We start from the raw sequence: 55440 nt of genomic DNA on the forward strand, positions 1-55440 counted from the left end.
TCAGTTGGTAGAGCAATGGATTGAAGCTCCATGTGTCGGCGGTTCGATTCCGTCTCGCGCCATCAATTCAATAATCAGGAAGGGTAGCGAAGAGGCTAAACGCGGCGGACTGTAAATCCGCTCCTTCGGGTTCGGGGGTTCGAATCCCTCCCCTTCCATCCTTTACGGGCATAGTTTAAAGGTAGAACTAAGGTCTCCAAAACCTTCAGTGTGGGTTCAATTCCTACTGCCCGTGTTAATAATTATGGCGGGTGTGGTGAAGTGGTTAACACACCAGATTGTGGCTCTGGCATGCGTGGGTTCGATCCCCATCACTCGCCTATTTATTAATATTATTATTGGGGTATAGCCAAGCGGTAAGGCAAGGGACTTTGACTCCCTCATGCGTTGGTTCGAATCCAGCTACCCCAGTTAAATTTATGCCGGCGTGGCGGAATTGGCAGACGCGCTGGACTCAAAATCCAGTGTCCGCAAGGACGTGCCGGTTCGACCCCGGCCGCCGGTATAGTATTAAAGACAAGGTTTTCGGACCTTGTCTTTTTCTTTTATTTGTTGAATTTGTAACGCTGAGTTACTTAAAATTACTAGTTTTATAACAAATCATCTAATTTATCCGCTAATTTTTGTTGCTTGCTTGGATACAAATGAGAGTATGTATCTATTGTTGTAGTTATAGAAGCATGTCCTAATCTTTCTTTTACGACAAGATAATCTTCTCCTTGGTTTATTAGTAGGGAAGCATGTGAATGCCTGAAGTCATGAATTCTTATTTTTTTTAAAGAACTATCTCTTTGTAATATTTTTTTATATTGTTTTTCGATTGAATCCTTAGTTATCGTAATCGGGCTATTTTGAAATATCTGTAGATCATCTAGGTTGGTTGTAAATTCTTTTAATCTTTCATGCTGTGTTTGCCTCCATTCTTCTAGTGTCTCCACTAGTTTGGTGTTCATGATGATTCTTCGGGTTCCAGCTTTTGTCTTTGTACTACTAATGTGTTCTTCACCTTTTTTAACGTATATTGATTTACTTACATGGATTGTATTTGTAGAAAACTCTATGTCCTTCCACGTTAGAGCAAGAGCTTCTCCGAGTCTTAGACCAGTAAAAAATAGAACTGTGAATAGTAATTTTATATTGTATTCATCGTTGCTAAATAGTGTTAAGAAATGCTTAAATTCTTTTACTGTCCAGAAATTTAATTTTACTTTTTCTATGGGTAATTTTTTCAGTAATCCTACGGGATGTTCCTTGTAAAATCCCTTTCTTAATCCAACATCCAGAATTTTCTTTAGTAAAATTATAATTTTATTAATAGTGTTTGGACTTAGCTTCTTTTCTGAGTTTTGAGTATTTTTATCTCTTAGATGTTCTCTGAATTGATAGATATCTTCATAAGTTAATTTAGCTACATCATCAACTTTTTCAAAATAGTTTTTTATATGCCTGTTATAGTTGTTTTCTTGTGTATCTATATAGCTTTGTTTTCTGTTGTTTATTCTATCCTCTTCTTTTAAGAGATCATAAAGGATATCAATTGATATTTTTGAGTTGAAACTTTTTTCTTTAAGTTCGACACTTCGTAAGTATTGTTCGGCCTCCAATGCTTCTTTTTTAGTTTTGAATCCTTTTCTTACAATTCTACGTTGTTTTAGAGATATTGGATTTATACCATTGGAAACATCAACAATCCAAGTTCCGTCTCTACTTTTACGTAAAGCCATAAGCTACGCTTCTTTCTGGAGTTCAATTCCTAATAGTTCTTCTGCGACACTGGCTGGAATTGTACCAATCCTTTTGTTATCGTAGATGTTAAAACCACGATTCACTAATAGTAATTTGCCGGTATGGATAATCTTTCTTGCAGTTCCTGGAGCAAATCCAAGTTCGATAAGGTCATCTTTTGTTACAGTTTTAATCATGTTATCTCCTTTTCTAATTAGATTAAGTAAGGGGAGGATTAACTCCCCTTGTCTTATACTTATTTTTGTTTTACATCTACTAAATGGATAGCATCCGCCTTGTAATACATTGTCGAACTAATCATAGTAGCTTGTAAATTGTCAAATGTTACTGGTACTTCATCCATTGCTTGGATATAGTCATTATCAACTAAAGCTTCTGGATTGTCTACTGAGACTTGGGTTGATTTCTTTTTGAATTGTCCATCCTTGATCGTTACATTGTATTTCCAACCAATGATTTTATCGGTATTAAAACGTCTTTCGCTACCATCTCGGTTTTTGATAATTTCTCCGTTTGCATCAGCTCGGACTTCCGTTTCAAATTTTGGAATGACTTCATCCAATTCAAATTTTGTTCCAATGTTATTAAAATTCCAGTCATTTTGTGAAAGCATTTTTGCCATAGTTAATTTCTCCTTTTGATATTTTCTTTGATTGTGGGGATCAAATCCTCTCTTTTAAAGAGTATTGCCCTTTCTATTAATCCACTTGCTAAATCTGGTGGATATTCCATATTGTTGAGTGCGAGATAGTTAGACTTCTCATACTCATGCAGTAAATTATTGTCGTATAGAAATTTATACGCTTTTAGAATAGCCCCTGAACCTTTATAGGTAAACCATTCTAATTTTTGTTCTAGTTCTGTTTTTGGTTTTGAAATAATGATAGAGATAGGTTTTGAGTGACCTAAAAACTTTTCCCAAGATCTCAAGGGTTTTGAGAAGTGACTATCACTATAGAACCTCACTTTTTCTTTGAGATATCCCTTGGTAAAGTTGAGAAGATCTATTTCTGAATGCAACCATTCTTGAATGAAGTAGTGAGCTTTTTCTTTCCTAAGTTCTAACTCAGTTCTTATCCAATTTTCTATATACCGCTTGCTGATACCGAGCTTCTCAGCTCGTTCTAAGCGTTTATCGTAAATTCTAAGTCTTTCATCATCATTGGGTTTTCTCAAATATAAGGTCTGGCCGATTGTTTCATCTCCGTAGGTATTGTAGTAGGTACTTTTTCCATATATAAAGCGTTTCTTCTGACAAATCTTTAGAAGCTGATTAGGAGTGAAATAGGGTGTTTCATTAAAATCATCTATTGCAATATCAATTCGTCTTACTGAAAATTGATTGTAATTGTAGTAGAGGTTGTTCAGAAACTGTCTTTCGGACAGACTATTTGGATCTAATACCATATCTCTATAGAACTCGAGTGCCTGTCCTGACATGACAAGCATGTAGGACGACTCTTTCGCTCCATAGTAGATACGGATATTTCCATAATGAAGCTGGCTATCATAGTTATAGTATTTAAGGCTCCCTATATTCTCAATAAATAGGTCATAGTCAAGAAATAGAATGTCTTCGATTATTTCTCTTGGCGAAAATTCAGTCTTGTCAAACTGAATTTGAATCCAGTCAAATACAGAACGTAAATGTTCATTTTTTGCCATAGATTTTGATTCAACTTTTTGCCTAATTTTGCCACCCTTAAAATCTCCGAAACCCTTGGAAATACTGAATTCTTTCGATGATACACCTAACTTGCAGAGGGTGGTGTTACTACACACCCTATCGGTCAAAAATGGTCCGTCCGCATCTACGCTCATTTTCGGCTTTCTGCCTCATGGCTCAGCCGAAAACTCGCTATTAGCCGAACCTATTTTTTGACCTCTTGTTAACAAACCCTAGTAAGCCGGTTTGCATCGACTCTTCAATATCTTGGATTTTCTTTTTTAGGTTGGAATTCTCAATTTTTATCAGTCGCATTTCTCGCTTAAATTCCTGTTTTAAGGCGCTCAGTTCATCGTAGAGCTCATCTATTACTTGGTTTAGGGATTCATGTTCATTGTCTGCTAGACTCCCAAATACGGCTTGTATAGCCTCTTTTAGACCTATTTCAAGTTTTAGTTTAGCTAACTTTTGAAATTGTCTAAGGTCTTCGTCTGTAAAATCATAGGCAACTGTATAACTTAATTGATGAGTTCTGGGATTTCTACTGATAGGAACTTTAATTTTCTTAAATTCCTTGCCACTTATCTCTTTAATCAGTTGAATCCAATTTTTAAGAGTAGAGGTAGAGTTTAGGCCAGAAATTTGATTGACTAACTCTTTATTGGTCATCTTTTTGTGAAACCTCCGAAATTTTCTTGTGCAACTGAAGAGTTTTCTGTGGTATAATTGTTACATAATATGTTTTGATCTTGGAACGAACGGCACATTTGTTTCAAGATTTTTTATTTTGTCGAATCCTACCTCCTTTATTAAAATTTTTTAAATCGACTACTAGTTACATACGCTTTTACCTCCTTTTATGCTATAATATTCTCAATGGAATATTCAATCTCAAAATAAATATTCCTTATGGAATAATTCTATTTTATACCGTTTGGAATATTTTGTCAAGCTAAAATATACGAATAAGAATATCTATAGGAGAATTATGTATACAGAGGATTATAAATTTTCAGAGAGGTTAAAAACTCTCAGAAAATCAAAAAAGTTAACTCAAGTACAAATATCGGAATTAATTGGAGTTCAACAAGGGACATATTCTCGGTGGGAGAATGGAACGTTAGAACCAGGATTAGAATTCGTTGTGAAATTGGCAAATATCTTTGGGACTACTACAGATTATTTGCTGGGACAAAAACCTTATTCAATTATCAGTAGTTTACCTCTAGAACAATTAGATCTTACCAATATTGCAAACTTTTCAAAGGATGAGTTTGATATTTTGAAACATTCAATAGCAGTTTCGGTGGCAAGAAATAAAATAAAGGCAACAGAACTAAAAGATAGAGTTATAGAAAAAAATCAGTTGTCAGAAAAAGATGCAGAACTTTTGAATAAGATTTTTGAAGAAGTTAAAACTTATTGGGAAAATTAGGAGGACGCTAGTCTTCAAAATTCCCTCCCAAAATGTGTCCAAAATATTGACAGAATTCTAGCTTTTCATTATAGTTCTTATGGAACTTTTTTTCTACAACAAAATAGGCTCCATAATATCCATAGGGGATTTACCCACTACAAATAGTATAGAGCCGGTTTTATTAATGTCCTGCATTTCCTAATAAGTTAACCATGACAACACCAATGATAATCAAAATTAAACCGATAATGCTATAAACATTTAGTGTTTCTTTGAAAATCATTACTGCGATAGAGGATATCAAAACTAAACCGACAGCTGACCATGTTGCATAAGCTATTCCTACAGGAATTTTTTGCATTGCTAGTGATAAGAAATAGAAACAAACGCCATAGCTAAGTAGGGCAGAAACGGTTGGAATAGGCTTTGTAAAACCGTCTGATAATTTCAAAAGGTTAGTTCCCAATATCTCTCCTACAATGGCGATAAAAAGATAAAAGTATGACATGTCTTTAACCTCCTATATGTCATGTTTTTGCTCTAAGAGCTATTATAGCTATCCGTTTTTTATAAATCTTGGCACAAGTCATGAGAATTTGTAGTAAAACTGTGGCAGACACTTTTTCAGAACCAATAGCTGATAAGTTTAGTATATCATAAGATAAATTTTAAATAAAGTCTTGATTTATTTCAATGTCTTGCGTGGTCTCGATTTTACTGGTAAAATTACTTTTAAGAACTTTAAAAAAGAGGCTTCTATATTTGACAAAACAATGACTTGTTGTCCCGAATGTGGGCATCCTTTGGAGAAAAAATTTTTAAAAGATGAGGGAGATATTCCTTATTGTTCACAATGTGCGAGTTTTCGTTTTCCAGTCTTTAATACAGCAATTAGTGCGATTTTATTTAATGAAAAACATGATAAGATTCTCTTGATTAAGCAATATGACATGGCTGAGCATATTTTGCTAGCTGGTTATGTGTCTAATGATATTCACAACCAATTTCTACAATCATTAAAGGCAATTAATTTAGCCTCTCTTATTACGGATATGGGTAATAAAATTGCACAAAACTAGTCCAAAACTCTTTTTAATAAGGAGTATACTTTCTAGCATTTTATAGTTACTAAAAAGTATCTAAACTTTGGAAGTGATACTAAGTTTTAAAAAATATTATGGAAAAAAAGCTTATAAAATCAATATTTTTGAGATTTAAAACTAATAATATTAGACTCAAAATCCAGTGTCCGCAAGGACGTGCCGGTTCGACCCCGGCCGCCGGTATAGATTATAAAGGAGTTTTACTCCTTTTTTTGTTTTAATTTTTTCTTTTTTGTGATATAATTAACCGGTAAAGTTTCATTTAGTGAATTAGAAGGAGTCAATTTTGTCTGAAGTTGCAAATAAAATCGATCGATTTTTAAATTCTATTTTATTGTTATCAGAAAATCAGCATGAGATTTTAGTTGGTTCTTGTACAAGTGGTGTTTCATTAACTAACACTCAGGAACATATTTTGATGCTGGTTGCTGATGAAGCTCTAACCAATTCTGTCTTAGCTAAGAAATTGAATGTCAGTCAGGCGGCTATCACGAAGGCCGTGAAGCCCTTATTAAGTCAGGGCATGCTGGAGACTTATCGAGATGAAAATGATGCTCGGGTTCTCTATTATCGCTTAACTGAGATTGGTAAGCCTATTGCATTAGAGCATCAGCACCACCATCAGCATACTCTTCACACTTATGAGGATGTTTTGTCGAAGTTTACAAAGAATGAGCAAGGGGTCATTTCGCGGTTTTTAGATCTATTGGAAGAGGAGTTATAGTTTGAGGTATATTACGGTTTCGAATTTATCGTTTTATTATGATAGGGAACCGGTTTTAGAAGGGATCAATTACTACTTAGATAGTGGGGAGTTTGTGACTTTGACCGGTGAAAATGGTGCTGCTAAGTCAACCTTGATTAAGGCTAGTCTTGGGATTTTACAGCCCAAGGTGGGGACAGTTGAGATTTCAAAGACGAATGTTAAGGGAAAGAAGTTAAGGATTGCTTATTTGCCACAACAGATTGCTAGTTTTAATGCTGGATTTCCAAGTACGGTCTATGAATTTGTGAAGTCAGGTCGGTATCCTCGTAAAGGCTGGTTTCGAAAGTTGAATGAGCACGATGAAAAACATATTCTGAAGAGTTTAGAATCTGTTGGGATGCTGGAGTTCAAGGATCGGGCGATTGGTTCTTTGTCTGGTGGTCAGAAACAGCGGGCCGTCATTGCTCGGATGTTTGCTTCTGATCCGGATATCTTTGTTTTAGATGAACCGACAACAGGGATGGATGCGACGACAAAGAGTGATTTTTATGAGTTGATGCATCACAGTGCGCATCACCATCAAAAATCTGTTTTGATGATTACGCACGATCCAGAAGAGGTTAACCAATTTGCGGATCGGAATATTCATTTGGTTCGTGACCAGAGCTCTCCTTGGAGATGTTTTAACGTCCATGATACAGAAGGGGAGGGTGACCATGCTTGATTTATTCCAGTATGATTTTATGCAGCGGGCCTTGTTGGCTATGGTTGCCATGAGTCTTTTTTCTCCTGTGTTAGGGATTTTCTTGATTTTGAGACGGCAGAGTCTGATGAGTGATACGCTGAGTCACGTCTCTCTTGCGGGTGTCGCTTTTGGACTTTTTCTTGGGATCTCTCCGACGCTCTCGACTATGATCATTGTCATTATTGCTGCGGTCTTTCTTGAGTATTTGCGGACCTTATTTAAGGACTTTATGGAGATCGGGACGGCAATTTTAATGTCCACTGGTCTTGCCCTAGCTTTAGTACTGATGCGTGGTGGTGGGAAAAGCTCGATGAGCTTGGATCAGTATTTGTTTGGTTCTACCCTAACCATTACGGATGAACAGGTGATCGCCTTGTTTGTGATTGCTTTCGTTGTATTAGTGCTGACGGCCTTATTCTTGCGGCCTATGTATATTTTGACTTTTGATGAAGATACGGCCTTCGTAGATGGCCTTCCGGTCCGGACCATGTCCATTTTATTTAATGTGGTGACAGGGGTTGCTATCGCCTTAATGATTCCTGCAGCAGGATCGTTATTGGTTTCAACTATCATGGTCTTACCGGCTAGTATTGCGCTGAAATTAGGGAAGAACTTCCGTGGGGTCATGTTGCTTGCGGTCATTATTGGCTTTATCGGGATGTTTAGTGGGTTGATTTTGTCTTATATTGCAGATACACCAGCAAGTGCCAGCATCACGCTTTTATTTGTGGCCCTGTTCTTGCTTGTGAATCTTGGATCACGTTGGAGGAAGTAAATATGAAATTTAAAAAAATAGGTTTAATGTTGTTGGTGGCTTTTGCCCTTATCTTGACTGCTTGTGGCAAAAGTCAGAGTCAAAATGGAAAATTAAAAGTGATGACCACTTTTTATCCTGTTTATGATTTTACAAAAAATATTGTCGGAGATGAAGGAACGGTAGAACTGCTCATTGGAGCGGGATCAGAGCCTCATGAATATGAATTGTCTGCTAAGGGGCGGGCTATGATTCAAGATTCGGATGTTTTCGTCTATGAGAATGAAAACATGGAAACGTGGGTTCCAAATCTTTTGAAATCAATGAAGGATAAGAAAACCAAAGTGATCGATGCCACCAAGGGCATGGTCTTGCTTCCTGGATTGGAAGAGGAACATGAACACGAAGGGGGCGAAGAACACCATCATGAATATGATCCTCACCTTTGGCTCTCTCCACATCGTGCCATGAAGATGGTAGAGTCGATTCGCGATCAGTTGGTCGCAGCTTATCCAGATAAGAAAAAGACGTTTGAGAAGAATGCCCAAGCTTATTTGAAGAAATTACAGGCTTTGGATCAAGCTTATCAGGATGGCTTGAAAGATGCTAAGCAAAAGAATTTTGTGACCCAACACGCGGCTTTCCGTTACTTGGCCTTGGATTATGGCTTAAACCAAGTGGCCATTTCAGGGATTTCACCTGATAGCGAGCCTTCTGCTGCACGATTGCGTGAATTGACAGAGTATATCAAGAAAAATGAGATCAAGGTGATTTACTTTGAAGAAAATGCTTCTAAGTCCTTGGCGAAAACCTTGTCTTCTGAAGCTGGTGTTGAGTTGGCTGTCTTAAATCCTTTGGAAAGCCTGACGGATCAAGAAATGAAAGATGGCGAAGACTACGTTTCTGTCATGAAGGAGAATCTGAAGGCGCTAGAGAAAACCACATCCCAAGCTGGTAAGGATATTCAACCGGAACATGAGGAAGATTCTAAGACGGTTCAAAAGGGCTATTTCGAGGATAGTCAAGTGAAGGATCGTAGCTTAGAAAATTACGCAGGTGATTGGAAATCGGTTTATCCATACTTGCAAGATGGAACTTTGGATCAGGTCTTTGATTATAAGGCAAAATTAAATCCAACCATGACTGCTGCTGAGTATAAGGAATATTATACCAAGGGTTACCAAACAGATATTGATCGGATTAAGATTGATAAGGATTCAATGGAGTTTTATCAAAAAGGATCTTCTAAGAAATATACCTATAAATATGTAGGTAAGCACATTTTGACTTATAAGAAGGGGAATCGTGGTGTTCGTTATCTTTTTGAAGCCAAGGAAAGCGATGCGGGAGACTTCAAATATGTTCAATTTAGTGACCATGAAATCACTCCGGTAAAGGCAGCTCACTTCCACATTTTCCATGGAGGAAAGAGTCAAGAAGCGCTTTATGATGAGTTAGAAAATTGGCCAACTTATTATCCTTCCAACTTATCTGGTTTAGAAGTGGCACAGGAAATGCTGGCTCATTAAGAGCTGTATCAATAGAGAGACTAGGATTGATTATCCCGGTCTCTTTTTGATTAAAAATGGAGAGTGAAGCTTGTCAAATGCTTGAAAATACGTTACAATGAAAGGGCTTTAAACTAAAAAAATGTATGGGGAATTTTTAATGAAAAAAGTTGGTGCAATTCTGGTGAGTTTTCTTAGTGTGCTCCTGTTGGTGGCTTGTTCGCAACAGAGCGCGAGTAAGAAATCAGATTCTTCTTCTAGTCAAACGAGTGCTTCTTCTGAGGTGAAAAAGACGACAGCTTCTAGTTCAGAAGTGAAGGAGAAAGAAAAAAAAGAAGAGAAAAAAGAAGTGAAGAAAATGGATCTTGAGGCTATTGCTAATGGGGATTACAGCAGTATTGCTGGTGTCTGGCAAGATGATAAAGGAAACAAGCTGGTCTTTAACGACAAAGGGTTGGTTTCACAAGAGTTAGAGGGCTATGGTGCTTCTTTGACGGATTATGGGACAGCCTCAGAAGGTATCTATGGTGGTCGTGATGGTGGCTTCTTGTTGGAGTATATCCCTGCAGGAGTGACCATTGGTGATCAGGTCGATGATCAAGGACAAGTTGTTTTTAAGGATACATCCGATGCCTCTAAGAACCGCTTGTGGTCTGGTGTTGGAATCGCTAGTTTTGGGGAACAAGGATCGATCTACTATCATGTAGGAGATCAATAAAAATATAAAAAGGGAATAGGACAGGAGCAACTGTAACGAGTTGTGCTTCTATCTTATCCCCTTTTTAATCTGCACTTTACGGGTTTTGTATCTTGATTTTCCCAACCAGCAGCTCAGCTTCAATGGTGATTTCTTTGAGGCGGGTCCAATTGATTTTTTCTTGGTCAACATGAAATAAAAGAGGAGTCATGGCGAGGAGCGCCTGACGTTCTTCAGGAGTTAAACTCTTGGTGAGGCTGACCGTTTCGGATGAGAGGATCTGGCAGTGGTCTTCAAAGTGCTCTAAAATTTCCTGGTTGGAGTAAGATTGCTTGGCCAATTGATCTTGGGCCAACTGACGAATTTCTTTTAGATGAGAAGAGGTTGGGACGACCTTAATGATCACCCCTTCTGTCTTTAAGACACGTTCAAATTCAGCGTAATTAGCCGGGGAGAAGATGTCCAAAATGACCTCCATACTCTTAGATTGAATGGGTAAATGAGCCAAATCTCCTACAAACCAATTGACCTTCCAGCTAGCGTCACTCTTGGCAGCTAGTTGTACGGATTCCTTTGAAAGATCAAATGCATAGAAAGTAGCTTGGGGATAAGCTTCTTGTAGTTTTCGGGAGTAATAACCTTCTCCGCAACCGATATCTAGAATCTTGCCATCACAAGTCGGAATTTTTTGTCCGATCGCTGTTAGAATCGGCTCATAAAACCCTGCTTCTAAGATCAGCTGGCGATTTTGGAAATTTTCTTTGTCATAGTCCTTTGATTGCTTGATCTGGGGAGCAAGGTTGACATAGCCAAATTTCGCCAAATCAAAAGAATGATTATTTGGACATTTAAAACTGGTCCCCACAAGTTCTAGGTTCAGTTGACAGATAGGACAGGCAAAAGCAGTGGCTGTTTGAAATCGTTGTAATTTTGGTTTGATCGGTGTATTCATATTAGTAGTGTAACAAAAGAGCCTCTAGATAGCAACTGATGCTTTAATGGGACTAAGTCACACTTTTTTAACGGTTCTACGCGGTATTGAGTGGACCTTGAGTCTCTTCATTTAATTTTCTCCTTTTCGTCCAATGGATCGCCGAGGATGGTTTTCAATTCTGGACAATATTTACTTGCCTCAAATTCAATGATCTCATATTGAGCAATCTCATTTTGATAGAATGGATCGTGTGCAATGATTTCTTGGACAGCATCTTTATTTTTTGCTCTCATGAGAATGATACCGCCGGTTCTTGGATTTTTTCTTCCAGATGCGATAAAAAGACCTTTTGTATAATACTGATTTAAAAAATCTATGTGTTTTTCTAAGTGTTTTTCAACTTCATCAAGGGACTTTATATAGGTAAGATTTACAATAAACATAAGTGACTCCTTTAAAATAAATGATAAATAGATTATAATACTTTACAAACTACCTGAATAGTAGGCACATTTTTGTAAGGAGAAAAAATGTTAACAAATAAAAATTGGAACTGTAGTATGTCTCGAGTCTTAGATGTGGTTGGTGGGAAATGGAGGATGAATATATTATGGGTTATAAACAAGCATAAGAGAGTCCGTTTCAATCAATTGAGAAGAGAAGTTGAAGGGATTACAACTATCAGTTTGACACGTGGATTAGATGTTTTAATAGAGAACCAATTGATTGAGAAATATGATTTTGAAACGATACCACTCCATACAGAATATGAGCTGACAGAAAAAGGGAAATCACTGATGCCGATTTTAAAGGACTTGAATCAATGGGGAAAAGAATGGTTGCATTAAATTTTCTTCTTCTTTTTGTCACTTTCATCTTGCCACTTAGGTTCTCATTTTGACCGCTTATCCCAAAAGGCCGTTTTTTAAACGGCTTTTTTGCTAGACTGATACTGTCAAAAAGGAGAGAGAACATGATATTACAAGCTAAAAACATCAGTAAACGGTATGGAAATCATCTAGTGGTTGATCATATTCACCTACAGTTTGAAAAGGGAACGTTTAATGCGATTCTAGGACCAAATGGGGCGGGGAAATCAACGACGATTTCCATGTTGATTGGTTTGAAACAACCAACGCAAGGCGACATTATTTATGAACCCGGTACTAAAATTGGTGTGGTCTTCCAAACCAGTGTTTTAGATGAGATGCTGACGGTTAAGGAAAATCTGACCATTCGTGCCAGACAGTACAAAGGCCTAAAACCAAATCGTGTGTCTGATCTTATTGATCGACTAGGCCTATCAGCTTTCCAAAAGCAGAAATATGGGACGCTTTCAGGCGGCCAAAAGCGTCGGGTTGACATTGCGCGTGCTCTACTGCACGGTCCGGATCTTCTGTTCTTAGATGAGCCAACGACAGGTTTAGACATTCAAACCCGGAAGTCTATTTGGGATTTGCTCTATCAATTGCAGAGAGAAGAGGGAATGACCGTTGTATTGACCACGCATTATCTTGACGAAGCAGATGAAGCTGATCAAATTTATATTGTAGATCTTGGGAAAGTGATTGCTCAAGGATCGGCACTAGATATTAAGAGCCAATATGCTACTAATATCTTAAAGATTCGTTTCAAGGAGAGACAGCAGATAGAAAGTCTCAAATCTTCGGGAATGTCAGTAGAGCAACAAAGTCAATTGGAGTATGTTCTTCGACCCGAGAGTGAAAGGGAAGCCATTGATTACCTGGCGCAAGTTAGAGATAATCTAGCCCATTTTGAGTTTCGTCCAGGGACCATGGATGATGCCTTTATTGCACTTACAGGAAGGGAGGTCCGCTAATGCTAGCCTTACTAAAGCGAAATTTTTTATTGTATTTTAGGAATCGTTCAGGAGTTTTCTTCTCCCTGTTGGGAGCCTTGATTTCCTTTGTTCTCTATATTATTTTTCTTCAAAAAAATCTAACAGATGCTTGGGCTCAGCTCCCCAATAGTGGTCCTGTGTTAAATAATTGGTTAATGAGTGGGACGCTAGCTGTGACAGGGATTACGACAAGTTTGGCTGCCCTGACTCAGTTAGTAAAGGACCGTGAAAATCAAGTAGATCAGGATCTTTATTTATCGGATCAAGGAAAGTGGCGGTTACCATTTTCGTATCTAACGAGCGCAATCATCATCTCTTTTTTTATGCAGGCTCTTATGTATGTGCTGATGTGTGGCTATTTTAGAGAAGTTCCAGCACTGTCTTTATTACCTGAAGTACTCCCTATTATGCTGCTTAGTAGCCTGCTTTCTAGTTTAGTGAATGCCATTTTTGTTTATTTTTTCCATTCCGTAGACAGTCTTGGGAAGTTTTCGACCATAGTGGGTACAGCTTCTGGTTTTTTGGTAGGGACTTATGTACCTTTAGGTGTTCTACCTGATTTTGCACAACTACTAATGAAATGTACTCCAGCAACTTATATTGCTGCACTTTATCGGCAAGTACTCATGAAAGAAGCATTAAATGAGACCTTTAAAGGTCAAGATAATCTTCTTCAAGAGTTTCAAGAAAAAATGGGTGTTCAGCTCAAATGGCAAGCGTTATTGACAAAGGAACAAACATACCTTATAGTGTTAGGTGGTATTCTTCTAGCTTTGGGGATTTGGGTTTCCTTAGCAAAAAGATCGAATAAAAGAAAGTAAGTGAGAATTGGAGTAGGAATGAAGATTCGTTTTGAGGAAAAACAGGATATCCCAGAAAGCAACCCCTGTGTGGTCATTCAAGCTAAGCAATTATCTGATCAAGCACGAGAGGTGATGGACTATCTCGAACAGTTTTCGACAGTGAATCAAGTAGTGATCCCTATCAAAACAGATGATCATTTGATCATGGTGAAAATTGATGACATTATTCTAGCCGAGATTGATAAGAATCAGCTAACCATTTATACGACAGACAAAACGTTCACCGTCAGAGACACTTTGACAAATTTTCAACATCGGATTAATCGTCGTAATTTTTTACAGATATCACGCCACGCGGTGATGAATATCGACCATTTAGAATCGCTATCGGATAGTTTTTCAGGCAATATGATGGCTAAACTGACACGCGGAGTAAAATCAAGTGTCAGTCGGAAATATGTCAAATCCTTGATGGATTATTTAGGGGTATAGGAGAAAGTGATGAAACGAGTTATAGCTTATTTTGTATCTGGTATGAGGACAGGATCCTTCTTTTATTTGTGTTTGGTGTTATTATCCCATGTCTATCCTAACATCGTCTATCCCGCTGTAAATGTCCGCAATATCCTGGCGATCTTTTTAATGAGTGGAACAATGGGAGTCTTGACGTTCATTCTTGAGGAAGAAGAGTTTTTGACCTATAGTTTGCGTGTGGTCCTGCATTTAGTTGTGACAGCTACCATCTTAGCATTGACCTACTTATTTTTTGGCTGGGGGGCAGCCTTACGGAGCCCGATTCCTTGGTTGATCTTTCTAGCTATTTACGGCCTGATCTGGCTTTATCAGATTTGGCAGCTCCATAAAAAAACTCAACGAATCAACCAAGCTTTGTTGCATCGCAGAAAAGGGAAATAGTCCCAGAAAAAAGTGTATAAGAAAACCACGAAGTTAATAGGAAACTTCGTGGTTTTACTTTCTTAATAAGTCAAAACAAAGTATTTTTTCTTACCGCGACGGATAACGGTCAATTCGTTTTCTAATTTATCGCTATCGCTCAAGACATAGTCAAGGTCTTGGATGCGTTCGCCGTTAACGTAGATAGCTCCGTTTTGAACATCTTCGCGGGCTTGGCGTTTAGAATTGACCACACCAGCTGTGACCAAGAGTTCAACAATGTTGAGGTTGTCTTCTGCTTGGACCTGGTAGTTTGGCACACCACGAAGGCCTTGTTTGAGTTCTTTGACAGAAAGGTTTTTGATGTTTCCTGCAAAGAGTTGTTCTGTGATGTTGAGGGCTTCCTTGTAGGCTTCTTCACCGTGGACAAGGGTGACCACTTCACGCGCTAAGATCTTTTGAGCTAAGCGTTCATGAGGAGCAGCCTCAAACTGTTTGCGGATCTCTTCAATCTCATCAAGTGACAAGAAAGTGAAGATCTTCAAGAAGCGCACAGCATCCGCATCCATCACATTCATCCAGAATTGGTACATTTCGTATGGAGATGTTTTGTCTGCATTGAGCCAGACCGCATTGCCTTCTGATTTACCGAATTTCTTACCAGTTGCATCTGTGATCAAAGGCACAGTCATAACATGACCAGTTTTATCTGCTTTACGACGCATCAACTCAGTACCAGCTGTCATGTTTCCCCATTGGTCAGATCCACCGATTTGAAGGGTAACATTGTGTTCTTGGTTGAGGACGTAGAAGTCATAGCCTTGCATAATTTGGTAGGCAAACTCTGTGTAAGAAATCCCTGTCTCAATCCGTTTTTTAACAGATTCTTTACTCATCATAGCATTGACTGTAAAGTATTTTCCGACATCACGAAGGAAGTCAATAAAGCTAATGCTTCCGAACCAATCGTAGTTGTTGACCATTTCGGCTTTATTGTCCCCATTTTCAAAATCGAGGAAACGAGACAATTGCCCTTGAATGGAGCGAACCCATTCTTGTACAGTTTCTTTTGTTTGGAGACTACGTTCAGCATCTTTGAAGGACGGATCTCCAATGAGACCAGTCGCACCGCCAACGAGCGCATAAGGTTTGTGGCCTGCTAGTTGAAGACGACGGCTCGTCAAGATGGCAACCAAGTGACCAAGGTGAAGGCTGTCAGCAGTTGGATCATAACCAGTATAATAAGAAACCTGACCTTCTTCCAGTGCTTTGCGCAAGGCTTCTTCATCCGTCGTTTGAAATACCAAACCACGCTCTTTTAGCTCATCAAAAATGTGCATGTGTCTTTTCTCCTTTATAAGTTTATTCATTTCTCTATTCTACCATAAACCACGGAAATGGCAATGCTTTCCATCATTTTCTTATCCTTACCCAGGAAGAATGAGTGACGATTTCTACGCTCTTGTGATTGAAAACAAAGGGCCTAATCTGCTATAATATAGGGAACAAGGAGAAAGAATCAGTGAATCAATTAAAAGAGAAGCTGCAAGAGTTTTGGAAGAAAGTCCAAAAATTCTTTGCAAATATGTATACAGAAACTCCGAATAAGGAAAAAAATGAGGAAAGTAGCTGGTCTGTCGGTGATATTTTTGCGACCTTTTTACGAACCCTCAAACTCTTGTGGGATGTGATGATCGCCCTGTTCGTGTGCCTCTTTTTATTTGGCGCAGGGATTGGGATTGGTTATGCGGCGAGCCTCTTTAGCAACGTCAAGGTTCCAAAGACAGAAGAATTGGTCCAGCAGGTTCGCGACGTCAGCAGTGTTTCAAACCTGACCTATTCCGATAAGAGCTTGATTGCAGAAGTGGACAGCGATTTGATCCGCACGCCGGTAGCTGGAGATGCCATTTCAGACAATGTCAAGAAGGCTGTGATCGCTACTGAGGATGAGAATTTTGAAAGCCACAAGGGGGTTGTCCCTAAAGCCGTTCTTCGGGCAACACTTGGATCCGTAGCCGGTGTGGGTTCCTCTAGTGGGGGATCAACCCTAACCCAGCAGTTGATCAAACAGCAAGTTGTGGGAGACGCTCCGACCTTTACTCGTAAGGCGACAGAGATTGTCGATGCCTTGACTTTAGAGCGGGGAATGAATAAAAATGAAATCCTAACCACCTACTTAAATGTTTCGCCTTTTGGACGAAACAATCGGGGACAAAATATTGCGGGTGTGGAAGCTGCGGCTCAAGGGATCTTTGGCGTCTCTGCAAAAGACTTGTCTGTTCCACAAGCGGCCTTTATCGCTGGCTTGCCACAAAGTCCGATTGTCTACTCTCCTTATGCTGCAGACGGTAGCCTAAAGAGCAAAGAAAACCTCGAGTTAGGTTTGGCGCGTGCCAAAGACGTTTTGTTCAATATGTACCGGACGGGAGCCTTGTCGAAAAAAGACTACGAGACCTATGCTCAGTACGACTTGACCAAAGACTTCATCGCTCCAGATGGCATCGAGAAAACACCGCATGACTACCTCTACTTCCAAGCCATGGCAGAAGCAAAAGAGGCCATGTATGATTACTTGATCAAGCGAGACAATGTCACCAAGCAAGACTTGAAAAATAATGAAACCGTCAAGGCTTACCAAGAATTAGCTGAGAGCGAGTTGCGCGAAGGTGGCTACACCATTCAAACCACGATTAACAAACCGGTTCACAATGCGATGCAGGCCGCAGTAGCAAACTTTGGAAGCGTCTTGGATGATGGGACAGGTTTTGTAGAAGTTGGGAATGTCCTTATGGACAACCGAACGGGTGCCGTTTTAGGATTTATCGGCGGACGGAATTTTGACGGCAACCAAAACAACCATGCCTTTGATACAGAACGTTCCCCAGGGTCTACTATCAAACCACTGTTGGCCTATGGGATTGCCATCGACCAAGGCTTGATGGGAAGCAATAGCATCCTTTCTAACTATCCGACTAATTTCTCAAGTGGTGAGCCAATCATGCACGTGGATAGCCGAGGAACAGCCATGATGGATCTCCGTGAGGCCCTCAATACCTCATGGAATATTCCAGCTTACTGGACTTACCGGACTCTTCGTGAAAAGGGTGTGGATGTCCCATCCTACATGAAGAAAATGGGCTATGATATCCCTGAATATGGCATTGAAAGCCTGCCAATGGGGGGAGGAATTGAGGTCACTGTTGCCCAACATACCAATGGTTTCCAAACCATTGCTAACAATGGGAACTACCTCAAACGCTATATGGTAGAGCAAATCATTGATCGAGATGGGGACGTAGTCTACAAGCACGAGGCAGATCCTGTTCGTGTTTACTCTCCAGCAACGGCAACGATTATGCAGGATCTCTTGCGCGGGGTTATTACGTCTGGTGCTACAACGACCTTTAAGTCACGGATTAGCCAAATCAATCCAACACTGGCGGGTGCTGACTGGATTGGAAAAACCGGTACGACCAACTCAAATGGAGATATGTGGCTCATGCTGTCCACCCCTAATGTTTCTTTAGGAGGTTGGATTGGCCATGACAACAATGCTTCTATGCAGACCTTGACTGGATACAACAACAATGCCCAATACATGGCGCAGTTGGCGAATGCGATCTACCAAGCAGATCCAAGTCTCTTTGGGATTCAGGATAAATTCACTCTCGATAAGAGTGTGATCCGCTCTGAAGTGCTCAAATCGACTGGTGAAAGACCGGGCCGCGTCAATGTCAATGGCCGGGATATCGATGTGAGCGGTCAAATGGTGACGAGTCTTTGGGCTAAAAACGGAGCGCCAACCACTCAATACCGCTTTGCCATCGGGGGATCGGATAGCGATTATCAAAGTGCTTGGGCAGCAATTCTCGGCAATACCAGTGGCAATCAGTCGAATAATAAGAACAATTCGACAACCAATAGTTCATCAAGCAATAATTCAAATCGAAATAGTTCCAATCGCGGCAATCGACGCTAGTCTGATCCAGTAGAAAACCTAGAGAAAGCCTTGATTTTTGGAGCAAAAAACGATATAATAGTGATAACTAATTTGTCGTGTGCTTTATTTGAAATATTGTCCAAATAAGAGCTTACAGCAGTTAAATCTTACTTGAATAAGTCGATTTAGCTGCTCTTTTTGTGCCTATTTTTCAGGAAAACCCTAGTTTGTTACACAAATTTAATTTTTCTAAAAATTACAAAAAGCGACGAATAAGGTGAAGAGACAGCTCTTCACGTGATGCAAATCACACAATTGTAGTTAAAACCGGATAGGTGGTAGGTGTGATGTTACCAAGCTATCCTAGTATAGAAAAAGGAGCTAAAAACTTTGGCAGGACATGACGTTCAATACGGGAAACATCGGACCCGTCGTAGTTTTTCAAGAATCAAAGAGGTTCTTGATTTACCAAACTTGATTGAAATCCAGACAGACTCATTCAAAGATTTCTTGGATCATGGCTTGAAGGAAGTATTTGAAGATGTGCTTCCCATCTCAAACTTCACGGATACAATGGAATTGGAATTTGTGGGTTATGAAATCCGCGAACCTAAGTATTCGCTTGAAGAAGCACGCATCCACGATGCCAGCTACTCAGCACCAATCTTTGTGACCTTCCGTTTGGTCAACAAAGAAACAGGTGAAATCAAGACCCAAGAAGTTTTCTTTGGTGATTTCCCAATCATGACTGAAATGGGAACTTTCATCATCAATGGTGGAGAACGGATTATCGTATCTCAGTTGGTCCGCTCACCAGGTGTCTACTTCAATGATAAGGTGGACAAGAATGGGAAGGTTGGTTATGGATCAACTGTTATCCCTAACCGTGGGGCTTGGTTAGAGCTTGAAACCGACTCAAAAGACATTGCTTACACACGTATCGACCGCACACGTAAGATTCCATTTACAACCCTTGTGCGTGCTCTTGGATTCTCTGGAGATGATGAAATCATCGATATCTTTGGGGACAGCGAATTGGTTCGCAATACCATTGAAAAAGATATCCACAAAAATCCAATGGATTCACGGACAGATGAAGCCCTCAAAGAAATCTACGAGCGTCTTCGTCCAGGTGAACCAAAAACAGCGGAAAGCTCACGTAGCTTGTTGGTGGCTCGTTTCTTTGATCCACGTCGTTATGACTTGGCACCAGTTGGTCGCTACAAGATCAACAAGAAACTCAATATCAAGAACCGCTTGTTGAACCAAACAATCGCAGAACCATTGGTAGATGCTGAAACAGGGGAAATCCTTGTAGAAGCTGGTACTGTCATGACGCGCGATGTGATCGACAGCATCTCAGAACAATTGGATAACGGTTTGAACAAAATTACCTACATTCCAAATGATGCTGCTGTTTTGACAGAACCAGTAGAATTGCAAAAATTCAAAGTTGTCGCTCCAACAGATCCAGACCGCGTTGTTACCATCATCGGAAATGCCAACCCATCTGACAAAGTGCGCATCGTAACTCCAGCTGATATCTTGGCAGAAATGAGCTATTTCTTGAACCTTGCAGAAGGTATTGGTCGCGTGGATGATATCGACCACCTTGGAAATCGTCGGATTCGTGCCGTTGGTGAATTGCTTGCCAACCAAGTGCGTCTTGGACTTTCACGGATGGAACGAAACGTTCGCGAACGGATGTCTGTACAAGATAACGATGTCTTGACACCACAACAAATCATCAACATCCGTCCAGTAACTGCAGCAATTAAAGAATTCTTTGGATCTTCACAGTTGTCACAGTTCATGGACCAACACAACCCACTTTCTGAGTTGTCTCACAAACGTCGTTTGTCTGCCTTAGGGCCTGGTGGTTTGACACGTGACCGTGCCGGATATGAAGTGCGTGACGTACACTATACCCACTATGGTCGTATGTGTCCGATCGAAACACCTGAAGGACCAAACATCGGTTTGATCAACAACTTGTCATCTTATGGACACTTGAACAAATATGGTTTCATTCAAACGCCATACCGTAAAGTGGACCGTGAAAAAGGTGTAGTCACCAACGAAATCGTTTGGTTGACAGCCGATGAAGAAGATGAGTACATCGTCGCTCAGGCCAACTCTAAGTTGAACGAAAAAGGTGGCTTTGCTGAGCCAATCGTCATGGGACGTCACCGTGGTAACAACCAAGAATTCCCATCTGATCAAGTCGACTACATGGACGTATCTCCAAAACAAGTAGTGGCCGTTGCGACAGCATGTATTCCTTTCTTGGAAAACGATGACTCCAACCGTGCCCTCATGGGTGCCAACATGCAACGTCAGGCTGTGCCATTGATCGATCCAAAAGCCCCTTACGTGGGTACTGGTATGGAATACCAAGCAGCCCATGACTCAGGAGCTGCAGTCATTGCTCAACACGATGGTAAAGTTACTTATGCAGATGCAGACAAGGTAGAAGTTCGTCGGGAAGATGGATCTCTTGATGTTTACCATATCCAAAAATTCCGTCGTTCAAACTCAGGTACGGCTTACAACCAACGTACCCTTGTAAAAGTTGGCGATGTTGTTGAAAAAGGCGACTTTATCGCTGACGGACCATCGATGGAAAAAGGGGAAATGGCCCTTGGTCAAAACCCAATCGTCGCTTACATGACTTGGGAAGGGTATAACTTCGAGGATGCCGTTATCATGAGCGAACGCTTGGTGAAAGAAGATGTCTACACATCTGTTCACTTGGAAGAATTCGAATCAGAAACACGCGATACCAAGTTAGGCCCTGAAGAAATAACCCGTGAAATTCCAAACGTTGGGGAAGATGCTCTTCGTGACTTGGATGAAACAGGTATTATCCGTATTGGTGCGGAAGTAAAAGAAGGAGATATCCTTGTCGGTAAGGTCACACCGAAGGGTGAAAAAGACCTTTCTGCTGAAGAACGTCTCCTGCACGCGATCTTTGGAGATAAATCTCGTGAAGTGCGTGATACATCACTTCGTGTACCTCACGGTGGAGATGGAGTCGTTCGTGATGTTAAGATCTTTACGCGTGCAAACGGAGATGAATTGCAATCTGGTGTCAACATGTTGGTTCGTGTTTACATCGCACAAAAACGCAAGATCCGCGTCGGAGATAAGATGGCCGGTCGTCACGGAAACAAAGGGGTTGTGTCTCGTATTGTTCCAGTTGAAGACATGCCTTACCTTCCAGACGGTACACCAGTTGATATCATGTTGAACCCTCTTGGGGTGCCATCACGTATGAATATCGGTCAGGTTATGGAACTTCACCTTGGTATGGCGGCTCGTAACTTGGGTATCCACATCGCAACACCAGTCTTTGATGGAGCAAGCTCAGAAGACCTCTGGGATACTGTGAAAGAAGCTGGTATGGATAGCGATGCCAAGACCATCCTTTACGATGGACGTACAGGTGAGCCGTTTGACAACCGTGTTTCTGTCGGTGTCATGTACATGATCAAGCTTCACCACATGGTTGATGATAAACTCCATGCCCGTTCAGTCGGACCGTACTCAATGGTTACCCAACAACCACTCGGAGGGAAAGCTCAGTTTGGTGGACAACGTTTCGGGGAAATGGAAGTGTGGGCCCTTGAGGCTTATGGTGCATCAAATGTCCTTCAAGAAATCTTGACTTACAAGTCAGATGATGTCAACGGACGTTTGAAAGCTTATGAAGCGATTACCAAAGGTAAACCAATTCCAAAACCAGGTGTACCAGAATCCTTCCGCGTTCTTGTCAAAGAATTGCAATCTCTTGGTCTTGACATGCGTGTCTTGGACGAAGATGATCAAGAAGTAGAACTTCGTGACCTCGATGAAGGGGAAGACGATGATGTGATTCATGTGGACGACCTTGAAAAAGCACGTGAAAAAGCAGCCAAGGAAGCAAAAGCAGCCTTTGATGCTGAAGAATCAGAAAAATAATCAGTAAAAATGATTGTCTTGTGAGAAACCAATGCTTCTGACAGGATGATTCGATAACAAGATACAGACCACAAGGAGGTGGCAAGAAAGTTTTCTTTCTTTCCCCACCTAAGCTGTATCCAAATGAAACAAGTATGAAAACAAGGAAAGGTAAGAAATAGTGGTTGATGTAAATCGTTTTAAAAGTATGCAAATCACCCTAGCTTCTCCAAGCAAGGTCCGTTCATGGTCTTATGGAGAGGTCAAGAAACCTGAAACAATCAACTACCGTACATTGAAACCAGAACGTGAAGGTCTCTTTGATGAAGTCATCTTTGGACCTACAAAAGACTGGGAATGTGCGTGTGGGAAATACAAACGGATCCGTTACAAAGGGATCGTTTGTGACCGCTGTGGGGTTGAAGTAACACGTGCGAAAGTTCGTCGTGAACGCATGGGGCACATCGAGTTGAAAGCGCCTGTATCACACATCTGGTACTTCAAAGGCATCCCTTCTCGTATGGGATTGACCTTAGATATGAGCCCTCGTGCCCTTGAAGAAGTTATCTACTTCGCAGCTTACGTGGTGATCGATCCAAAAGATACACCACTTGAGCATAAATCCATCATGACAGAACGTGAATACCGTGAACGCTTGCGTGAATACGGACCAGGTTCCTTTGTAGCTAAGATGGGTGCGGAAGCGATCCAAGACCTCTTGAAACAAGTGGATCTGGAAGCTGAAATTGCTCTCTTGAAAGAAGAATTGAAGACTGCAACTGGTCAAAAACGTGTGAAGGCTGTGCGTCGTTTGGATGTCTTGGATGCCTTCTACAAATCTGGCAACAAGCCAGAATGGATGGTCCTCAACATCCTTCCGGTTATTCCACCAGATCTTCGTCCGATGGTCCAATTGGATGGTGGCCGTTTTGCTGCCTCTGACTTGAACGACCTTTACCGCCGTGTGATCAACCGGAACAACCGTTTGGCACGTTTGCTTGAGTTGAATGCCCCTGGTATCATCGTACAAAACGAAAAACGGATGCTCCAAGAAGCCGTTGATGCTTTGATCGATAACGGTCGTCGTGGTCGTCCGATCACAGGACCAGGTAGCCGTCCATTGAAATCATTGAGCCACATGCTCAAAGGGAAACAAGGACGCTTCCGTCAAAACTTGCTCGGTAAACGGGTTGACTTCTCAGGACGTTCTGTTATCGCCGTTGGTCCAACTCTTAAGATGTACCAATGTGGTGTGCCACGTGAAATGGCGATCGAGCTCTTCAAACCATTCGTCATGCGTGAAATCGTTGCGCGTGATATCGTGCAAAACGTCAAAGCTGCAAAACGCTTGGTCGAACGTGGAGATGAACGCATCTGGGATATCCTAGAAGAAGTGATCAAAGAACACCCAGTTCTCTTGAACCGCGCACCGACCCTTCACCGTTTGGGAATCCAAGCCTTTGAACCTGTATTGATTGACGGGAAAGCCCTTCGCTTGCACCCACTTGTCTGTGAAGCCTACAATGCCGACTTTGACGGGGACCAAATGGCCATCCACGTACCGCTTTCAGAAGAAGCTCAAGCAGAAGCTCGTATCTTGATGTTGGCTGCTGAGCACATCTTGAATCCAAAAGACGGAAAACCAGTTGTTACCCCATCTCAGGATATGGTATTGGGGAACTACTACCTCACTATGGAAGAAGCTGGTCGTGAAGGGGAAGGCATGGTCTTTAAAGACCGTGATGAAGCAGTCATGGCTCTTCGCAATGGCTATGTTCACTTGCATACCCGTGTCGGAATTGCGACCGATAGCTTGAACAAACCATGGACAGAAGCGCAACAACACAAGATTCTCTTGACAACTGTTGGTAAGATCCTCTTTAACGATATCATGCCTGCAGAACTTCCATACCTTCAAGAGCCAAATAATGCCAACTTGACAGAAGGCGTTCCAGCTAAGTATTTCTTGGAGCCTGGTCAAGATGTCAAAGCAGCGATTGAGAAATTGGAATTAAATGTTCCATTCAAGAAGAAAAATCTTGGAAATATCATCGCAGAAATCTTCAAACGCTTCCGTACAACTGAAACGTCTGCTTTCTTGGACCGCTTGAAAGACTTGGGTTACCATCATTCAACCCTTGCTGGTTTGACAGTGGGGATTGCTGATATTCCGGTCGTTGAAGACAAGGCAGAAATCATTGAAGAATCTCACAAACGTGTGGAACAAATCACCAAACAATTCCGTCGTGGTTTGATCACAGATGACGAACGCTACAATGCCGTTACAGCTGAATGGCGTGCAGCCCGTGAGAAATTGGAAAAACGCTTGGTAGATAACCAAGATCCGAAGAACCCAATCGTTATGATGATGGACTCTGGAGCCCGTGGTAACATCTCAAACTTCTCGCAACTTGCCGGTATGCGTGGTTTGATGGCCGCTCCAAACGGACGGATCATGGAATTGCCAATCCTGTCAAACTTCCGCGAAGGTTTGTCAGTACTCGAAATGTTCTTCTCAACTCACGGTGCCCGTAAAGGGATGACCGATACGGCCTTGAAGACCGCCGACTCAGGTTACTTGACTCGTCGTTTGGTTGACGTGGCCCAAGACGTGATTATCCGTGAAGACGACTGTGGAACAGACCGTGGACTTGTGATTCGTGCCATTACTGATGGTAAGGAAATGATCGAGCCACTCGAAGAACGCTTGACTGGTCGTTATACCAAGAAATCTGTTAAACATCCTGAAACAGGTGAAGTCATCGTTGGTCCAGATACCTTGATTTCAGAAGACCTAGCACGTGAAATTGTCAAAGCTGGTGTGGAAGAAGTCACTATCCGCTCTGTCTTTACGTGTAACACCCGCCATGGTGTCTGCCGTCACTGTTATGGTATCAACTTGGCGACTGGTGATGCGGTTGAAGTGGGTGAAGCAGTCGGAACCATCGCAGCCCAATCTATCGGGGAACCTGGTACACAGTTGACCATGCGTACCTTCCACACGGGTGGGGTTGCCTCAAATACCGATATCACGCAAGGTCTTCCTCGTGTCCAAGAAATCTTTGAAGCCCGCAATCCAAAAGGGGAAGCGGTCATCACTGAGGTCAAAGGGGAAGTCACAGCGATCGAAGAAGATGCTTCTACTCGGACCAAGAAAGTCTTTGTTAGCGGAGCAACTGGTGAAGGCGAATATGTTGTCCCTTACACTGCTCGCATGAAAGTCGAAGTGGGAGATCAAGTCTCTCGTGGTGCGGCTCTGACAGAAGGGTCTATCCAACCAAAACGTCTCCTTGCCGTTCGTGATGTCTTGTCTGTTGAAACTTACCTTCTTGCGGAAGTACAAAAAGTATACCGTAGCCAAGGGGTAGAAATCGGCGACAAACACATCGAGGTAATGGTGCGTCAAATGATCCGTAAAGTACGTGTCATGGATCCAGGAGATACAGACCTTCTCATGGGTACTCTGATGGACATTACAGACTTTACAGATGCCAATAAAGATGTCCTTATCTCTGGTGGAGTTCCTGCGACTGCTCGTCCAGTCCTTATGGGAATTACCAAAGCCTCTCTTGAAACCAACAGTTTCTTGTCAGCGGCTTCCTTCCAGGAAACAACTCGTGTCCTTACTGACGCAGCGATCCGCGGTAAGAAAGACCATCTCCTTGGACTGAAGGAAAATGTTATCATTGGTAAGATTATTCCTGCAGGTACAGGTATGGCTCGTTACCGTAACTTGGAACCACAAGCGATTAATGAAGTTGAAATTATCGAAGAAGTGCCATTAACAGATGGAACAGTCGATGAAGTTCAAACAGCTGAAGTCGTAGAAGAATAAGAAAATAAGTCGGAACTACAAGTTCCGGCTTTTTTTGAAAAAAGGACCCAAGAGAAATCAAGTAGTCTATTTTTGGAAAATATTGATGAAAAACACCTGAAAACTACCTGGAAAATCATGCTATGAGCAGAAAACTTTTATTCTCAAAGGATTTTCTATATAATAGAGGATACAAAGGATGGAAGAGTTTATGTATCGAGTGATTGAAATGTACGGGGACTGTGAACCCTGGTGGTTTTTAGATGGTTGGGAAGAAGATATCGTGAGTAGTCGGAAGTTTGAAGACTATTACCAGGCTTTGAAATACTACAAGCAGAAATGGTTGGAGTTAAATGAGCACTTTCCAAGTTATAAGAGTCGGAGTGACCTCATGACGATCTTTTGGGATACCAAGGAGCAAGAGTGGTGTGAGGACTGCAGTGAAGATGTACAGTTTTTCCACTCGATTGTCCTCTTAGAAGACGAGCACAAGATCCCTAAAAGCAAGCTCCGCCCAGGCTACGAAAAGGAAAGAGGCAGTCGCAAACACCGTTCTTGTCAATATACACTCGATTCAAAAAAGGGGACAACCCTGTCATAAGAGACATTCGGAAGATTTTTTAGAGCGATCTAGAAAGTCTTCTTTTTTTGTCTTCTTTTTCGAATAGTATAAGTGAGAGGAGGAACTATGGTTCAAGAAATTGCAAAAAAACTGATCCGTATGGGAAAGAAGGAAGAGGCTCAGGATCTCTACTTCATTCCTCGGAAGGAGGAGTACCAGGTTTTTATGAGGGTGGGAGACGAGAGGCGCTTTGTGCAGTCCTTCCCTTTTGAGGAGATGACGGCTATTATCAGCCACTTTAAGTTCGTGGCAGGGATGAATGTGGGAGAAAAAAGGCGCAGCCAGCTAGGATCGTGTGATTACCCTTTGGAGAATGGAGTGGTCTCGATTCGCTTGTCGACGGTGGGGGATTATCGTGGTTATGAAAGCTTGGTCATTCGGCTCTTGCATGATGAGGAACGCGAATTGCGGTTTTGGTTTGATCAGTTGCCGGACTTGAAGAAGAAATTGGCTGGTCGTGGGCTTTATCTTTTTGCAGGTCCTGTTGGTTCGGGAAAGACCACTCTCATGCATGCGTTGGCGCAAGAGCGCTTTGCGGACCAGCAAGTCATGTCTATTGAAGACCCTGTCGAGATCAAGCAGGACAATATGCTTCAACTTCAGCTGAATGACCAGATCGGCATGACCTATGACAATCTGATCAAACTCTCCTTACGCCATCGGCCGGACCTTCTCATTATTGGAGAGATTCGAGATAGGGAAACAGCTCGTGCGGTCGTACGAGCTAGTTTGACAGGGGTAACCGTCTTCTCTACGATTCATGCTAAGAGCGTTCGAGGTGTTTATGAGCGACTTTTAGAGCTTGGAGTGAGTGAGGAAGAGCTCAAGATTGTTTTACAAGGTATTTGCTACCAACGATTAATTGCAGGAGGAGGTGTGGTCGATTTTGCGACGGAAAACTACCAAGAGCACTCAGCCAGCCGCTGGAACCAACAAATGGATCTCTTGGCTCAATCGGGATATATCCAGCTGGCTCAGGCCCAAGCCGAAAAAATTATCTACCGCTAAACAAAAGCAAATCATCGAATTGTTTTTGAATCTTTATTCGAGTGGTTTTCATCTGTCTGAGATTGTCGATTTTCTGGATCGTTCTCACCTAGTGGAGAGTCGTTTGGTTTCCCAGATGCGAGAGGACCTTTCTCGGGGACGGAGTTTTTCAGAGATGATGGCGGGGATCGGTTTTTCAGATGCAGTGACGACACAGCTGTCTCTCGCTGAGCTTCATGGCAATCTTATATTGAGCTTGGAGAAAATCAGTGCTTACCTTGAAAACATGCGCAAGGTCAAGAAAAAGCTGATTGAGGTGAGCACTTATCCTCTCATCTTGCTTGGATTTTTAGTGCTGATTATGCTAGGCTTGCGCAATTATTTGCTCCCTCAAATGGATGCTCAAAATATTGGGACGCAAGTGATCAGTTCCTTCCCGCAACTCTTTTTGGCCTTAGGAGCGGGACTTGTGGGCTTCTTCTTACTCGGCTTTCTCTATTATCGACAGTCAGGCAAGATCAAGGTTTTTAGAAGCTTGTCTCATCTGCCTTTCGGAAAAGGCATGATTCAAGCTTATTTGACAGCCTATTATGCCAGAGAATGGGGCAATCTGATTGGGCAAGGATTGGAGTTGTCTCAGATTTTTTCCATGATGCAGGAGCAAAAATCCCAGCTTTTTCAAGAGATTGGAAGGGACTTAGCTCTTTCTTTAGACCGTGGCCAGTCCTTTTCAGAAACGGTCAGGGGGTATCCTTTTTTCAAAAAAGAATTGCCCCTTATGATTGAATATGGTGAAGTCAAATCAAAGCTCGGAAGTGAGCTAGAGATCTACGCTGAAAAAACATGGGAAGATTTCTTTCGTCGGGTTCACAAGGCCATGAATGTGATACAACCCTTGGTGTTTGTCTTTGTAGCTCTTGTGATTGTGTTACTCTATGCAGCCATGTTGCTGCCGATTTATCAAAATATGGAGGTTCATTTATGAAAAAATTAAAAACTTATAAGGTTAAAGCTTTTACACTTATTGAAATGTTGGTGGTCTTATTGATCATCAGTGTGCTCTTATTGCTCTTTGTGCCGAATTTGACCAAGCAAAAAGACTCCGTGAAAGAGACAGGAAATGCAGCGGTTGTGAAGGTGGTCGAAAGTCAGGCTGAATTGTACGAGCTCAATCATACCAATGACCAAGCCACTCTATCAAAGCTAATTGCTGATGGAAATATTACCAACAAACAAGCAGAATCTTATCGTGCCTATTATGCGAAAAATAGTGGAGAAACTCGTGCGGTTGCAGATTAAGGCCTTCACCTTGGTGGAGACCCTTCTGACCTTGATGATCGTCAGTTTTATCTATCTGGGCTTATCGGGATCGATCAAGACGAGCTTTCAGCAGGTGGAAGAAAAAGTATTTTTTGCAGAGTTTGAACACCTCTATCAAGAAAGCCAAAAGATAGCCTTGGCAAGGCAAACGGAATTGGATGTTGAAGTGACTGCAAGGAAGATTCAAACGCCCTACCAGACGGTGGAGATTCCTGATTCTGTCATTTTGCAAGATCCTAAAACTATTCGTTTAGACCGTGCAGGTGGCAATTCATCCCTGGCCAATGTTCACTTTCAGACACAGAGAGGAGTGGTGACCTATCAACTGTCGCTTGGAAATGGGAAAATTAAAAAAAGCATCCGTTCCCGCTAGTATTCTCATAGAATCCTTAGTTGCCTTGGGTTTATTTGCCATGATTACGACCTTATTGTTAGGGGAGATCCGGCGTTCGCGCAAGGAGCGACTAGCGGATTTCAAAGAGGTAGAGGTCTTATCTGTCGCTCAAATGGCGCTTCAGACAGGGCAAAATCATCTAGAGGCCAATGGTATTCAAGTTCAAGTCGAAAAAGATGCCGATCAACTCACGGTCTATCATCAAGGAAAGGTGGTACTGCATGTGGAATAAAGGAAAGGTCAAGGCCTTTACCCTGCTCGAAGCCTTGGTCGCTCTCTTAGTGCTTAGTGGGGGAGTGTTGGTCTTTCAAGGCTTGACCAAGCTCCTGCATGCTGAATTGGACTACCAGGCGCATCAAAAGCAGGAAGAATGGATACTTTTTCAGCAACAATTGCAGGTGGAATTGGATCGGAGCCATTTTGAAAAAGTAGCGGACAATCATATCTACTTGGTTCAGGATCAAAAACCAATTGCCATTGGTCAATCTAAAGGAGATGATATCCGAAAAACAGATGATAAGGGCAGGGGCTATCAGCCTATGATTTCAGAGGTTCGCTCTAGCCAAATTTGGCAGGAGGGAGAGTTGATTCATCTGCGGTTGAATTTCGAAGAAGGTCTAGAAAGGGAGTATGTCTACCATGTGGTACCAGCGATGCAAAATGAAAAAAGTTAAGGCTGGTGTCTTGCTTTACGCTCTCTTGATGGCAGCGATTTTTAGTCTCTTACTTCAGTTTTACCTGCACCGACAGGTTGCGGAAAGACGAATCTTAAAGACGAGTCAAGAGCGTCTTCGGGCCTACGCTTTGGTACAACTGGCTCTTGAAAAGAGAAAGAGTGATGAGAAGACATCAGAGATTCATTTAAAGTCTGGAACAGTTCAGCTAAAGAAGGACAGCGGTTTTCTTCATGCCCGAGCTGAGATGAATGACGAAAGCTATGAGTTTGTCCTTCCAGTAAGGGAAGAAAAAGAAAGTAGCAAGAGCCAAAAAGAAATGAAGAAGAAACAGAAAGATAAGGAGAAGGCAGGGACCGAAACGCCTTCTGAAGAGACGCCAAAAGAGACCAAGGAACCATCAGAAAATAGCGAAAAAGACTAATTTTTGGTATGATAGGGTGCGGAGGAAATCATGAATTTCGAAAAAATTGAACAAGCTTATACCTATCTATTAGAAAACACTCAAAGTATTCAAAATGAATTGTCGACCAACTTTTATGACGCCTTGATTGAACAAAATGCCATGTATTTGGATGGCAAGACGGATCTAGACATTGTTAAAAACAATAGCAAAAAATTAAAAGAACTAGGTTTAAGTAAGGAAGAATGGCGCAGAGCCTACCAATTCCTTTTTATGAAAGCTGCTCAGACAGAACCTTTACAAGCGAATCACCAGTTCACACCAGATGCGATTGGTTTTATCATTACATTTTTGATTGATCAGTTGGCTAAAAGCGACCAATTGGATGTCTTAGAAGTGGGAAGTGGAACCGGAAATCTCGCTGAGACCATGGTCAACAATAGCCGCCTCACGATTGATTACTTAGGATTGGAAGTGGATGATCTTTTGATTGACCTATCTGCTAGTATCGCAGATGTGATGGAATCCAGTGTTGTCTTTGCACAAGGCGACGCGGTGCGTCCTCAAGTGTTGAAAGAAAGTGACTTGATCGTTAGCGACTTACCGATTGGTTATTATCCAGATGATGCGATTGCACAGCGCTATCAAGTGGCGAGCTCCGAAGGCCATACCTATGCCCATCACCTCATGATGGAACAGGCTCTGAAATACCTGAAACCTCAAGGAGTAGCCATCTTTTTAGCTCCGAATAACCTCTTGACGAGCCCTCAGAGTGATCTGTTGAAAGCTTGGCTAACAGACAAAGCCCAAATTCTTGCCATGCTGACCTTGCCAGAATCTCTTTTTTCAAATCCTGCCTATGCTAAGACGATTTTCGTCCTACGAAAACAAGAAGAAGAGTCTGTTCAGCCCTTTGTCTATCCTTTTACCGATCTCCAGGATCAAGACCAGGTGGTTCACTTTATGGAAAGTTTCCAAAACTGGTTAAAGGATAGTGAAATTTGATCAAAGATCTGATATAATAGAGGAAGTGAAAACGCTTAATGAGGTGAATATATGTCGAAAACAATTTCTATTAATGCAGGAAGCTCTAGTTTGAAATGGCAATTGTACCAAATGCCAGAGGAAACTGTTCTTGCAAAAGGGTTGATTGAACGGATCGGTTTGAAGGATTCTATTTCAACTGTTAAATTTGATGGACGCTCTGAAAAACAAGTATTAGATATCCAGGACCATACACAAGCTGTAAAAATTTTGTTGGATGATTTGATTCGTTTTGATATTATCAAATCTTACGATGAGATTACAGGTGTAGGCCACCGCGTCGTTGCTGGTGGAGAATACTTCAAGGATTCTGCCTTGGTAGATGACGAAGTCCTTCGAAAAGTAGAAGAATTGTCTTTGTTAGCACCTCTTCATAATCCTGCAAATGCAGCCGGAATTCGTGCCTTTAGAGAGATTTGTCCAAATATTACCAGTGTTGTGGTATTTGATACTTCTTTCCATACAACCATGCCGGAAAAAGCTTATCGTTACCCTCTTCCAACTAAATATTACACAGAAAATAAGGTCCGTAAGTACGGCGCTCATGGAACCAGTCATCAGTATGTAGCTGGTGAAGCTGCTAAACTTCTTGGAAAACCATTAGAAGAATTGAAATTGATCACCTGCCACGTTGGAAATGGTGTATCTGTTACAGCGGTTGACAAGGGAATCTCTGTGGATACCTCAATGGGCTTCACCCCTCTAGGTGGAGTCATGATGGGAACCCGTACAGGGGATCTCGATCCAGCGATTATTCCTTACTTGATGGAGCATACAGAGGATTTCAATAAGCCTGAAGATATTAGCCGTATCCTCAATCGTGAATCAGGTCTTCTGGGTGTTTCTGGATCTTCTAGCGACATGCGGGATATTCATACAGCGATGCATAATGGAGACGAAAAAGCCAAATTGGCATACGATATCTTTATCGATCGTTTGCAAAAATACATCGGTCAATACTTGGCTGTTTTGAATGGTGCAGATGCCATCATCTTTACAGCAGGAATCGGTGAAAATGCAGTAAACGTTCGTTCTTCTATTATCAATGGCATCAGCTGGTTTGGCTGCAAGGTCGACCCTGAAAAGAACGTCTTTGGAGTTGTCGGAGACATTTCCACAGATGATTCCCGTGTGAAGGTATTGGTGATTCCAACTGATGAAGAGTTGGTGATTGCGCGTGACGTTGAACGTTTCAAAAATCAGTAAACTGGAATAAAGAGAGAAGGCTGAAGGCGAAAGTCCCAGTCTTCTTATTTTATACAAGAAAGAGGTTGTCCATTGAAAAATATACAGTCTTTTTTTCGAAAGCACCCATTATGTAAGAATGCCCTCTGGCTCCTTCTTTTTGTGCCCTTATTCTTTCTCTCACAATTTCCCCTCATCACTATGGTTTATTCCCTTCAAGAAGGAATGGATGCAGGGTGGATCACTATCCTCACTCTCTTGGTAACAGTGGCGGTGCTCTTTGTTTTTTATAAGGTCATCAAGATGAGCCCTCTGGAGAACTTAGATGTTCGGGTCATAACCTGGCCGGCTCTGGGGAGAAATTTCCTTTTTCTTCTCTTGTTGATGGCTAATAACCTGCTCGCCTATCCTTTGTTGAAACAAGAGGCAGGTGGTACGACGGCAAACCAAGCGGCTCTGAATGAACTGCAATCTCATGCTCCTTTTCTTGCTATGGGCATGGTCGTGGTCCTTGTCGCTCCGATTCTAGAAGAGCTGCTCTGTCGGGCCATTATCCCTCGTTTGATCTTTCGAGGGGCAGAACCAATCGGATATCTAGCCGGTGCTCTCTTTTTTACTTACTTACATGGACCGAGTACCCTAGGGGAATGGGTAGCTTACGGAGGCATGTCCTTGATCTTAACTTGGGTCGCTTATCGCTACAAGCGGATCGAGTATAGCATTTGCCTTCACATGACCTTGAATGCGCTGGCTTATTATTATCCGGTGGTCATACTCCTTTGTTTATTGCCGGTATCGAGAGTTTTCTTCCATGATAAATTATGATAAAATGGTAGGTACCAATGAGTTTTGATGCAGAACCTTCTTACAGAAGGTCAGAAAAAATCAGAAATCCGTATGGAGAGTAGACTCAGAGGTTTAGAACACTTGTTCTAGCCTCTTTTATTCGCAATCATGCTGTAGGAAGGGAACCAAAGGAGAACGAAAATGATTGATAAAAAATGGCTGAGTGGCCAAGGGACCCTTCTTTGTGGGATCTTAAATGTCACTCCGGATTCATTTTCTGATGGCGGTAAGTATACGAGTGTGGATGCAGCCTTGCAACAGGCGAGAAAACTGATCCAAGAAGGAGCTCAGATCCTCGATATCGGAGGAGAATCAACCAGACCAGGAAGTCATTATGTGGATATCCAAGAAGAGATTGACCGCGTGGTTCCGGTGATTAAAGCCATTCGGAAAGAAAGTGATGTCTTGATCTCAGTGGATACCTGGAAGTCCCAGGTGGCGGCGGCAGCGCTCGAAGATGGAGCTGATATTGTCAACGATATTACGGGTTTTCTTGGAGATCCTAAGATGGCTGCTGTCGTCGCGGAGCATGAAGCTAGCGCAGTTCTCATGTTTAATCCAGTGATGGCAAGACCGCATCATCCAAGTTCCACTATCTTTCCACGTTTTGGTTTTGAACCAGTCTTTTCAGAGCAAGAGCTTCAACAGATGGCTCAAGAACCGATTCAAGACTTGATGTGGACCTTCTTTGACCGCTCGCTTGCGGTAGCGAAAGCAGCAGGTGTCCAGATGGATCGTATTATGTTGGATCCTGGGATCGGATTTGGGTTGACCAAGCGAGAGAACTTACTCTTATTACAAGAACTTGGGACGATTCACCAAAAGGGGTATCCGATCTTTCTAGGGGTCTCCCGCAAACGCTTTGTGGTCAACATTATTGAGGAAGCTGGATTTGAGACAGATCCTGCAACGGAGACTGGTTTTTGGAATCGGGACCTGGCTTCGAGCCATTTGACGAGTATTGCAGCCAGTCAAGGAGTCGAAGTGGTGCGGGTGCATGATATTCCCCTTCACAAGATGGCAGCTAGTCTGGGCCAAGCCATTTTCCAAGCCCAAGAGGCAGCAGATACCAATTTAAAACAATACAAGTAAATGAAGACAAAAGAACATCAGTTGGATCTTCGTTGGCTAGAAGCCTATCGTTCCCAAGATCCTCATTTCGGTTTGGAGCGCATGGAAGCTCTCTTAGCTTTGAGAGGAAATCCTCACCTAGACTGTCGGGTTATTCATGTTGCGGGGACCAATGGCAAAGGCTCTACCATTGCTACCTTGTCCCAACTCTTGAGGCAGGCAGGTTTACGGGTTGGAGTCTTTACCTCTCCTTATCTGATCCATTACAATGACCAAATCACCATTAATGGCGAAGCCATTTCGGATCAAGACCTGCAAACCTACCTGGATAGTTACCAGCAGCTCCTGCAAGCTAAACAATCAAAGGCCGTCTTTCAAGGGTTGACGGAATTTGAAGTGATGACGGCGATTGCCTATGATTATTTTGCTCATGAGGAGCTGGATTATGTGATCATGGAAGTCGGTATGGGGGGACGACTTGACAGTACTAATGTCTGTCAGCCTGTTCTGACCGCGATCACTTCGATTGGCTTGGATCATGTCGCCCTTTTGGGGCCAGATCTGGCTTCCATCGCCCGTGAAAAGGCTGGTATCATTAAGCCAGGAATTCCTCTGGTTCTAGGGAAATTAGAAGCAGAAGCCAGCCAAGTCATTGAAGGTATTGCGATTCAGAAGCAGGTACCGATAACAGCCTATGACAGAGATTACCAAGTTGAGCTAGAGGCCTCTTGTCTATCAGGCCAATCCTTTTCTTATCACAGTTCTAAAAGAGAAAAAGCCTCTTATCAAGTAGCGCTCTTAGGTCATCACCAGGCCAGAAATGCAGCTCTTGCGATCAGTATCTGTGATGTACTTTTTGAAAGAGAAGGGCGTGAACTCTTGTCAAGAGAGTTAGTGGATGAGGCCTTGCATCAAGTCGTCTGGCCTGGCCGGATGGAAGTGGTCTCGCAAAATCCCATGCTCTTGCTTGATGGGGCCCATAACCCCCACGCCGTTGCGCCTTTGATCGCAAGCCTTCGGGAACTTTTTCCAAGTCAAAAAAAGACTATTCTTTTTACCTGCATCCGGACCAAAGCCTTAGAAGAGATGCTCATTCAGTGGCAGGAGCTAGAAAATAGTCGCTTGATCCTCACGAGCTTTGAAGATCCAAGAGCTTATTCTCAAGAAGAGATGACAGCTGCTGCGAAAAACCATCAGCTTGAGGAAGTCAACTGGCAAGAGTTTCTACAAAACTGGCAAGCAAAAGGCGATGAGCTCCTCATTGTAACGGGGTCGCTCTACTTCCTTAGCCAGGTACGACCTTATTTATTAAAAACAGAAAAATCCAACTAGGAGATGATATGGATACAAAGAAAATTGAAGAAGCAGTGAAAATGATCATCGAGGCAGTCGGTGAAGATGAGAACCGTGAGGGACTTCAGGAAACGCCGACCCGCATTGCCAAGATGTACCAAGAAATATTTGCAGGACTAGGGCAGACAGCAGAGGAGCACCTGTCTAAATCATTTGAAATCATTGATAACAATATGGTGGTCGAGAAGGATATCTTCTTCCATTCCATGTGTGAGCATCACTTTTTACCATTTTATGGAAAAGTGCACATTGCCTACATTCCAAATGGCCGTGTGGCTGGGCTTTCCAAACTGGCTCGTACGGTTGAAGTTTACGCTAAAAAACCACAGATTCAGGAACGTTTGACGGTAGAAATTGCAGATGCCTTGATGGAATATCTTGGAGCACAAGGAGCACTTGTCTGGGTAGAAGCAGAGCATATGTGTATGAACATGCGTGGTGTCCGTAAACCTGGGACCGCTACAGTGACAACTGCTGCGCGTGGACTGCTTGCGACAGATAAAGACTTAAAAAATGAAGCTTATAAACTCATGGGCCACTAATGGCTGGCTATAAGAGGTGAAGAGAGTGGATCAATTACGGATCAAGGACTTAGAGGTATACGCCTATCACGGTGTTTTTCCAGCAGAAAAAGAATTAGGACAACGCTTTGTCCTAGACCTATGGGTAGATTATGAGATGACCCGTGCTGCCCGCACAGGTGATTTGGAAGCTTCGATCCATTATGGGATCTTGGCGGAACAGTTGACCGAGTGGATGCAGGCAGAAAAGATCGATCTGATTGAAACGGTGGCCTTTCAGTTGGTGCAAAAGATTTTTGAAAGCTATGCCTTTGTAAAAAAAGTTCGTCTGGAGTTGAAAAAACCTTGGGCTCCTGTTTCCTTGCCACTAGAGACTTGTTCGGTGACAATCGAACGGGAGAAAAAACGGGCCTTTATTGGGCTTGGCACCAATATGGGAGATAAACAACTGCAACTAGAGACGGCGCTAGAAAAAATCAAGGATCGAGGCATTCGCCTTCTTCAGACATCCACAAGGATTGAAACAGAACCTTGGGGAGGAGTGGAGCAGGACACCTTTTTGAATCAAGTGGCAGAAGTTGAAACCTGGATGACCCCAGAGGATTTATTAGAGGCTTTACTTGCCATTGAGCAGGAAATGGGACGTATCCGTGAGGTCAAGTGGGGACCACGTGTGATTGATTTAGATCTGCTCTATATGGAGGACACCATTTGTTACAGTCCGAGCTTGATCTTGCCACATCCTTATGTGGCAGAACGTGCCTTTGTCCTAGAATCTTTGAATGAAATTGCTCCTCATTTTGTGGACCCTGTTCAAAGAAAGCCCATTCGCCAATTATGGGATGCCGTCAAATAATCTTTCTTCTTTGCATCATAAAAAAACAATCCCTCGAGCAGGGATTGTTTTTGTTTGTCTGAGTTTATTTACGATACAAGCGATCGTATTGGTAGACAGGGTCCATAGTGACGTTGATACCGAGCTTGCGAAGGACATTCTTGTCTTCGTCTGTTAGCATCACGGTTGAGTGGGCTTCACTGCCTTTCAACTTGCCTAATTCTTGCATAGCAAGCTTAGCGTCTTCATTGGTCATAGCTGTAATGGCTAGGGCAATGAGGATCTCGTTTGAGTGAAGACGAGGGTTACGGCTACCCAAATGATTGATCTTCAAGCCTTGGATAGGTTGGACGTATTCTGGCTCGATTAATTTGGTTTCTTTATCAATATGTGCCAATTTCTTGATCGCATTGATCAAGAGGGCTGCGGTTGGGCCAAATAGATCAGAGGTTTTTCCGGTTACCATCTCGCCGTTTGGTAATTCAAGGGCCAAGGCTGGCTCACCTGTTTCTTCTTCTTTTTGGCGGGCAAGCACGGTCACTTTCCGATCATTTGGAGTAATCCCCAAATCATTCATCAAGAGCTCGATCTTCTTGACAGCTCCTTCACCGACACGCTCTGCTTTAACATCCAAAATGGTTTGGTAATAGCGACGGATGATTTCTTGTTGGGAAGCTTCAATCGCAGCGTCATTGTCCACAATGGCAAAGCCAACCATGTTGACGCCCATGTCTGTTGGAGAAGCGTAAGGAGAGGTTCCTAAGATGCGTTCCAACATGCGCTTCAAGACAGGGAAGATTTCGATATCGCGGTTGTAATTGACCGTTGTTTCCCCGTAGGTTTGGAGGTGGAAAGGATCGATCATATTGACATCGTCTAGATCTGCAGTCGCTGCTTCATAAGCCAAGTTAACTGGGTGGTGCAAAGGAAGATTCCATACTGGGAAGGTTTCAAACTTAGCATAACCGGATTTGATCCCATTTAATTGGTCATGGTACATATTGGACATACACGTTGCCAGCTTACCAGAACCAGGTCCAGGAGCTGTCACAACGACCAAATTGCGGCTAGTTTTGATGTAGTCATTTTTCCCCATTCCTTCAGGAGAGATGATGTGGTCCATATCAGTCGGATAGCCCTTGATCGGATAGTGGAGATAAGAGGCAATCCCGCTCTTGTCCAGTTGTTTGCGAAAGGCATCTGCTGCAGCTTGTCCAGCATATTGGGTGATGACGACAGAGCCTACAAAAATCCCCAATTCATTGAATTTGTCGATCAAACGCAGTACTTCTTGGTCATAAGAAATCCCTAGGTCCCCACGGGCTTTTGAGTGCTCAATGTTGTTGGCGTTGATGGCAATGACAATTTCCACCTGGTCGCGCAATTCTTGGAGCAGCTTGATCTTATTGTCTGGTTCGTATCCAGGGAGGACACGAGCAGCGTGAAAGTCTTCTAACATCTTACCACCAAATTCAAGGTAGAGCTTGCCATCGAATTGGTTGATCCGCTCAATAATGTGGTCACGTTGCAAGTTCAAATACTTTTCAGAACTAAAAGCTTGTTTTTTCATGTAAAACTCCTGTATATAAGGGAAGGGGCTGCCATACGAATCCAAGGATGAGTGTCCCGTTCCCTACCATTTCATTCTTTCATATTATATCAGAAAACAGATGGAAGATAAAATATTCTAAGATACTTTCCTAAGGGGAGTGTGGATGCCAAGGGACTCAATGGTGACTCACGCTGGAAAGTTTCAAAGAGAACCTTGTTTCCCCCCTAAAAAAGCCCCTTACGGGGCTTCAGATCGATGCTACTTAATAGTGTTTGATCAAATCAACTGTAGAGCGATCCAATTTCTTAACCAATGCTTGTAAGAAGGCTTGCGCTTGCAAGAAATCATCCATGGCATAGAGGGTTTGGTGAGAGTGGATGTAACGTGCACAGACACCAATGGTGGTTGATGGGACTCCACCATTCTTCAAGTGTGCTGCACCTGCATCGGTACCACCTTTGGCACAATAGTATTGGAATTTGATGCCCGCTTCTTCAGCAGTAGTGAGCAAGAAATCTTTCATATTTGGTAGCATGATGTGACCTGGATCGTAGAAGCGAAGCAGTGTTCCTTCCCCAATCGCACCTTGGTCTCCAAAGACATCAGCTGCTGGCGAACAGTCTACAGCAAGGAAGATTTCAGGATCAAATTTAGTGGTTGAAGTGTGAGCTCCACGCAATCCCACTTCTTCTTGAACGTTGGCCCCTACATACAGTTCGTTGTTTAAGGCTTGTCCAGAAAGGTTCTTGGCCAATTCACTGACCATCAAGACGCCGTAGCGGTTATCCCATGCTTTTGAGATGACGTTTTTACCATTAGCAGTGAGAATCGCAGAGCTATCTGGGACCAAAGTATCTCCAGGACGGACCCCATAGCTTTCAGCTTCGGCTTTAGAGCTAAAGCCAGCATCAAAGACGATGTCGCTAATGGCAGGTACGGTTGGTCCACCTGTTCCACGTGTCAAATGAGGAGGAACAGATCCTGAAATAGCAGGGTATTCACGTCCGTCACGTGTAAAGAGTTTGAAGCGTTGGCTGCTGACGACCATCGGGTTCCAACCTCCGATTGGGACAACGCGGAAAGTTCCGTCAGCTTTGATTTCGCTAATCATAAAACCAACTTCGTCCATGTGAGCAGCTACTAAGATACGAGGAGCATCGGCAGCTGTTGAGTGTTTGACACCAAAGATCCCACCGAGACCATCTGTTACGATTTCGTCCACATGAGGGGTCAATTGTTGGCGTAAATAATCCCGTACAGGAGCTTCATGACCTGAGATAGCAGGGATTTCAGTTACTTCTTTGATTTTAGAAAATAAATCAGTCATAGGTTACCTTCTTTCTGATGCTATTTTATCACTTTTTCTACAAGGATGGTAGCGTTATTATGGAAATCAGTCTCTAAAAGCGGAGGGAGAGATCCAGCCTAGACCGTTGTCCCTCTGCTTATTTTGTGTTACAATAGGCACTATGAAAGCTAAAAAAATTATTTTGTCTAGTCTGGCTGTAGCAAGTGCAGGAGCCCTTGCGGCCGGTGTTTATAAAATTGCCAAAGATCAAAAGCGTCTCCGTACCCAAGAAGAATTGGTAGCAGAAGTACGGGAGCAAATGGAAGCCATGGGAAGGATTGCGACCCTGTACGTGGAACTCTACGAGTCGAGTGAAGAGCGCTTAGTAGGTGGTGTCATTTTTGAAGATGAGCGCCATTACCGCTTTGTCTATGAGGATGGTCTCTTGCATTATGAAGAGGAAAAACTATGATTATACCGAGTTCTATAGAAGAAATTGCTTCATATGTAGAGCAAGAGGGCAAGAAAGTGTTTGTCTTTTCAGCAGATTGGTGTGGGGATTGTCGTTACCTCAAGCCTTTTTTGCCGGAGATTGAGACTGAAAATCCTGAATTTACCTTTATCTTGATTGACAGAGATGCCTATATGGATCTGGCGAAAGTCTGGGATGTTTATGGGATCCCTAGTTTGGTGGTTCTGGAAAAGGATAAGGAAATCGGTCGGTTTGTCAATCGGGATCGGAAAACCAAAGCGCAGATTACAGCATTCTTAGCAGGATTAAAATAGGAGAAAATCATGATTGTAACATACAACAAAGAACAAGTCGGCGATGTCTTGATGCTGACCTTGAAAAATAGTGGAGATGCAAAGCTCGCGGTGGAGAGAAAAGGAAAAGTGGCTCGCGTTTACCGTGAGGACAACCAAGAAACCGTTGCCTGGAATATCTTTGATGCCTCATCTTTCTTCGCCATCGAAGGCAAGTGTCAAGTCTTTTTGACAGATGAGCAAGTGGATCGTTTGAACCAAGAATTGGAAAGAGAAGGCTTCGCAGAACGTTTGGTCAACGATCGGGAACCAAAATTTGTGGTGGGCGAAATCCTTGAAATGGTGGCCCATCCAGATAGTGACCACTTGAATATCTGCCAAGTAGCAGTTGGACCAGATAAGACGGTTCAGATCGTAGCAGGCGCTCCAAATGCGCGGGTGGGTCTAAAGACCATTGTCGCTCTTCCAGGTGCTATGATGCCGGATGGCAGCTTGATTTTCCCTGGGGCCCTTCGTGGAGAAAAAAGTTATGGCATGATGTGCAGTCCGCGTGAATTGCACTTGCCAAATGCTCCTCAAAAACGAGGCATTATTGAATTGGATGACGCAGAAGTAGCAGGGACACCATTTGATCCTGCTCGTCACTGGAACGAATAAAGAGAAGAATCTAGGATGTTTTGAATCCTAGATTTTTTTGATGATTTTGATTTGCTACCTCCATTTTTTGAAATTTTTTCGAATAAATAGATAGGAGGTAAATGATGTATAATAAAGTTATTTTAATCGGTCGCCTGGTGGCGGCCCCAGAATTGCATAAAACCAGCACAGACAAATCCGTTGCCCGAGTGACCGTTGCGGTCAATCGTCGCTACAAGGACCAAAACGGGGAGCGAGAGACTGATTTTGTCAATGTCGTTGTCTGGGGGAAATTGGCTGAAACCATGGCTAGTTATGCCAGCAAAGGGAGCCTGATCTCTTTGGATGGAGAGATTCGGACGCGCCGCTACGAGAAAAATGGGGTCATGCAGTATGTGACAGAGGTCCTCTGCCAAAGTTTTCAGTTGCTAGAGAGCCGCGCTCAGCGAGCGATGCGTGAAAATGGTGGAACGGGAGATTTAGCCGATATCATCTTAGAAGAAGAAGATCTTCCCTTTTAGGATCAAAAAAGAAAGCTGGTTCGTTTATAGACCAGCTTTTTTGATACTTGCTAGGGATTTCATTCGGGAACAAGTCTTTTAAAAATAAATCAAAAATATGCATCTGTACAATAAAAGCCAGCACTTTTCTTGAAAAAGTAGTAAAATAAAGTAATATATATTCAAAATTTTCAGAAAAGGAACGGAGTTTGAAGAGGAAAGAAGAAAGAAAAGAACTGTTAAAATGGCTGATAAAACGGGTTCTACTGGTGATTCCAGTGGCCTGCATCCTCTTGTGGATCTATGCTGTTTGTCAAACCAGTAGCATGAAGGGACAGACCAAGATCGGTGTCACCTATATGACCATGAACAATGAGTTCTATAAAAGTATTCATTCGGAAATTAGTCGAATTGCTGATGAGAAAGGAGCTCTTGTATCTGTTCGAGATCCAGAATTGGACGAAAAAAGGCAGAGCCAGCAGATCGATGATTTTTGCGCTCAAAAAGTAAATGTGATTGTGATTAATCCGGTCAAGGGGGATAGTCAGCCCATTTTAAGGGCTCTTAAAAAAGCTAGAAAACAAGGAATTAAGATCATTGCAGTTGATACCCAGCTGAAGCATTTTAAGCCGGATGCCAGCATTGTCTCCGACAACTACCAAGCAGGAGTCTTGATTGCGAAAGAGCTGATGAAACGCTCTTCAAATGCTCGGATCCTTCTCTTGGAGCACAATGGGACTGTTTCGGCAGATACGCGGATTCAGGGATTTAAGGATACCATCAAAGGACATGGATCTTATGAGATCATCTCGGAACTTGAAACCAAGGGGCAGACGGAGATCGCCATGCCGGCTGTCCGTAAGTTCTTGCAGTCAGGGGGGAATGTTGATACACTAGTTGCCCTAAATGACCGCTCGGCTATAGGAGCTTTAGCAGCGATCAAGGAGCAAGGAATCACTCATCCCATTGCGATTTATGGGATCGATGGCTCACCAGATATGAAAGCCTTGCTACACTCGACAGATGATGTCGTGGGAACAGTTGCCCAGTCTCCGTTGAAGATGGGAGACCGCGTGATGGAGGTCATCCAAGATATGGCTGATGGGAAGAGCTACCAAAAAGAAATAACCATTCCGGTTCAAATGATGACAAAGGAAAACATCGATCAATTTGATGTGAATGGGTGGCAGTAATGAGAAAATTTAGAGGTGTGAGATACAGTTTAGCCATTCTGATGGTCGTGAATTTTATCGCTGTGATGCTCAACAGTATCATCTATCTTCAAGCAACCAACTATATCATTGCCCAACGACAAGCTTCTCTATTAGTAGAACGCTTAGAGCGCATTCCTTTTGCGCCCTCTACAACTTTTTGGTTGTCTGCACTCTTATTTGCTGGGATTGCCTTGATTTCCATGAGTCGTTATCGGTCTCAAACGAGTCGATGGTCCATTTTTGATAAGTGGAATATTCTGGAGATCCTCCTGATGTTGCTCTTGATGTGGGTCCAAAATGTAGCTTATAACGGGCTCATTCTCTTGGTTTTTGCAGATATCTTCTATGGTTCCAAAGAGTTGAATACCAAGCGAGATCGCAGGTATTGGTTTGCGTTTATCCTAGTAAGTTTCTTGATGCTTCTTGTGACCAATTCAGACGTCTTTTCGCTTTTCTTTCCGATTCCTTCTCTTGATGTCTATATTCATTTTTACCCCGCCTCTATCCGGATTCTGGCCTTTTTCTTAAAGAATTCTCTCTATGCCTTGAATATGGTGCTCTTCATTATTTCGCTTTTGTTCTATATTATGAATGTTCTTGCGGAAAACCACGAAGTGGAAGAAGAGTTGGCCATGGTTTCGAAGGTCAATACGGAGTTGAACAACTATATGGCCTTGTCTGAGAAGATTGCAGAAGATCGGGAGCGCAAGCGGATTGCTCGGGAGATTCACGATACCTTGGGGCACGCGCTAACAGGGATATCAGCTGGCTTGGATGCCGTTGGGGTTTTGATTGATATTGATCCAAATCGGGCAAAAGAGCAGGTAAAAAGTGTATCAGAAGTGGTTCGTGAAGGGATCCAGGATGTGAGGGGCTCTCTCAATCGCCTCCGTCCAGGTGCCCTTGAGGGACGAACTCTCAAAGATGCTTTGGAAAAGATGATCCGCGAGTACCAGACACTTTCCAATTTGCAGGTTGATTTACACTATGAATGGGTCGATGTCGATATGGACGTCATGATTGAAGATACGATCTTTCGTGTGATCCAGGAGTCTATGACCAATGCGGTTCGCCACGGTCATGCTAGCCGGATGAGCCTTCATTTTTTTGAGGATGAAGAAGATTACCTGATCGAGTTGCAGGACAATGGGGTTGGGTTTGAAACCTTGACCTATGGCTATGGACTCAAGCAGATGATGGAACGAATTTCCATCCTAGGAGGACAGCTTCAATTTGAAAGCCGCGATGGATTTTTCACGCGCGTCAGTTTACCGAAATATAAAGAAGGGAGATAGAGATGGTGATAAAAGTAATGGTGGCAGATGACCAGGCCTTGATTCGAGAATCTCTGAAAATTATTTTGTCAGCCCACCCCGATATCGAAGTGGTGGCCACAGTGGAAGATGGGAATCACGTCTTGTCGAGCATTCCACAGACACATCCGGATCTGATCTTAATGGATATTCGGATGCCAGGCATGGATGGAGTTTTGGCGACAAAAGAAGTCAAAGAGCACTATCCGGATATCAAAATTATTATTTTGACAACTTTTGATGATGATGAGTTTATCTATAGTGCGCTCAAGTATGGTGCTTCAGGCTATCTCTTAAAGGGAGCCTCGACAGACGAGCTTTATGAAGCGATTAAGGTGGTGTATCAAGGTGGAGCCATGATCAATCCGAATATCGCTAGTAAAGTCTTTCAAATTTTTTCACAAATGGCCAAATCCAACTTCTCTATTGCTGTAGATGAGGACAATGTCAAGGATTTGAGCACGACGGAATGGCGCATTATCCAAGAGGTCGGCTATGGGGAGTCCAATAAAGAAATTGCGGCCAAACTTTTCTTGTCAGAAGGAACCGTGCGCAATTACTTATCAACGATTTTGGCGAAATTAAACCTACGAGATCGAACGCAATTAGCGATCTGGTCAGTCCAAACAGGAGTGACGAGACGTGATTTTTCTAAAGGAAATACAGAATGAAATTGAAGCGAAAGCATCTTTGTTGGGGGATTGGTCTCCTTGTTGTGCTCTGTGTGAGCGCGGGTTTTTATTGGTGGAAACAGCAACCGACCGTCCTCCATATCGGCGTTTATGCAGGTTCTAGCTGGGATGTGCCGACCAGTCAACGTTCCCATGCCTTGGATCGTGCGATTCAAAAATTTGAAAAATCCCATCCCCACGTTCGTGTAGAGTATGAAAATGGGATTCCTCAGTCGGATTATTCTGACTGGCTCTCCGAAAAGATTGTCTCAGGAAAGACGCCGGATGTGTTTATGGTCTCTGAGCAAGATCTTTCTTTATTAGCAGCGCGAGGCGTATTAGAAAAGTTAAACGGCTATATGGATCGAAAAGATCAAGCTGCCTTTTATCCCGTTGCCTTTGAATCCGGTGTCTATCAGGGGCAAACCTATGCCTTACCTTATGAAAGTAATCCGATTTTGATGTGTGTCAATAAAGATCTCTTGGATAAAGAAGGCATCGCGGTTCCCAAAGAAGGTTGGACCCTTGAAGAGTTCTATACGATTTGCAAGAAACTAACCAAAGATACCAATGGGGATGGGCAATTGGACCAATTTGGGAGTACAGAATACACCTGGAAAGAAGCCTTGGCGGCAAATGGAGGTCATCTCTTCCAAGGTGGCATGCTCAAGCTCACGGCTCCAGAAGTCAAAGAGTCTCTGACTTTTCTGCAAAAATTGGAAGATCTAAATAAAAATTACAAGGTGAGCTCTAAAGATTTTGACCAGGGAAAAGTCGCCTTCTATCCCATGACCTTAGCCCAATATCGGACCTATAAACCGTATCCCTACCACGTTTCTAAATATTCAAACTTTACCTGGACCTGTATCCCGATGCCTGCTAAGTCAAAAACGACCAAGGCAACCTTGGTCACGACGACTTCTTTTGCTATGTCAGCTCGAAGTTCTCATTCCAAGTTGGCTTGGGAATTGATGCAACTCTTAACAGAGGATCCAGACATTCAACAAACCCTTTTTGCCCAATCCCAAGGGATCTCCGTCATGCCACAGGTCGTCAAGAGTCGCTCTAGTAAAGACCTTCTGCAGGTGGATGATTTTGGAACGGATTCCTTGACCAATCAGACCTTGAACCGCATCATGGAACAAGCTGTTGAAAGTAGTCCAAAAAATGTCTCAAAAGAGGTGTTAGAAAAGCTAGACTACTTGATCGGCAATGCCTTGCGCGATCAGGATGTCGAGAACCGCTTGCCTCAAATTCAGAGGGAGATTGAAAGTAGTCTACAGGTAGGAGTTTAGAGTAAAATAAGATGGCATTTTGTCAAGTGACAGATGTCATTTTTTTATTGCTAAATGTCATATTAGGAATGTGACATTTGACAATGTAAAAACGCTTTCAAATAATCTACAATAGAGTCAAATAAAGGAGGCGTAGAAAAATGAAATACCTCGTTTTGGTCAGTCATGGTGGACTGGCAGAAGGTCTAAAAACATCACTAGCCATGTTTGCTGGTGATAAGATGGATCAGGTCATCGCAGTTGGACTCAAAGAAGGAAAATCAGTTGATGACTTCGCAGTTGATTTCAGAGAGAGCATTTCAGGATTGACAGCTGATGATTCTGTTTTGGTCTTGGCAGATATCGTAGGTGGTAGTCCATTAACCACTGCAGCCACGGTTCTAGAAGAAGCTGGAAAGCTCGATGGAGCCTTAATCCTTGGTGGGATGAACCTCACCATGGCCTTGACGGCAGTTGTGATGAAGGATGTGTTGGATGGAGACGATTTGTCAGCCACCATCTTATCAGAAGCACGATCTGCACTACAGCCTTTTGAAGTTTCAGCCACTGGTGCTGAAGAAGATGATGACGATATTTAATAGGGAGGTACCTTATGGTAGTAACATTTGTACGGATTGATGACCGCATGATTCACGGTCAGACAGTCACACGCTGGGCAAAGGAAAAACCATGTGATGGTTTGATTGCCGTAAACGATGCAGCAGCATCAAACAAGGTTTTGATTCAAGCTTACAAAGGCGCATCAGACAAGAAAACCTTTGTATGGACAAAGGAAGCCTTTAAAGAAAAATCAGCAAAAGTAACAGAATCAGATAGTCGTTACTTCTTGATCACCAAAAATCCAATCGATATGAAGGAAATTTTGGTCGACCAAGGGTTTGTCCCAGGTGATGTCAAAGAAATCATTGTTGGCCCTGCAAATGATCGTCCTGGAGCTGTGAAATTGGGAAATAACCAATCCATCACTCAGGAAGAAGCAGAAGCCTTCCAAGCCATTCAAGCAGCAGGCTACAAGGTGAAATTCCAATTGTTGCCAGATGTTTCCATCGGGTATTGGGATGATTTCAAATCAAAATTTGGTTTTTAAAACTAACAGTCTTATCTGTTAGGTAAATAAATTTACAAACAAAAGGAGCGTTTGTTATGACAATTTCATGGATTCAAGCAATCTTGCTTGGTATTTTCGCCAGCTTGTCTTCAATGCCTGGTATGGGAGGTTCCAGTATCGGGAACTATACACTCGGTCGTCCTTTGATCGGTGGGTTGATTTCAGGTTTAATTCTTGGAGATGTGACAACCGGTATTATGGTCGGGGTTGCCCTTCAAGTCGTTTATATCGCCTTGGTAACACCTGGTGGTACCGTATCTGCCGATGTGCGTGCCATCTCTTACATCGGTGTTCCTCTTGCTATCTTGTTTGTGCATGCTAATAACATCACAGATGAAGCTGGAATCGCCGCAGCTGCAGCTCCAATCGGTGCAGCCGTTGGGACAATCGGTACAGTTCTTTTCTACGGTACCGCTACTATGAACTTGGTATGGCAACACATTGGTTGGAAAGCTGTTGAAGAAGGAAACTTCAAAAAACTCTACGCAGTTGACTGGGTTTACCCTTGGATCTCTCACTTCCTCTTCTCTTTCCTTCCAACAATGATTATCACCAAATACGGTGAAAACATGGTTGATTTGATGAAACAATACCTTCCTATGGATGGTTACTGGATGAAAGCCCTCTTTACAGTCGGTGCTCTTCTCCCATGTGTCGGTATTGCCATCTTGTTGAAACAAATTGTTACAGAAGCAACTGACTTCATTCCATTCTTTGTTGGATTTACCTTGGCAAAATCTCTCGGATTGAACTTGGTATCCAGTGCCGTTGTTTCATTAATCTTTGCAGTAATCTACTATGAACTTGAAGTGATCAAATCGATGAAAGCTGCTCCAGCCGGAGCGGTGGATCTAGACGATGATGAGGAGGATATTTAAAATGGCTGATAGAAAGAAAATTTCAAAGAAAACATTAGCAAAAGCATTCCATCATTGGTATTATGGTCATTTGACTTGTTTCTCTCAAGAACATATGCAAACCTTCGGGTACTTGACTTCTATGCTTCCAATCGTAGAAGAAATGTATGACACAAAAGAAGAACAAAAGGATGCTATGCAAACCTATACGGCCTTCTTCAACACTGAACCACAACTTGGATCTCTTGTTGTAGGGATCACAGCTGGTTTGGAAGAAGCGCGTGCAAACGGAGATGCAGTGGATGGCGAAACCATCAACGGTATGCGTGCCGGTTTGATGGGACCAATCGCTGGTATTGGTGACTCATTGGTTGTTGGTACCTTGATCCCAGTTCTCTTAGGGATTGCCCTTGGTCTTTCTAAAGGTGGTAACGTCGCTGGTGCTCTCTTCTACATCGTCGTATGGAACCTCTTAGTCTACTTTGGTATGCGCTTTGCCTTCTTCAAAGGTTACCAATTAGGGGATAAAGCCGTTGAATTCCTTGTAGGACCAAAAGGACAAGCTCTTCGTAAAGCGATCAGCGTTGTCGGTGGTATGGTTATCGGTGCCGTAGCAGCTACTTGGGTATCTGTTACAACAGCCCTTCAATTCAAGAATTCTGAAGGAAAAGTCTTCTTGAACATCCAAGAAAAGATCGATGGTGTTTATCCAGGTCTCTTGACAGCAGCCTTCATCACTCTTTGCTGGTGGTTGATGTCTAAGAAAAAAATTTCACCAAACAAAGTTATGTTACTTCTCGTTGTAGTTGCTTTGATCGGTGTTGCCCTTGGTATCTTTGACCCACATCTTAAATACTAAGGTAAAAAAACGAATTTGCTAGTAGGAGTTTTTGAGAATGAAGTGAATGGACCTCCTTTACTTGCACTTCATTCTCAATTTTTATCAGGAGGAATCCCATGGTTACAAAACAAGAACTTGTCAATGGATATGAAACAGAAATCAAGTACCAACACCACATGCTTGAAAACCTTGGTCGTTGGTTCAGCTTACTCTTTATCATTGCCAGTATTGGTGTGGTATTGATCTATCTCTTTCACAAAAGTTTCCTCCCACTCTTGATCCTCGGGATTTTACTAGCCTTGGTTGGAATTTTAGGCATGATTGTTTTTGGATATGGCATCTACCGCGGGCGGATCAATCTTCAAAAAGTGATCGACGATTTCAATCAAAAATTGACAATTTTAAATTGAAATTTTAGAAACATCTCATCTATTTTTGAGGTGTTTTTTTCTTGACTATTTCTGACCAAGTGATACAATAGAAACATAAGTTAGCACTTACGTATAGAGAGTGCTAAAAAACTCGTATGGAGGAATGAATATGTTAAAACCATTAGGAGACCGTGTGGTCTTAAAAGTAGAAGAAAAAGAACAGACTGTTGGAGGTTTTGTCCTCGCCGGTGCGAGCAAGGCTGATACAAAAACAGCTGAAGTAGTGGCCGTTGGTGAAGGTGTGCGTACCCTAAGTGGCGAACTCATCGCCCCAGCTGTAAAAGCAGGAGATCACGTTTTGGTTGAAAGCCATGCAGGAATTGAAGTGAAAGATGGGGAAGAAACCTACACCATCGTTGGAACAGCGAACATTCTTGCAATTGTAGAGTAAGAGAAGAAAGAGGTAAGAGAAATGGCAAAAGATATTAAATTTTCATCTGATGCACGTTCTGCAATGGTACGTGGTGTCGATGTCTTAGCAGATACAGTGAAAGTTACGTTGGGCCCTAAAGGTCGCAATGTGGTTCTTGAAAAATCATTTGGTTCACCCTTGATCACAAATGACGGGGTGACCATCGCAAAAGAAATCGAATTGGAAGACCATTTTGAAAATATGGGTGCTAAATTGGTGTCAGAAGTGGCTTCTAAGACCAATGATATCGCAGGTGACGGTACAACGACCGCAACGGTATTGACCCAAGCCATCGTCCGTGAAGGGATCAAAAACGTCACAGCAGGGGCTAACCCAATTGGCATCCGTCGTGGGATCGAGACAGCTGTTGCAACAGCAGTAGAAGCCTTGAAAAACAATGCGATTCCAGTATCAAGCAAGGAAGCCATTGCTCAAGTAGCTGCTGTGTCTTCTCGTTCTGAAAAAGTCGGTGAGTACATCTCTGAAGCCATGGAAAAAGTTGGCAAAGATGGGGTTATCACGATTGAAGAGTCTCGTGGAATGGAAACAGAACTGGAAGTCGTTGAAGGCATGCAGTTTGACCGTGGTTACCTTTCACAATACATGGTCACTGATAATGAAAAAATGGTGGCAGACCTTGAAAATCCATACATTTTGATCACTGACAAGAAGATTTCAAATATCCAAGAAATCTTGCCATTGTTGGAAAGCATTCTTCAAAGCAACCGTCCACTCTTGATCATCGCTGATGATGTCGATGGCGAAGCTCTTCCAACACTTGTCTTGAACAAGATCCGCGGTACCTTTAATGTCGTAGCTGTCAAGGCACCAGGATTTGGAGATCGCCGCAAAGCCATGCTAGAAGACATTGCCATCTTGACAGGTGGTACAGTCATTACAGATGACCTTGGTTTGGAATTGAAAGATGCAACCATTGAAGCACTTGGTCAAGCAGCTAAAGTGTCAGTCGATAAAGACAGTACTGTCATTGTCGAAGGTTCTGGTAACCCAGAAGCGATCGCTAACCGTGTGGCGGTTATCAAGTCACAAATCGAAACCACAACCTCTGAATTTGACCGTGAAAAATTACAAGAACGTTTGGCTAAATTGTCTGGTGGTGTTGCCGTAATCAAGGTCGGTGCTGCAACAGAAACAGAATTGAAAGAAATGAAACTCCGTATCGAAGATGCCCTTAATGCGACTCGCGCAGCCGTTGAAGAAGGGATCGTTGCCGGAGGTGGTACAGCTCTTGTCAATGTTATCTCTGCAGTCGCAGCCCTTGAATTGGAAGGGGATGAAGCAACCGGACGCAATATCGTTCTTCGTGCTTTGGAAGAACCCGTGCGCCAAATTGCTCACAATGCCGGTTATGAAGGATCTATTGTGATTGATCGCTTGAAAAATGCCGAAGTCGGAACAGGTTTCAATGCCGCAACAGGTGAATGGGTGAATATGATTGATGCAGGAATCATCGACCCTGTCAAAGTGAGCCGTTCAGCCCTTCAAAACGCCGCTTCCGTAGCGAGTCTGATCTTGACGACCGAAGCAGTCGTAGCCAACAAACCAGAACCAGCAGCCCCAGCAGGACCAGGAATGGATCCAAGCATGATGGGCGGGATGATGTAACCTGATACCAATGATTGGTGCTAAAGCACCGAATCATTGGACGGTAGCCGCTATGTTGCGGCCTACCTAATCATCTTACTAGCTCAAAGGGAGGAAAATATCGTTCCTCCCTTTTCACGTCGTAACCCCTTGGTTAATTTATCAGGTGCATTTATTGTTATGGCAAGCACCATGGTGCCTTGCCGAAGTGTCTTACTAGCTCAAAGGGAGGAAAGTATCGTTCCTCCCTTTTTCGCGTCGTAACCGCTACAAATGATTGAGGCTATACCTCTCATCGTTGGATAGTAGCCACTATGTTGCGGTCTGGCTAATCGTCTTACTAGCTCAAAGAGAGTGGGACAGAAATCGGTAATTCGTTAGAATTCGATTTCGTTGTCCCACCTCCGCACAGTTGAGTAGGGCTGTAAAAGCTGATGAAATCAGCGTAGTAGAGCCCACTCAACCACTGCGTCTTGCTCGACAATCCAAAAATAATTGAGAGGCTAGGACTTTTGTCCCAGCCTTTTTTTATCGTGCTTTGGGATTTTTATTTGTTATGGAATAATATTTTTATTTTAAATTTTGTAACAGAAATGATAAATACTAATTAAAGAGGACTTGCGTAGATGCTTGGGAATCAAGCGTTTGTGGTGTTTTCAGGCGGAGGAATATTTGCCAACAAATTGCAATACAAATTAACTGATTTTGTAATAATTCTAGTGTATACTATTAAGAGTAGATCACAGGTCTACATTGTTGCAAGGGGAGAACTTCCCACATACATGTCTATTGACAATAAAACTTGATCGTAATATCGCTGTTAGTAAAATGAGAGTTTGAACATAGTGTAGATTTTATCGACCTTTTTCATATTAAAAAATATTTTTCAAATTCCCCTTGCGCAAGCTCTTCCGGATTCCTCCGGGAGAGTTTTTTCTTGTTAGGGAGAAAAAGATAGAATGCCTTTTGATTCTACTTTGAAAGAGTGGCTCAGCAGCTATTATTTATGGTAAAATAGAACATATTCGTCGAGGGGAAGGAGTGAAGACTTTGTTGAAGATTTTTGTGTTAGAAGATGAGTGGATCCAGCAATCACGAATCGAATCGGTCTTGCAGAAACTTATCGCTCAGAAATCCTTGCAATGCAAAGCGCCAGAAGTGTTTGGGAAATCAAGCCAGTTGCTGGATGCTATCACAGAGAGAGGCGCTCATCACCTATTCTTTTTAGATATCGAGATTAAAGGTGAGGAGAAAAAGGGTCTAGAGATCGCAAAAGAGATTCGTAAGAAAGATCCCCATGCGACCATTGTCTTTGTCACCACTCACTCTGAATTCATGCCCATTACCTTTCAGTACAAAGTAGCCGCCTTGGATTTTATCGATAAAACGCTGGGTGAGGAAGAGTTCAGAGAGAGAATCAGCTCAGCCATCGACTATACCTTGGAGCAAGCTGGGACCACGATTGCGCAAGATGCTTTTACATTTGAGAGTGCGATGGCGCGTGTACAAGTTCCCTTTAATAAGATTTTGTATGTTGAAACGTCTCCAACCATTCACAAGGTTATTTTACACACCCAGGATGAGCGATTAGAATTTTACGCCAGTATTACCGATATCGAAAAAGCAGATCCCCGCTTGTATCGGTGTCACCGCTCCTTTGTGGTGAATCCACAAAATATTACGAAGATTGATAAAGAAGCCAAGAAAGCTTTTTTTGAAAATGGGGACAATTGCTTGATCTCACGGACCAAGTATAGAGGCTTACTGGAAGCTTTGAAAAAATAGAAGGGAGAAGGAATTGCTGTTAGATATTCTAATGTCTTACCTAAAGTTCTTCGTCAGCATGCTGATCTATCGTCATATCAGTAGACAAGAGTTCGCTTGGCGCTGGCTCTTTTTGTGCCCTTTCTTCTTTGCAGTCGTCTTTACCCTTGTGCCACCGGTAGGCTTTTTTGGCTATTTCTTAGTATTTATTGCCTATAGTTTCTATCGAAATCGTAACATACGACACCTCTTGAACATTTTTTATGGGCTCTACCCGGTTGTCGTGGAGAGTCTCATTGGGCGTCTCTTAGCCTTTTATGTCTTTCCGATGCTAGGGATTGTACTTGTTCGTGAGGCATCTGTCAGCTGGTATGATGCTCTACTTGAATTGCTGGTCTTTCCTGTTTATATAGGAATCACTAAATTGTTAAAACTAGATTTTACAGATCTAAAAGTAGGCTTTCAACGGCAGTATTTTAATCGTTTCTTACTCCCAATGGATCTTTCCATGTTTGTGTATTTGCTCAGTGTTGTAGGTCTGGTGGTTTTTGAGGATATTATTCCGCATGCAGATGCTTTGCGGAAACAGTTAAATAGTATTTATTTGATTTTGTTTTTTGTGATGCTCTTGTATTTCAATGCAGTGTCCAAAGAACGATTGAAACAAGAGATTCTGGAACAAAAAGATAGGCAACTGCAGGAGTTAGCCACCTATAGCCAACACGTCGAAATGCTCTACGGGGAGATTCGTGCCTTTCGTCATGATTACCTGAATATTTTAACCAGTCTCAAATTAAGTATTGAGCACGAAGACCTCAATGCGATCAGGGAAGTCTATGAGAATGTTCTCCGAGAGAGTGGCCAACAATTTTACGATAGCAAGTTTGATATTGCCAAACTCAGTCACATCGAAAATCCAGCTGTAAAAAGTGTTCTGTCCGCAAAATTGTTGGAAGCTCAAAATAAAGGGATTGGGATCTCTGTCGAGATCGATGAACCTGTTCGTGATCTATTCATCGAGGTTTTAGATTTCATCACCTTCTTATCCATCCTTTGTGACAATGCTATTGAAGCGAGTCTTGAATCAGATGACCCACAGCTGACTCTTGTCATGCTCCAGGAGGAAAACTCCCTCACCTTAATAGTTGAAAATAGTACAAAAGCTGAAAAAATAGATCTGGCGAGAATTTTTGAAAAGGACTACTCAAGTAAAGGAGATGGCCGCGGTCTTGGCTTGTACAAGATCCAACAATTACTGGAAAAGTATCCCAAAACAACAGTGTCTACCAAGAGTTCAAACTACCGATTTACCCAGAGCCTGACCTTTTGGAAGGAATAATAGAAGAGAGAGTGGGACAGAAATCGGTCATTCGTTAGAATTCGATTTCGTCGTCCCACCTCCGCAC

At 42.6% G+C, this 55440-nt stretch carries 58 protein-coding genes and 5 tRNA genes; 52 read left to right on the plus strand and 11 right to left on the minus strand.

Annotated features, from left to right (window positions below; genetic code table 11):
* Nucleotides 1-77: 77 nt before the first annotated feature.
* The 5 genes from ADH92_RS02500 to ADH92_RS02520 all read left to right on the plus strand — a co-directional run bounded on the left by ADH92_RS02500 (nt 78) and on the right by ADH92_RS02520 (nt 505).
* Nucleotides 78-158 (plus strand) — tRNA-Tyr (locus ADH92_RS02500).
* 6 nt (nt 159-164) lie between these two features.
* Nucleotides 165-235 (plus strand) — tRNA-Trp (locus ADH92_RS02505).
* A gap of 12 nt (nt 236-247) precedes the next feature.
* Nucleotides 248-320, plus strand: a tRNA-His gene (locus tag ADH92_RS02510).
* A 19-nt stretch (nt 321-339) separates the two neighbouring features.
* Nucleotides 340-411, plus strand: a tRNA-Gln gene (locus ADH92_RS02515).
* A gap of 10 nt (nt 412-421) precedes the next feature.
* Nucleotides 422-505 (plus strand) — tRNA-Leu (locus ADH92_RS02520).
* 85 nt (nt 506-590) lie between these two features.
* Here the strand turns inward: ADH92_RS02520 and ADH92_RS02525 are convergent.
* From ADH92_RS02525 to ADH92_RS02545, 5 genes are read right to left on the minus strand one after another with little or no spacing between them, the layout of a single operon-like run.
* Entirely contained in the window at nt 591-1724 is a 1134-nt protein-coding gene (locus ADH92_RS02525) for a tyrosine-type recombinase/integrase (RefSeq protein ID WP_009732034.1), read from the minus strand.
* 3 nt (nt 1725-1727) lie between these two features.
* Nucleotides 1728-1922 (minus strand): DUF3173 domain-containing protein, encoded by a 195-nt coding sequence (locus ADH92_RS02530; RefSeq protein ID WP_000598356.1) that lies wholly within the window; start codon nt 1920-1922, stop codon nt 1728-1730.
* A 59-nt stretch (nt 1923-1981) separates the two neighbouring features.
* Entirely contained in the window at nt 1982-2368 is a 387-nt protein-coding gene (locus ADH92_RS02535; protein WP_006595173.1) for a hypothetical protein, read from the minus strand.
* 2 nt (nt 2369-2370) lie between these two features.
* Complete coding sequence (locus tag ADH92_RS02540) at nt 2371-3567, minus strand: replication initiation factor domain-containing protein (protein WP_049496810.1); 1197 nt, start codon at nt 3565-3567, stop codon at nt 2371-2373.
* A 40-nt stretch (nt 3568-3607) separates the two neighbouring features.
* A complete protein-coding gene (locus tag ADH92_RS02545) occupies nt 3608-4081 on the minus strand; it encodes a hypothetical protein (RefSeq protein ID WP_000182279.1) in 474 nt (157 codons plus the stop codon).
* Between the two features lie 319 nt (nt 4082-4400).
* Between ADH92_RS02545 and ADH92_RS02550 the strand changes: the two genes are divergently transcribed.
* Entirely contained in the window at nt 4401-4847 is a 447-nt protein-coding gene (locus ADH92_RS02550; RefSeq protein ID WP_000287814.1) for a helix-turn-helix transcriptional regulator, read from the plus strand.
* Nucleotides 4848-5010: 163 nt separating this feature from the next.
* Here the strand turns inward: ADH92_RS02550 and ADH92_RS02555 are convergent, their stop codons facing one another.
* Nucleotides 5011-5337 carry a DMT family transporter gene (locus tag ADH92_RS02555; protein ID WP_000120162.1) on the minus strand — a complete coding sequence of 109 codons (327 nt, stop codon included), beginning with the start codon at nt 5335-5337 and terminating at the stop codon, nt 5011-5013.
* 172 nt (nt 5338-5509) lie between these two features.
* On the opposite strand from ADH92_RS02555, the gene ADH92_RS11295 reads away from it, so the two are divergent.
* From ADH92_RS11295 to ADH92_RS02585, 6 genes are all read left to right on the plus strand, one after another.
* Nucleotides 5510-5908, plus strand: a complete 399-nt coding sequence (locus ADH92_RS11295; protein ID WP_049496811.1) for a hypothetical protein — start codon at nt 5510-5512, stop codon at nt 5906-5908.
* Nucleotides 5909-6218: 310 nt separating this feature from the next.
* On the plus strand, nt 6219-6656 hold the full coding sequence (locus ADH92_RS02565; RefSeq protein ID WP_003004547.1) for a zinc-dependent MarR family transcriptional regulator: 438 nt from the start codon (nt 6219-6221) through the stop codon (nt 6654-6656).
* Between the two features lies 1 nt (nt 6657).
* Nucleotides 6658-7362 (plus strand): metal ABC transporter ATP-binding protein, encoded by a 705-nt coding sequence (locus tag ADH92_RS02570; RefSeq protein WP_003013743.1) that lies wholly within the window; start codon nt 6658-6660, stop codon nt 7360-7362.
* Complete coding sequence (locus ADH92_RS02575; protein WP_049496812.1) at nt 7355-8158, plus strand: metal ABC transporter permease; 804 nt, start codon at nt 7355-7357, stop codon at nt 8156-8158. Before ADH92_RS02570 ends, ADH92_RS02575 begins: the two co-directional genes overlap by 8 nt.
* A 2-nt stretch (nt 8159-8160) precedes the next feature.
* Nucleotides 8161-9666: a zinc ABC transporter substrate-binding protein AdcA gene (locus tag ADH92_RS02580; protein ID WP_049496814.1), complete on the plus strand. Its 1506-nt coding sequence runs from the start codon at nt 8161-8163 to the stop codon at nt 9664-9666.
* A gap of 139 nt (nt 9667-9805) precedes the next feature.
* A complete protein-coding gene (locus ADH92_RS02585) occupies nt 9806-10363 on the plus strand; it encodes a DUF6287 domain-containing protein (protein ID WP_049496817.1) in 558 nt (185 codons plus the stop codon).
* A gap of 76 nt (nt 10364-10439) precedes the next feature.
* Here ADH92_RS02585 and ADH92_RS02590 read toward each other — a convergent pair whose 3' ends face one another.
* The gene (locus tag ADH92_RS02590; RefSeq protein WP_049496819.1) at nt 10440-11294 is read right to left on the minus strand and encodes a putative RNA methyltransferase; all 855 of its coding nucleotides are present in this window, start codon (nt 11292-11294) and stop codon (nt 10440-10442) included.
* 107 nt (nt 11295-11401) lie between these two features.
* Nucleotides 11402-11719 (minus strand): YciI family protein, encoded by a 318-nt coding sequence (locus ADH92_RS02595; protein WP_049496823.1) that lies wholly within the window; start codon nt 11717-11719, stop codon nt 11402-11404.
* 87 nt (nt 11720-11806) lie between these two features.
* Between ADH92_RS02595 and ADH92_RS02600 the strand changes: the two genes are divergently transcribed.
* From ADH92_RS02600 to ADH92_RS02620, 5 genes are all read left to right on the plus strand, one after another.
* The gene (locus tag ADH92_RS02600; RefSeq protein WP_080978948.1) at nt 11807-12124 is read left to right on the plus strand and encodes a winged helix-turn-helix transcriptional regulator; all 318 of its coding nucleotides are present in this window, start codon (nt 11807-11809) and stop codon (nt 12122-12124) included.
* Between the two features lie 125 nt (nt 12125-12249).
* Entirely contained in the window at nt 12250-13116 is an 867-nt protein-coding gene (locus tag ADH92_RS02605) for an ABC transporter ATP-binding protein (RefSeq protein WP_049496827.1), read from the plus strand.
* A complete protein-coding gene (locus ADH92_RS02610) occupies nt 13116-13958 on the plus strand; it encodes an ABC transporter permease (protein ID WP_049496830.1) in 843 nt (280 codons plus the stop codon). The genes ADH92_RS02605 and ADH92_RS02610 overlap by 1 nt, the downstream gene beginning before the upstream one ends.
* Nucleotides 13959-13976: 18 nt before the next feature.
* Nucleotides 13977-14432, plus strand: a complete 456-nt coding sequence (locus ADH92_RS02615) for a LytTR family DNA-binding domain-containing protein (protein ID WP_049496832.1) — start codon at nt 13977-13979, stop codon at nt 14430-14432.
* A 9-nt stretch (nt 14433-14441) separates the two neighbouring features.
* On the plus strand, nt 14442-14855 hold the full coding sequence (locus tag ADH92_RS02620) for a DUF3021 domain-containing protein (RefSeq protein WP_049496835.1): 414 nt from the start codon (nt 14442-14444) through the stop codon (nt 14853-14855).
* Nucleotides 14856-14917: 62 nt separating this feature from the next.
* On the opposite strand, the gene tyrS is transcribed toward ADH92_RS02620, so the two are convergent.
* Entirely contained in the window at nt 14918-16174 is a 1257-nt protein-coding gene (tyrS, locus tag ADH92_RS02625) for a tyrosine--tRNA ligase (RefSeq protein WP_003004779.1), read from the minus strand.
* A gap of 182 nt (nt 16175-16356) precedes the next feature.
* Between tyrS and pbp1b the strand changes: the two genes are divergently transcribed.
* From pbp1b to folK, 18 genes are all read left to right on the plus strand, one after another.
* A complete protein-coding gene (gene pbp1b, locus ADH92_RS02630) occupies nt 16357-18813 on the plus strand; it encodes a penicillin-binding protein PBP1B (RefSeq protein WP_049496840.1) in 2457 nt (818 codons plus the stop codon).
* 351 nt (nt 18814-19164) lie between these two features.
* On the plus strand, nt 19165-22734 hold the full coding sequence (rpoB, locus tag ADH92_RS02635) for a DNA-directed RNA polymerase subunit beta (protein ID WP_023919659.1): 3570 nt from the start codon (nt 19165-19167) through the stop codon (nt 22732-22734).
* 160 nt (nt 22735-22894) lie between these two features.
* Nucleotides 22895-26548 carry a DNA-directed RNA polymerase subunit beta' gene (gene rpoC / locus ADH92_RS02640; RefSeq protein WP_049492130.1) on the plus strand — a complete coding sequence of 1218 codons (3654 nt, stop codon included), beginning with the start codon at nt 22895-22897 and terminating at the stop codon, nt 26546-26548.
* 190 nt (nt 26549-26738) lie between these two features.
* On the plus strand, nt 26739-27128 hold the full coding sequence (locus ADH92_RS02645; RefSeq protein ID WP_049496842.1) for a DUF1033 family protein: 390 nt from the start codon (nt 26739-26741) through the stop codon (nt 27126-27128).
* Between the two features lie 87 nt (nt 27129-27215).
* Complete coding sequence (comGA, locus tag ADH92_RS02650) at nt 27216-28157, plus strand: competence type IV pilus ATPase ComGA (protein WP_049496844.1); 942 nt, start codon at nt 27216-27218, stop codon at nt 28155-28157.
* Nucleotides 28090-29121 (plus strand): competence type IV pilus assembly protein ComGB, encoded by a 1032-nt coding sequence (gene comGB, locus ADH92_RS02655; RefSeq protein WP_080978951.1) that lies wholly within the window; start codon nt 28090-28092, stop codon nt 29119-29121. Before comGA ends, comGB begins: the two co-directional genes overlap by 68 nt.
* Nucleotides 29118-29435 carry a competence type IV pilus major pilin ComGC gene (comGC, locus tag ADH92_RS02660; protein ID WP_023919650.1) on the plus strand — a complete coding sequence of 106 codons (318 nt, stop codon included), beginning with the start codon at nt 29118-29120 and terminating at the stop codon, nt 29433-29435. The genes comGB and comGC overlap by 4 nt, the downstream gene beginning before the upstream one ends.
* Entirely contained in the window at nt 29425-29829 is a 405-nt protein-coding gene (comGD, locus tag ADH92_RS02665) for a competence type IV pilus minor pilin ComGD (RefSeq protein ID WP_003004513.1), read from the plus strand. Before comGC ends, comGD begins: the two co-directional genes overlap by 11 nt.
* Nucleotides 29795-30082 carry a competence type IV pilus minor pilin ComGE gene (comGE, locus tag ADH92_RS02670; RefSeq protein ID WP_003004353.1) on the plus strand — a complete coding sequence of 96 codons (288 nt, stop codon included), beginning with the start codon at nt 29795-29797 and terminating at the stop codon, nt 30080-30082. The genes comGD and comGE overlap by 35 nt, the downstream gene beginning before the upstream one ends.
* Nucleotides 30072-30524 carry a competence type IV pilus minor pilin ComGF gene (gene comGF / locus ADH92_RS02675; RefSeq protein WP_049496849.1) on the plus strand — a complete coding sequence of 151 codons (453 nt, stop codon included), beginning with the start codon at nt 30072-30074 and terminating at the stop codon, nt 30522-30524. Before comGE ends, comGF begins: the two co-directional genes overlap by 11 nt.
* Nucleotides 30490-30948 carry a competence type IV pilus minor pilin ComGG gene (gene comGG, locus ADH92_RS02680; RefSeq protein ID WP_049496899.1) on the plus strand — a complete coding sequence of 153 codons (459 nt, stop codon included), beginning with the start codon at nt 30490-30492 and terminating at the stop codon, nt 30946-30948. Before comGF ends, comGG begins: the two co-directional genes overlap by 35 nt.
* Before the next feature lie 30 nt (nt 30949-30978).
* Nucleotides 30979-31932 (plus strand): class I SAM-dependent methyltransferase, encoded by a 954-nt coding sequence (locus ADH92_RS02685; protein WP_049496852.1) that lies wholly within the window; start codon nt 30979-30981, stop codon nt 31930-31932.
* Between the two features lie 51 nt (nt 31933-31983).
* On the plus strand, nt 31984-33177 hold the full coding sequence (locus tag ADH92_RS02690; protein ID WP_023919646.1) for an acetate kinase: 1194 nt from the start codon (nt 31984-31986) through the stop codon (nt 33175-33177).
* 72 nt (nt 33178-33249) lie between these two features.
* On the plus strand, nt 33250-33981 hold the full coding sequence (locus tag ADH92_RS02695) for a CPBP family intramembrane glutamic endopeptidase (protein ID WP_049496855.1): 732 nt from the start codon (nt 33250-33252) through the stop codon (nt 33979-33981).
* 162 nt (nt 33982-34143) lie between these two features.
* Nucleotides 34144-35094, plus strand: a complete 951-nt coding sequence (folP, locus tag ADH92_RS02700; RefSeq protein WP_049496857.1) for a dihydropteroate synthase — start codon at nt 34144-34146, stop codon at nt 35092-35094.
* Nucleotides 35095-36405 (plus strand): bifunctional folylpolyglutamate synthase/dihydrofolate synthase, encoded by a 1311-nt coding sequence (locus tag ADH92_RS02705; protein WP_049496860.1) that lies wholly within the window; start codon nt 35095-35097, stop codon nt 36403-36405.
* A gap of 8 nt (nt 36406-36413) precedes the next feature.
* On the plus strand, nt 36414-36968 hold the full coding sequence (gene folE / locus ADH92_RS02710; RefSeq protein ID WP_003019101.1) for a GTP cyclohydrolase I FolE: 555 nt from the start codon (nt 36414-36416) through the stop codon (nt 36966-36968).
* A 25-nt stretch (nt 36969-36993) separates the two neighbouring features.
* Nucleotides 36994-37803 (plus strand): 2-amino-4-hydroxy-6-hydroxymethyldihydropteridine diphosphokinase, encoded by an 810-nt coding sequence (gene folK, locus ADH92_RS02715; protein ID WP_049496863.1) that lies wholly within the window; start codon nt 36994-36996, stop codon nt 37801-37803.
* Between the two features lie 64 nt (nt 37804-37867).
* Here the strand turns inward: folK and ADH92_RS02720 are convergent, their stop codons facing one another.
* Nucleotides 37868-39352 (minus strand): DUF1846 domain-containing protein, encoded by a 1485-nt coding sequence (locus tag ADH92_RS02720; protein ID WP_021154294.1) that lies wholly within the window; start codon nt 39350-39352, stop codon nt 37868-37870.
* Nucleotides 39353-39596: 244 nt separating this feature from the next.
* Nucleotides 39597-40661: a glutamyl aminopeptidase gene (pepA, locus tag ADH92_RS02725; RefSeq protein WP_049496867.1), complete on the minus strand. Its 1065-nt coding sequence runs from the start codon at nt 40659-40661 to the stop codon at nt 39597-39599.
* A gap of 142 nt (nt 40662-40803) precedes the next feature.
* Here pepA and ADH92_RS02730 point away from each other — a divergent pair, with 142 nt between their 5' ends.
* The 17 genes from ADH92_RS02730 (at nt 40804) to ADH92_RS02815 (ending at nt 55373) form a co-directional block, all read left to right on the plus strand.
* A complete protein-coding gene (locus tag ADH92_RS02730; protein ID WP_049472862.1) occupies nt 40804-41094 on the plus strand; it encodes a DUF4651 domain-containing protein in 291 nt (96 codons plus the stop codon).
* A complete protein-coding gene (locus ADH92_RS02735) occupies nt 41091-41408 on the plus strand; it encodes a thioredoxin family protein (protein ID WP_049496871.1) in 318 nt (105 codons plus the stop codon). Before ADH92_RS02730 ends, ADH92_RS02735 begins: the two co-directional genes overlap by 4 nt.
* Nucleotides 41409-41417: 9 nt before the next feature.
* A complete protein-coding gene (gene ytpR / locus ADH92_RS02740) occupies nt 41418-42044 on the plus strand; it encodes a YtpR family tRNA-binding protein (RefSeq protein WP_049496873.1) in 627 nt (208 codons plus the stop codon).
* 104 nt (nt 42045-42148) lie between these two features.
* Nucleotides 42149-42544 (plus strand): single-stranded DNA-binding protein, encoded by a 396-nt coding sequence (locus ADH92_RS02745; protein WP_003004675.1) that lies wholly within the window; start codon nt 42149-42151, stop codon nt 42542-42544.
* Nucleotides 42545-42732: 188 nt separating this feature from the next.
* Complete coding sequence (locus tag ADH92_RS02750) at nt 42733-43716, plus strand: substrate-binding domain-containing protein (RefSeq protein ID WP_049496876.1); 984 nt, start codon at nt 42733-42735, stop codon at nt 43714-43716.
* Nucleotides 43716-45032, plus strand: coding sequence for a sensor histidine kinase (locus ADH92_RS02755; protein WP_049496880.1), 1317 nt, complete (start codon nt 43716-43718; stop codon nt 45030-45032). The genes ADH92_RS02750 and ADH92_RS02755 overlap by 1 nt, the downstream gene beginning before the upstream one ends.
* Nucleotides 45033-45037: 5 nt before the next feature.
* Nucleotides 45038-45721 carry a response regulator transcription factor gene (locus tag ADH92_RS02760; protein ID WP_049496902.1) on the plus strand — a complete coding sequence of 228 codons (684 nt, stop codon included), beginning with the start codon at nt 45038-45040 and terminating at the stop codon, nt 45719-45721.
* Nucleotides 45718-47016, plus strand: coding sequence for an ABC transporter substrate-binding protein (locus ADH92_RS02765; RefSeq protein WP_049496883.1), 1299 nt, complete (start codon nt 45718-45720; stop codon nt 47014-47016). Before ADH92_RS02760 ends, ADH92_RS02765 begins: the two co-directional genes overlap by 4 nt.
* Nucleotides 47017-47156: 140 nt before the next feature.
* Complete coding sequence (locus ADH92_RS02770; protein WP_031572670.1) at nt 47157-47594, plus strand: PTS sugar transporter subunit IIA; 438 nt, start codon at nt 47157-47159, stop codon at nt 47592-47594.
* Between the two features lie 14 nt (nt 47595-47608).
* Nucleotides 47609-48103 (plus strand): PTS sugar transporter subunit IIB, encoded by a 495-nt coding sequence (locus tag ADH92_RS02775; RefSeq protein WP_000261775.1) that lies wholly within the window; start codon nt 47609-47611, stop codon nt 48101-48103.
* A gap of 56 nt (nt 48104-48159) precedes the next feature.
* Nucleotides 48160-49002 carry a PTS mannose/fructose/sorbose/N-acetylgalactosamine transporter subunit IIC gene (locus ADH92_RS02780; RefSeq protein ID WP_003019182.1) on the plus strand — a complete coding sequence of 281 codons (843 nt, stop codon included), beginning with the start codon at nt 48160-48162 and terminating at the stop codon, nt 49000-49002.
* Nucleotides 48986-49840, plus strand: coding sequence for a PTS system mannose/fructose/sorbose family transporter subunit IID (locus tag ADH92_RS02785; protein ID WP_037585172.1), 855 nt, complete (start codon nt 48986-48988; stop codon nt 49838-49840). Before ADH92_RS02780 ends, ADH92_RS02785 begins: the two co-directional genes overlap by 17 nt.
* A 98-nt stretch (nt 49841-49938) precedes the next feature.
* Entirely contained in the window at nt 49939-50232 is a 294-nt protein-coding gene (locus ADH92_RS02790) for a hypothetical protein (protein ID WP_049496889.1), read from the plus strand.
* 130 nt (nt 50233-50362) lie between these two features.
* A complete protein-coding gene (gene groES / locus ADH92_RS02795) occupies nt 50363-50644 on the plus strand; it encodes a co-chaperone GroES (RefSeq protein ID WP_024055367.1) in 282 nt (93 codons plus the stop codon).
* A 21-nt stretch (nt 50645-50665) separates the two neighbouring features.
* Complete coding sequence (gene groL / locus ADH92_RS02800; RefSeq protein ID WP_003004647.1) at nt 50666-52291, plus strand: chaperonin GroEL; 1626 nt, start codon at nt 50666-50668, stop codon at nt 52289-52291.
* Between the two features lie 1029 nt (nt 52292-53320).
* Nucleotides 53321-54055: a response regulator transcription factor gene (locus ADH92_RS02810; RefSeq protein WP_049496893.1), complete on the plus strand. Its 735-nt coding sequence runs from the start codon at nt 53321-53323 to the stop codon at nt 54053-54055.
* A gap of 31 nt (nt 54056-54086) precedes the next feature.
* Nucleotides 54087-55373 carry a sensor histidine kinase gene (locus ADH92_RS02815; protein ID WP_229100848.1) on the plus strand — a complete coding sequence of 429 codons (1287 nt, stop codon included), beginning with the start codon at nt 54087-54089 and terminating at the stop codon, nt 55371-55373.
* The last annotated feature ends 67 nt before the right edge of the window (nt 55374-55440 follow it).

Source organism: Streptococcus parasanguinis (assembly GCF_001073155.1).
In the GTDB taxonomy this organism is placed as follows: domain Bacteria; phylum Bacillota; class Bacilli; order Lactobacillales; family Streptococcaceae; genus Streptococcus; species Streptococcus parasanguinis_D.

What these genes read in the sequence shown, in the direction of transcription:
- ADH92_RS02775 (WP_000261775.1), top strand. Translation starts at nt 47,609, where the DNA reads ATGGTAGTAACATTTGTACGGATTGATGACCGCATGATTCACGGTCAG.
- ADH92_RS02765 (WP_049496883.1), top strand. Translation starts at nt 45,718, where the DNA reads ATGAAATTGAAGCGAAAGCATCTTTGTTGGGGGATTGGTCTCCTTGTT.
- ADH92_RS02530 (WP_000598356.1), bottom strand. Translation starts at nt 1,922, where the DNA reads ATGATTAAAACTGTAACAAAAGATGACCTTATCGAACTTGGATTTGCT.
- ADH92_RS02645 (WP_049496842.1), top strand. Translation starts at nt 26,739, where the DNA reads ATGTATCGAGTGATTGAAATGTACGGGGACTGTGAACCCTGGTGGTTT.
- ADH92_RS02540 (WP_049496810.1), bottom strand. Translation starts at nt 3,567, where the DNA reads ATGAGCGTAGATGCGGACGGACCATTTTTGACCGATAGGGTGTGTAGT.
- folE (WP_003019101.1), top strand. Translation starts at nt 36,414, where the DNA reads ATGGATACAAAGAAAATTGAAGAAGCAGTGAAAATGATCATCGAGGCA.
- ADH92_RS02745 (WP_003004675.1), top strand. Translation starts at nt 42,149, where the DNA reads ATGTATAATAAAGTTATTTTAATCGGTCGCCTGGTGGCGGCCCCAGAA.
- ADH92_RS02620 (WP_049496835.1), top strand. Translation starts at nt 14,442, where the DNA reads ATGAAACGAGTTATAGCTTATTTTGTATCTGGTATGAGGACAGGATCC.
- ADH92_RS02790 (WP_049496889.1), top strand. Translation starts at nt 49,939, where the DNA reads ATGGTTACAAAACAAGAACTTGTCAATGGATATGAAACAGAAATCAAG.
- ADH92_RS02780 (WP_003019182.1), top strand. Translation starts at nt 48,160, where the DNA reads ATGACAATTTCATGGATTCAAGCAATCTTGCTTGGTATTTTCGCCAGC.
- ADH92_RS02600 (WP_080978948.1), top strand. Translation starts at nt 11,807, where the DNA reads ATGTTAACAAATAAAAATTGGAACTGTAGTATGTCTCGAGTCTTAGAT.
- ADH92_RS02705 (WP_049496860.1), top strand. Translation starts at nt 35,095, where the DNA reads ATGAAGACAAAAGAACATCAGTTGGATCTTCGTTGGCTAGAAGCCTAT.
- comGA (WP_049496844.1), top strand. Translation starts at nt 27,216, where the DNA reads ATGGTTCAAGAAATTGCAAAAAAACTGATCCGTATGGGAAAGAAGGAA.
- ADH92_RS02575 (WP_049496812.1), top strand. Translation starts at nt 7,355, where the DNA reads ATGCTTGATTTATTCCAGTATGATTTTATGCAGCGGGCCTTGTTGGCT.
- groES (WP_024055367.1), top strand. Translation starts at nt 50,363, where the DNA reads ATGTTAAAACCATTAGGAGACCGTGTGGTCTTAAAAGTAGAAGAAAAA.
- groL (WP_003004647.1), top strand. Translation starts at nt 50,666, where the DNA reads ATGGCAAAAGATATTAAATTTTCATCTGATGCACGTTCTGCAATGGTA.
- ADH92_RS02815 (WP_229100848.1), top strand. Translation starts at nt 54,087, where the DNA reads ATGTCTTACCTAAAGTTCTTCGTCAGCATGCTGATCTATCGTCATATC.
- ytpR (WP_049496873.1), top strand. Translation starts at nt 41,418, where the DNA reads ATGATTGTAACATACAACAAAGAACAAGTCGGCGATGTCTTGATGCTG.
- tyrS (WP_003004779.1), bottom strand. Translation starts at nt 16,174, where the DNA reads ATGCACATTTTTGATGAGCTAAAAGAGCGTGGTTTGGTATTTCAAACG.
- comGC (WP_023919650.1), top strand. Translation starts at nt 29,118, where the DNA reads ATGAAAAAATTAAAAACTTATAAGGTTAAAGCTTTTACACTTATTGAA.
- ADH92_RS02525 (WP_009732034.1), bottom strand. Translation starts at nt 1,724, where the DNA reads ATGGCTTTACGTAAAAGTAGAGACGGAACTTGGATTGTTGATGTTTCC.
- ADH92_RS02595 (WP_049496823.1), bottom strand. Translation starts at nt 11,719, where the DNA reads ATGTTTATTGTAAATCTTACCTATATAAAGTCCCTTGATGAAGTTGAA.
- comGE (WP_003004353.1), top strand. Translation starts at nt 29,795, where the DNA reads ATGGGAAAATTAAAAAAAGCATCCGTTCCCGCTAGTATTCTCATAGAA.
- ADH92_RS02615 (WP_049496832.1), top strand. Translation starts at nt 13,977, where the DNA reads ATGAAGATTCGTTTTGAGGAAAAACAGGATATCCCAGAAAGCAACCCC.
- ADH92_RS02685 (WP_049496852.1), top strand. Translation starts at nt 30,979, where the DNA reads ATGAATTTCGAAAAAATTGAACAAGCTTATACCTATCTATTAGAAAAC.
- ADH92_RS02555 (WP_000120162.1), bottom strand. Translation starts at nt 5,337, where the DNA reads ATGTCATACTTTTATCTTTTTATCGCCATTGTAGGAGAGATATTGGGA.
- ADH92_RS02550 (WP_000287814.1), top strand. Translation starts at nt 4,401, where the DNA reads ATGTATACAGAGGATTATAAATTTTCAGAGAGGTTAAAAACTCTCAGA.
- ADH92_RS02585 (WP_049496817.1), top strand. Translation starts at nt 9,806, where the DNA reads ATGAAAAAAGTTGGTGCAATTCTGGTGAGTTTTCTTAGTGTGCTCCTG.
- ADH92_RS02605 (WP_049496827.1), top strand. Translation starts at nt 12,250, where the DNA reads ATGATATTACAAGCTAAAAACATCAGTAAACGGTATGGAAATCATCTA.
- ADH92_RS02720 (WP_021154294.1), bottom strand. Translation starts at nt 39,352, where the DNA reads ATGAAAAAACAAGCTTTTAGTTCTGAAAAGTATTTGAACTTGCAACGT.
- ADH92_RS02590 (WP_049496819.1), bottom strand. Translation starts at nt 11,294, where the DNA reads ATGAATACACCGATCAAACCAAAATTACAACGATTTCAAACAGCCACT.
- ADH92_RS02535 (WP_006595173.1), bottom strand. Translation starts at nt 2,368, where the DNA reads ATGGCAAAAATGCTTTCACAAAATGACTGGAATTTTAATAACATTGGA.
- comGF (WP_049496849.1), top strand. Translation starts at nt 30,072, where the DNA reads ATGTGGAATAAAGGAAAGGTCAAGGCCTTTACCCTGCTCGAAGCCTTG.
- ADH92_RS02545 (WP_000182279.1), bottom strand. Translation starts at nt 4,081, where the DNA reads ATGACCAATAAAGAGTTAGTCAATCAAATTTCTGGCCTAAACTCTACC.
- ADH92_RS02610 (WP_049496830.1), top strand. Translation starts at nt 13,116, where the DNA reads ATGCTAGCCTTACTAAAGCGAAATTTTTTATTGTATTTTAGGAATCGT.
- ADH92_RS02755 (WP_049496880.1), top strand. Translation starts at nt 43,716, where the DNA reads ATGAGAAAATTTAGAGGTGTGAGATACAGTTTAGCCATTCTGATGGTC.
- ADH92_RS02690 (WP_023919646.1), top strand. Translation starts at nt 31,984, where the DNA reads ATGTCGAAAACAATTTCTATTAATGCAGGAAGCTCTAGTTTGAAATGG.
- ADH92_RS02580 (WP_049496814.1), top strand. Translation starts at nt 8,161, where the DNA reads ATGAAATTTAAAAAAATAGGTTTAATGTTGTTGGTGGCTTTTGCCCTT.
- ADH92_RS02770 (WP_031572670.1), top strand. Translation starts at nt 47,157, where the DNA reads ATGAAATACCTCGTTTTGGTCAGTCATGGTGGACTGGCAGAAGGTCTA.
- comGG (WP_049496899.1), top strand. Translation starts at nt 30,490, where the DNA reads ATGTGGTACCAGCGATGCAAAATGAAAAAAGTTAAGGCTGGTGTCTTG.
- folP (WP_049496857.1), top strand. Translation starts at nt 34,144, where the DNA reads ATGATTGATAAAAAATGGCTGAGTGGCCAAGGGACCCTTCTTTGTGGG.
- pepA (WP_049496867.1), bottom strand. Translation starts at nt 40,661, where the DNA reads ATGACTGATTTATTTTCTAAAATCAAAGAAGTAACTGAAATCCCTGCT.
- ADH92_RS02730 (WP_049472862.1), top strand. Translation starts at nt 40,804, where the DNA reads ATGAAAGCTAAAAAAATTATTTTGTCTAGTCTGGCTGTAGCAAGTGCA.
- ADH92_RS02735 (WP_049496871.1), top strand. Translation starts at nt 41,091, where the DNA reads ATGATTATACCGAGTTCTATAGAAGAAATTGCTTCATATGTAGAGCAA.
- ADH92_RS02785 (WP_037585172.1), top strand. Translation starts at nt 48,986, where the DNA reads ATGAGGAGGATATTTAAAATGGCTGATAGAAAGAAAATTTCAAAGAAA.